The following is a 55,668-nucleotide window of genomic DNA, read 5'->3' as shown; positions in this document are numbered from 1 at the left end:
GGCGCGGTCTCCTTCGCCGCATCGTCGCGCCGCGCGCCCCAGTCGGCAAGCGCGCTTTCGAGGCGCTGCCATTCCTCCTCGCTGCCCGGCAGACCGATGCGCAAGACATGGGGCCGCGCGGCGAAATGGCGAACCAGCACACCACGCCGCCCAAGTGCCGCAAACAGGTTTGGAGCGTCAGGGAAAGACAAATAGCGGAACAGACTGGTGCCGCCGGCGACCGGAACCTCGAATCGGCCGAGCAACGCGTCGAGACGCTCGGCATCGCCTGCAAGGCGTCGCCGCATGTCGCCGAGCCACTTGGTGTCCGCCAACGCGCGGATACCGTATTCGAGCGCCGGGCCGGCAACGGCCCAAGGCCCGAGTTGTACGTCGAGCCGCTCGACCGTCAGCGTATCGGCAAGCGCGAAGCCGAGCCTGACGCCGGCAAGTCCGAAGAACTTGCCGAAGGAGCGCAGCACCACGATGCCGCCCTCCCCGACGCCGCCGGCCAGGCTGTGCTCTATTGGGCCGACATCCATGAAGGCTTCGTCGACGACCAGCAGACCGCCCCTCGCGCGAAGCCGCACGGCGAGATCGAGCAATCGGTTCCGTTCGATCACCCGACCATCCGGATTGTTCGGATTCACCAGCACCGCAAGGTCGGCGTCCGCCAACGCTGTGAAGTCGTTCACCTCCGCGACCGCATGGCCCGCGATCGCGGCAGCCCTGGCGTGTTCGGCATAGGTCGGACCGAGCACCCGCGCCTTGCCGGGCCTCACCAGTGACGCGACGCGAGGCAGGAGGATTTGCGTGCCAGGCCCGGCCGCGACATGCGCAGCCGACGGCGCGCCATAGGCCTTGGCCGCAATTTCGGCCAATTCACGCAGCCGTTCGGATTCCGGCAATCGTGACAGGGCGGTGGCGGGCAATTCAAAAAGCGGATAGGAGTGCGGATTGATACCTGTCGAGAGGTCGACGAAAGGCCGTGGCGCGTGGGGGAAGAGCGCGCTCGCCCGGCCGAGGGATCCGCCGTGATCCACTGCAGCAACCGCTCCATCAAGAAGCTTCATGTCGATCCTGATCGCTTTCCTGTCACTCGCCGTTGAACGTGCCCTTGGCTATCCGGACTGGCTGTTTAACGCCATCGGCCATCCGGTAACCTGGATCGGCAGGCTGATATCCTTTCTCGATCGCCGGCTCAACCGCGCGACCGATTCCGACGAATTGCGTCGTCGCCGCGGCGTCCAGGCGCTGCTCGTCATCCTGCTGGTGCCGGCGGCCATCGGCCTGGCGCTGCATGTCCTGCTCTGGCTGATCTTCCCATCCGGCCTTGTCATTGCAGCCATCCTCGGCTCATCGCTGCTGTCACAGAAAAGCCTGGCGGAGCATGTCGAGGATGTCGCCGATGCGCTGGAGACCGGCGGCCTGACGCTTGGCCGTATCGCCGTTTCGCGCATCGTCGGCCGCGATCCGGAAAAGCTCGACAAGGCGGGCGTCGCCCGGGCGGCGATCGAAAGCCTGGCCGAGAATTTCTCCGACGGCATCGTCGCGCCAGCCTTCTGGACCGGCATCGGCGGGCTGGCCGGGGGTGCTGCCTACAAGGCCGCCAACACCGCCGATTCGATGATCGGCCACCGCACGCCGAAATATGAGGCCTTCGGCCGCGCCGCGGCGCTCTTCGACGACAGGATCAACCTGCCGGCATCGCGGCTCACCGGTCTGCTGATCGTGCTCGCGGCCTTCCTGGTCAAAGGTGCCGATCCCCGGGAGGCTTGGTTGGTCATGCGCCGCGACGCGAAAAAGCATCGCTCGCCCAATGCCGGCTGGCCGGAAGCCGCCATGGCCGGTGCCTTGGGCCTAGCCCTAGCAGGGCCGCGCAGCTATGGCGGCGATATCGTCGAGGACGCCTTCATGGGCGAAGGCGGCCGGCGCGAGGCGGAAAGCACCGACATAAGACAGGCGCTGAGACTCTATCGAGTCGCCGATGGGCTGCTGATTGCGCTGTTCGGCATCCTGTCAGCGGCCGTGATCTACGTGACCATCCTGATTGCCGGTTAGAATTCTATTCCCTGCTGCGCCTTAACGCCGGCCGAGAAATGGTGCTTGGTCAGGCCCATCTCGGTAACGAGGTCGGCCGCCTCGACGAGCAGCGGCTTGGCGTTGCGGCCGGTGACGATGACGTGCAGGCCCTCGCGGCGCGCCTTCAGCGCCGCGACCACCTTCTCCAGATCAAGGTAATCGTAGCGCAGGGCGATATTGAGCTCATCGAGCACCACGAGGCTGATCGAGGGATCGGCCATCAACTCGAGCGCCTTCGCCCAGGCGGCTTCGGCGGCGGCGATGTCGCGCTTCAGGTCCTGGGTTTCCCAGGTGAAGCCTTCGCCCATCGCGTGCCAGACGACGCGGTCGCCGAAAGCGGCGAAGGCATCCTTTTCGCCCGTATGCCACTTGCCCTTGATGAACTGGACGACGCCGACACGCTTGCCGTAGCCGAGCATCCTCAGCGCCAGCCCGAAGGCAGCCGTGGTCTTGCCCTTGCCCGGCCCCGTGTTGACGATCAGCAGTCCCTTCTCGATCGTCTTGCCAGCCACCTCGGCATCCTGGACCGCCTTGCGCTTGGCCATCTTGGCGCGATGGCGTTCGGCGTCCCCCTCATTGATGGTCTTGTCGTCGATCTCGGCCATGTCACTTCACCCTGAGCGGCAGCCCCGCCACCATCATCAACACGCTGTCGGCAACCGCCGCGACCTGCTGGTTGAGCCGGCCGGCAGCATCGCGGAACCGGCGCGCCAGCGCATTGTCCGGCACGATGCCGAGCCCGACTTCGTTCGACACCACGAACCAGGGCCCACGCGGACGCGACAGCACATCGGTCAGCCGCCGGCACTCGGCCTCGATATCATGGTCGGCCAGCATATGATTGGTAAGCCACAATGTCAGGCAGTCGACGAGCACCGGCTGGTGATCGGGCAAGGCCTCGATCGCGTCGGTGAGATCGAGCGGCGCATCGACGGTGACCCAGCCTTCGCCGCGGCGCGCGCGATGCAGCGCGATACGCTCGCGCATCTCGTCGTCATAGGCCTGCGCGGTGGCGATGTAGGTCCAGGGCGACGGGCTTGCCGTCGCCAAGGTTTCGGCATGCGCGCTCTTTCCCGAGCGCGCGCCGCCGACGATGAAGGTCAGACGACCCTTGGCGCGATCAGGCAAAGCTGCCGCGCAGGCTGGTCGCCGTGCCGGTGAAGCGGCCGCGCACCACGCCGACAACTGCGCCCAGCACCAGCCAGAACACCAGATCGGTGAGCGTCACCGCCACGACGAACTGGTGATGCAGGCCTTCGGGGATCGCGGTCTCGAAGCTTTCCGGCTGCGGCGCACCGACAATGTGCGGCGCCACGATCAGCGCAACACCGAGGATCGCAAGCGGCAGCGACTTTCGGAAAGCGATCAAACCGAGCCCGGCGGCCGTCGCGGCCACTGTCGAAATCCACCAGATCTGGCGCGGCAAAAGCTCGGCCGCGGGCATCGCCGGCAGTTCGGGTGGCAGGCCGAGGCCGGGCGCCAACGTGAACACGGCAAAGCCGGCAAGGCCCCAGAAGATGCCCTGGCGCCAGTTGCCGATGCCGCCGGCGAATTCGGAGACCGCGACCAGGATCAGCGCGAAGCCGATGCCGGTGACGATGTTGGCGACCACGTTGAAGGCGAAGCGCTCGAAGCCGTCGGCCGGCGCCCAGCCCTCGTCCTCGGCCGGAGCAGTTGCTTCCGCCGGCGCCGGAGCCGCGCTGCTCATCGCGTTGTCCGCCGGAGCGGCCGAACTCATTGCGTTGTTGCTTGTGCTGGCGGCGGCATGATCGTGGTGATGACCGCCGCCGGCCTTTTCATAGACTTCCGCCTTCAGGATCAGCGGCACGGTCGCATAGGCCTGCATGCAGGCGAGCGCTATGCCCGCCACGAGCCCCGCGATCGCCGCGATGAACACGACGTTGCGAAACAGGTTCATGATGTCAGGCCTTGCTCAGTGGCAGGGAAAAGCCATCGAATGGCGATAGTCGTGCGCGGCGTTGTGGACCGCATCGATATGCGAGAAGCCGACGAAACCGACGACGAAAATGCCGAGCAGCGCGGCCAAGGCCAGCTGCATGATGCGCGACTGCGAGGAGACGGAGGCGCCTAGGGAGACGGAAGCGGTATTCATGTCTTGTCCTTTCGCCCTCCACCCGAGGGCATCGAAGTCAACTTTCCCGTCGCCGGCAGGTCTCCTGGCTCGCGGATCCGCGCCCTTCCCCACCTTCCCGAGGAAAACCCTCAGTGGTTTATGGAGAGGACTACCGCACACAGTTGCGGGGGCAGCCACGGCTTTGGGTGGAAACTCCACCCTCACCGCATTCCCTCTTGGCTCCAAAAACGGAACCGACGACGGCGCAGACTATATGCAGAATCGCCGCGCCCGGCAAACCAAATTCCGTCACGTCGCAGCGTGATTGCGGCACGGGTTTGGGTTTCCGACCCCACGCATGTCTTTGTCCCGAAAACGGTTCCCACTTTCGGCAGACAGGCTTTAAGAAGCGGCGATCCGCTCGGCAACCAACTGCTGCAATCGCCACAAATGGCGGTCGTGAATGCCGCGCTGCTCGAGGTTCTTCACCGTATTGTAGAGATAGTCCGCGCCCGAGCCCCAATGGCCGCAGGATGTCGCCAGCCTCTCGACCACCACCTTCTCCTCGATCGGACCGGCATAGGTCGTGCCTTTGCGGTTGATCACAAACGCCAGCGCCCGGAAGCGTCCGGCGTTGCCCGTCAGGTTGAGCAGCCGCGGATGATAGCTTGTCGGCTTCAGCGTCATCTCGCGCCGGAAAAGCTTGTCCAATGCCTGCCGGCGGTCGTTGCCGTTCAGCCGGAAGGCGACGCCCTTGCACTGCCCGCCGCGATCCAGGGCCATCATCAGGCCCGGCTGCTCCTTGGTACCGCGCCAGCGCGTCATGTTCATGCAGAAGGAACGGTGCCAGCCGCGCGCGACGGCGACCCGCTCCTCGACATGATCGATCTCGGGCTTCCAGATCAGCGAACCATAGCCGAAGAGCCAGAGCGGCTCGTCGGCGGGGAGTTCAGCCTCCAGGGTGTCCAGCATCGTCTCATAGTCGGCGTTATCGAGATGCGCGGCATGCGGATCGGGGCCGCTGTCTTCGACGACTCGAAAACAACGAGCGACCAGCTCCTCGGTGAGCGACATCGTTCTTGCAGGCATATTTGCGATCCCGACCAGCCGGCAAGCGCCAGCGTCGGAAACGACTTTAAGGGCGGTGCCGGGACGCCACAATGGCCCGCAATTGACAACGGCCTTGGCCGGGTGTCGGCTGTCGGCAGCGAAGGAGAAGCCGATGCAGCCGAATCCGAGCGGACGCGATCGCTACAATGGTCTTACCAGCCTCGAGCCGACATTGCCCGCCACGGCGTATCGGGAACCCGAGGCTTACCAGCGCGATCTGGACACGATCTGGTACCGAAGCTGGCTGATGGTTTGCCGCGAGGCCGATCTCGTGGAACCTCTCGCCTTTCGAACGTCCCGCATCGGCTCGCAGGAAGTCGTCGTGCTGCGCGACGAAACCGGAAGCCTGCGAGCCTTCCACAACACCTGCCGGCATCGCGGCTCGCAGCTTTGCCAGGAAAGCGCTGGGCGGCTGAAGGCAAGGCTGCTCACCTGCCCCTACCATGCCTGGTCCTACTCGCTGCGCGGCGACCTGGTGCGGGTGCCGTCGAAATCGCTGCCCGAAGGCTTCGACAAGGCCGATTACCCGCTCTACCGGGTGGCGCTGTCGGTCTGGCGAGGTTTCGTCTTCGTCAACCTTGCCGAGGATGCCGATGACTCGGCGGAAGCCTCCTTCGATCCCGCTTCCGGCGATCTTGCGAACTGGCCGCTGGAGACGCTCGTCACCGGCCACCGGCTCAGCAAGGTGATGAACTGCAACTGGAAGATTTTCTGGGAGAACTTCAACGAGTGCCTGCACTGCCCGGGCGTGCACAAGGATCTGTCGCGGCTGGTGCCGATCTACGGCCGCGGCCTGATGGCGAGGCACGACGATCCGGAATGGACGCGCCACGCCGACAATGACGCGCCGGAGTTTTCCGGCGGTCTGCGCGCCGGCGCCGAGACCTGGTCGCGCGACGGACGCGTCCATGGGCCAATCTTTGCCGGCCTGACGCCGGCCGAGCGCACCGCCGGCCAGACCTACGCCACGTCGCTGCCCTCGATGTTCATCGTCGGCCATGTCGATTATGTCCGCACGGTGCGGCTCGCCCCGCTCGGACCCGAGCAGACCGAGCTCACCGCCGAATGGCTTTTCGCGCCGGAAGCGCTCGCGCAAACCGATATCGACAATATCGTCGCCTTCGGCACCCAGGTGCTGGAGGAGGACGCCGCAATCTGCGAGGTCAACCAGAAGGGCCTGCGCTCGATCCGTCACGAAGCCGGCGTGCTGATGCCCGAAGAATATGATTTGCGCCGCTTCCACGAGTGGGTGCGCGGGCGCCACGCGGCATTTCAGTCCCCAGTCAAAACGACTTCGGCAGATAGCGCCAGGTGAAGAAGCCGCAGAAAGTCGCCAATAGGCCAAGCGTGACGAACACCGAGCCGAGGCCGAAGAAGGAAAGCACCACGGAATAGACCAGCGGCGGCGTCAGCTCGGAAAAATCGAGATAGGTGCGGTAGACCGCCGCCATCTGAGCCCTTTCGTAAGAGCGCACCGAGCGCATGAAGGCGGTCGAACCCAGCGCGTCGAGCGCGATGGTGAACAAGGCGCCGCAAAGCAGGAAGGCGGCGGTGAGCAGCGGCGCGGCTTCGCCGACGCCGCCGGCCGCGAAAAGCATCGCCGCCATGGCGAAATAGGCGAAGGTCATCGTGCGGCGGCCGCCAAAACGCTTTCCCGCCTTGCCCCAGAAGATCGCCATGAACAGCAGCGCGTTGCCCGCTGACACCAGCAGTCCGCCGGCAAGCTTGCCCTCGCCGGTGATCACCATGAACAGCGGACCGTAGACGAAGAAGGTCGTCCAGAAGCAGGAGCGGCCGAAGGCGATCAGCCAGGCGAGGCGCAGCCGCGGCTGCGTGACGAAACGGCCTATATTGGCGAGCGGATTGGCTGGCCCGCTCTTGCCGGGACGGATCGAGGGGTTGTCGCCCAGCCGGTAAGCCCAGAACAGCGCGAGCAGCGCAAGCGCGAAAGCCACGACCGCGCCATGCGCGGCATAGATGCCGAAGCGCGTGTAGAGGAAGATGCCGAGCGTCGGTCCGCCCGTCCAGGCAAACATCGACCAGGCCATGCGCAGCGATTCCGCCTGCATGAAGTCGGTCTTGCGGATGTGATCCATGATGTAGAGGTTGAGCGTGATCGACAGCGCGCTCGCCCCCATGACACGGCAGAGCATGCCGGCGAGTTGCCCCGGCAGCGTGTGCGTGACGAAGAACACCGAGCCGATCGCTAGCATCAGGCAGCCGGCCGTATAGACCCAGCGTCGCGCGAAGCGGCGGATCAGCATCGGCATGAACAGCGTCACCGAAAGCCCGAGCAGCGAGACGACGGTGTAGAGGATCGAGACGATCTGCTCGTTGCGCAGGATCTCATAGGCCTGGATCGGGATGACGCTGGAGATCGTGGCGCGGGCAAAGGATTCGACCGCGTAGAGCGAGGCGAAGGTGCGCGCATCGGTTGGCCTGAGAGCCGGAAGCCAGATCGGATGGCGCACATGGGTGGACATCGGCCCTCCGAAAGTGAATCGCTCGCCAAATCTGGCCGGACTACCGGCAGGCAGGTAGCAGGAAACCGACTCCGAGAGGCCGAAAAGCGAAGCCGGCCAAAGGCTTTCCGCCGCTGGCCTAAAGCGGCGCGCCATTCCCCGAATGGCAGCGGCCCCTCTGTTGTTCGCGCGAACCGTGATAGTCGTTTGGCACGACTGAATCGGATTGCGAGATGATGAGCCTTCAAACGACGAGCGAAGCCGTCCAGGACGCGCCGAAACACAGCCGCATCGCCGCCATCGACGTCCTGCGTGGCATCGCGCTGATCGCCATGGCGAGCTATCACTTCACCTGGGATCTGGACCATTTTCAATATATCGAACCCGGCACGACCGCAGTTGGCGGCTGGAAGATCTATGCCCGCTGCATCGCTTCGACCTTCCTCTTCCTGGTCGGAGTCAGCCTATTCCTTGCTCATGGCCGGCAAATTCGTTGGCCAAGCTTCTGGAAGCGCTTTGCCATTGTCGCGCTCGCGGCATTAGCAGTTACCGCAGTCACCTTCTTCACTGATCGCAACAACCTGATCTTCTTTGGCATCCTGCACGAGATTGCGCTGGCCAGCTTGCTCGGCCTTGCGTTCCTGCGACTACCGGCGGTCCTGACGGCAATCGTCGCCGCGGCCATTATCGCGGCGCCTTACTATTTGCGCTCGGGATTCTTCGATCATCCGGCGTTATGGTGGGTTGGTCTCTCCGCTACCAACCCTCGCTCGGACGACTATGTGCCGCTGTTCCCCTGGTTCGGTGCGGTGCTTGCAGGCATCGCGGTGACGAAGTTTGCCTCCTCGGCCGGCCTGTTGGCGCGGCTGGGAACCTGGACACCCGGCAACTGGTCGAAGCCGCTGACCTTCCTCGGTCGGCACAGTCTCGCCTTCTACCTGATCCACCAGCCGCTATTATACGGCGGTGTTTCACTGTACTCTCAATTCTGGCCGGGCGAGGCTCAACTTAGGCAGTGTCAAGTTATGTGCGAACAGACGCACGATGACAAGTTCTGCTCGAATTATTGCGCATGTGCCTTTGACGCTCTGAAGGCCGATAAGACTCAGTACTCGACACAAGAGGCGTTCAATGAACATGTCGCGGACGTGGCCAGCACCTGTACGGCGGCGACGGAAAGCAAGATGGAGGGAGGACAACAATGACCGGCACCCAGCCGAAGCATGGGATCATCCCCTGGCCGCCCGTGATCTATGTCGTGGCGATCGCGCTCAGCGTCGTGCTCGGCATGCTCTATCCGCTGCCCTGGATCGGCGACATCTTCGGCGACATCCTGGTCGGCGCCGGTTGGGTGGCACTATTCGGCGTCGCAGCACTTTGGGTTACGGCCATCCGTACCATGGTGCGCGCGAAAACGACGCTCAATCCCAATGCTGAGCCTGACCATCTGGTGACGTTCGGACCCTTCGGCATCACCCGCAACCCGATGTATCTCGCCAACACGCTGCTGTTGATCGGCGTGTCCTTCATCACCGGCATCGCGTGGTTCCTGATCTTCGCCTTCCTCGCCGCCTTCGCGACACAGAAGCTGGCGATCGAAAAGGAGGAAAAGATGCTGGCAGCGAAGTTCGGCAAAAAGTACCGCGATTACGCCAAGCGCGTTCGGCGCTGGATTTGAGCCGAGGCCACAATGAAAGTTGCCAGTGTCAGCAGATCGCACACCTTGGCGATTGGCAGAAGCGGCCATGGCATCGTCATCCTAGGGCGAAGCAAGGAGCGAAGCGACGCAGTGCAGACCCTAGGATCCATGCCGTGACGCTAAGGCGTTGCAACGGTGCAGAATTCTGCTCCGCGGTGCTCCACGATCAAGGCAACGGCATGGATCCCAGGGTCTCCGCGACGCCGCTTCGCGGCTGCTCCGCCCTGGGATGACGAAGTTCAAAAGCTTCGGCTAATCTCGGATGCTTGCGACAGTAGCCCTGCAATCGCCGGCTCCAAGCCTCAGGTATTCACACCAAGTTCCGCCAGCCGCTCCACGCAGGACTCCTCAGCCTGGTCGAGCTCGGCGAGCGTTTCCTCGAGATCGCGCCGCTTCTGCCGCAGGTCCTCGCGCTTTTCCTCGATGCGCCTGATCATCAGCTTGAGCTGGCCGACCTCGCCCGGCGGCTCCTTGTACATCTGGATGATTTCGCGGATCTCGGCGATCGAGAAGCCGAGCCGCTTGCCGCGCATGATCTGGCGGATGAGATGCCGGTCGGAGGGGCGAAACAGCCGGGTGCGGCCGCGCCTGATCGGCTGCACCAGCCCTTCGTCCTCGTAAAACCGCAGCGTCCGCGTCGACACGTCGAATTCGCGCGTCAGCTCGGTAATCGTGTAATATTCCCGCATTCTCGCTCCCACGCCCAAACGTCCAGGCATCGCCACGCAGAAGCGTCGCCCTTCCCTCCGATCAAACCCCGTCATGTGCTGGAATCGGCACTTGACCCCGAGGCAACGTCGCACGGCATTTACGTAAAAGTCAATTGACGGCGCACGATTGCTTTAGCGAATGCTGAACCACCAGGTGGCCAGCCCAAGGAAAGCAAAGAAGCCGACACAGTCGGTGACGGTGGTTACGAAGACGGCCGAGGCCACCGCCGGATCGATCTTGAAGCGGTCGAGCAGCAGCGGGATCAGTATGCCCGCCAGCGCTGCGGCGAACATGTTGATGATCATCGCCGCGGCGATGATGCCGCCGAGATTGGGGTCGTGGAACCAGATCCCGGCGACCATGCCGATCAGCACGGCAAATACGATGCCGTTGATGAAACCTACACCCACCTCGCGCCGGATGATGCGGGTGGCGTTATAGATGTCGAGGTCCCGCGTCGCCAGCGCCCGCACGGTGACGGTCATGGTCTGCGAGCCGGCATTGCCGCCCATGCCGGCGACGATCGGCATCAGCACCGCCAGCGCCACGATATGCTCGATCGTGCGGTCGAACAGGCCGATCACCGACGCGGCGAGGAATGCGGTCAGAAGGTTGACGAGCAGCCACGGCACACGCGAGCGCGACGTCGCGAGCACGGTGTCGGACAGCTCTTCGTCGCCGACGCCGCCCATGCGCATCAGGTCTTCCTCGGCCTCTTGCTGGATGACGTCGACAACGTCGTCGATGGTGAGCACGCCGACCAGCCGTTCGTTCTCGTCGACCACGGCGGCCGAGAGCAGGTCGTACTGTTCGAATTCCCGCGCCGCCTCCTCCTGGTCCATGGTGGCCGGGATGGCATGCCGGGTCTCGTGCATCACCTCCTCGACCTTTACAGCCCGCTTGGTGCGCAGGATCTGGTCGAGGTCGATGGCGCCGAGCAGCTTGAAGCTCGGGTCGATGACGAAGATCTGGCTGAAGCGGTCCGGAAGGTTCTTGTCCTCACGCATGTAGTCGATGGTCTGGCCGATCGTCCAGAACGGCGGCACGGCAACGAACTCCGTCTGCATGCGCCGGCCGGCTGTCTCTTCCGGATAGTCGAGCGAGCGTCTCAGCCTGATGCGTTCAGTGAAGGGCAGCTGCGAGAGGATCTCTTCCTGGTCCTCCTGGTCGAGATCCTCCAGGATGTAGACGGCGTCGTCCGAATCGAGCTCCTGCACCGCCTGCGCGATCTGCTCGTTCGGCAAATTGTCGACGATGTCGAGGCGGATCGCCTCGTCGACCTCGGTCAGCGCGGAGAAGTCGAAATCGGAGCCGAGCAGCTCGACCAGGGCACGGCGCTGTTCGGGATGCAGCGCCTCCAGCAGGTCGCCCAGTTCCGACTGGTGCAGGTCGTCGACCTCACGCTTGAGGGCCAGCGTGTCGCGGTCCGCGATCGCCGCGCCGATCTGGGCAAGAAAGGAGGAGCGGACAGCGCCGTCCTCGCCATAGATGTCGGCGTGGTGTTCGTCGGCGGCCCTGGCGCCGGTCGTCTCTCTGTCCTGGCCTTCCACCAGCGCCTCCGCCAACAGGGAACCCGGAAAGGGTGCGAATCTGGTCTAGAGCATGAGTCCCGAAAGTGGAAACCGCTTTTCGGGAAAATCCGATGCCAATGCGGCAGATAGGGCCATGAAGCGATTCGTCCTGCGAAATCGTTGCCCTAGCGCGCGGAATATTCAACGAAATATGCGCCGCGACGGTGTCGATGCGACCCGTTGGACAGGCAATTTTCGGCTTCAGCCGGCGCGACAACGCATGTCGCTGCGGAAAGAGCGCCCCTTTGCGGTTGGGGCAGAATTGTCATGATGCAGGTCCTGAGCGGCCGGCGACTGCGCAAGATCGAAAGGACAAGCGGCAGGCCTTGAACCTCAAGTCCCGGAAAACGAACGAAACAGTTGGCTCAAGGCGCGTGCGCGTCGTCGTTGCCGAGCGCAATCCGCTCGTTGTGTCGGCGCTCCGCGAGATGCTCGAATGCGACGGGCGTTTCGAGCTGGTGAGTTCCGTGCAGAGCGGCATGCAATTCCTCGAACTGGCGGCGGACACCAGCTTCGATGTCGCCGTCATCGGCTGGAGGCTCGCCGACATGGACGGCGCCGACATCCTGGCGGAAGTCCAGAACCGCAAGCTCGACCTGCGCATCGCGGTCTTTTCCAACGATCATGACATCGGCATCCTGAAGCAGTGCGTGCGGCTCGGAGCCCAGGGCTATTGCTTCCAGTTCGACGATCCGCCGATCATCTTCGAGACCATCCTGGCGGTCGCGCGTGGGCGCATCTGCATCCCCTACATCGACATCAACAAGGTCAATGACACGCCGCTGTCGCAGCTCACCGTGCGTGAGCGCGAGTTGCTCGCGGTACTTTCCGATGGCTGGACCAATCTCCAGATCGCGACCCGGACGGGGATCTCGGAAAACACGGTGAAGTACCACCTCAAGAATCTCTACGACAAGCTCGATGTGCGCAACCGCGCCATGGCGGTCGCGCTCTATGCGAACGAGAAGCGCCGCACCTCCAAGTCGCCTTTCGGGTAGGCGGGCCGGGTAGGTCCACCCTACCCTCGCGCGGCGACAACTTACCCGGTAAGGTGTTGTTGCGACACGCCGCCCGAACGAAACTCCCCGAACAATCCCAACGATCGGAGGAGTTCGCGCATGGCTGGGTTCACCCATCTTTTCATCCCAGGACCCACCAATATTCCTGAAGAGGTCCGGCAGGCCATGAACCTGCCGATGGAGGACATGCGCGCCGCCTCCTTCCCCAATCTCACGCTGCCGCTGTTCGAGGACATCAAGCGGGTGTTCAAGAACGAGACCGGTCGCGTCTTCATCTACCCCTCGTCAGGCACCGGCGCCTGGGAGGCGGCGATGACCAATGTGCTCAGCCCCGGCGACCGAGTGCTGATGTCGCGCTTCGGCCAGTTCTCGCATCTGTGGGTCGACATGGCCGAGCGCCTCGGCTTCGACGTCGACGTCATCGACTGCGAGTGGGGAACGGGCGTCCCGCTCGACCTCTATGCGGAAAGGCTGCGGGCGGACAAGGCGCACCGCATCAAGGCGGTCTTCTGCACGCAGAACGAGACCGCGACCGGCGTCACCAGCGACGTCGCAGGCTGCCGCGCCGCGCTCGACGCGGCGAACCACCCAGCGCTGCTCTTCGTCGACGGCGTGTCGTCGATCGGCTCGATTGACTTCCGCCAGGAGGAATGGCGCGTCGACTGCGCCGTCAGCGGCTCGCAGAAAGGCTTCATGCTGCCCGCCGGCCTCGGCTTCCTGTCGGTCAGCAAGAAGGCACTTGCCGCGTCGCGGGTCGCAACCCACCGGCGCTGCTACTTCTCCTTCGAGGACATGATCCGCGCCAACGACGCCGGCTATTTCCCGTACACGCCCGCCACGCAGCTGCTGCGCGGCCTGCGCGCCTCGCTCGACCTGATCGCCGAGGAGGGACTGGAGAACATCTTCGCCCGCCACCATCGCCTGGCCGAAGGCGCGCGCAAGGCGGTCGACGCCTGGGGGCTGAAGCTGTGCGCCAAGGCGCCGCAATGGCACTCCGACACGGTGAGCGCGATCCTGGTGCCGGAAGGCATCGACAGCGGCGACGTGGTCAAGCGCGCCTACCGCACCTACCAGACGTCGCTCGGCGGCGGCCTCAGCAAGGTGTTCGGCAAGGTCTTCCGCATCGGCCATCTGGGCTGGCTGAACGAGGTGATGGTTTGCGCCTCGCTGTCGGCGGCCGAAATGGCGCTGCTCGATTGCGGCGTGCGCCTGGCGCCGGGCTCGGGCGTGGCAGCCGCGATCGACCACTTCCGGCGCACCGTCGCAATGCCGGTCGCCGAGGCGGCGTGAGGAGCGGACGATGAGCCACACCATCAACCACCTCAAGAAGCTCAGGCTCCAGCGCAGCGAGCTGGCGGTTCCAGGCTCCAGCCCGGAAATGATCGACAAGGCGGCGAACAGCGCCGCCGACTTCGTCTTCCTCGACATAGAGGACGCCGTCGCGCCATCCGACAAGGAACGCGCCCGCAAGAACATCATCCAGGCGCTGAACGACATCGACTGGCGCGCCAAGGGCAAGACCGTCTCGGTGCGCATCAACGGCCTCGACACGCATTACATGTATCGCGACGTGGTCGACGTGATGGAGCAGGCCGGCGACCGGCTGGACACTATCCTGGTGCCGAAGGTCGGCGTGCCGGCCGACCTCTATATGGTCGAGGCCATGGTCAACCAGATCGAGATGGCCAAAGGCTACAAGACCCGCGTCGGCCTCGAAGCGCTGATCGAGACGGCGCTCGGCATGGCCAATGTCGAGGCGATCGCCGCCACGTCCGGCCGGCTGGAAGCGATGCATTTCGGCGTCGCCGACTATGCCGCCAGCAACAAGGCACGCACCGTCAACATCGGCGGCCTCAACCCCGACTATCCCGGCGACCAGTGGCATTTCGCCCTGTCGCGGATGACGGTCGCCTGCCGCGCCTATGGCCTGCGCGCCATCGACGGACCGTTCGGCGACTTCTCTGATCCCGAAGGCTACCAGGCGGCCGCCAGACGCGCCGCCGCGCTCGGCATCGAAGGCAAATGGGCGATCCACCCGTCGCAGATCGCTTTGGCCAACGATGTGTTCTCACCGCCGGAAAAGGAGGTCACGCGCGCCCGCCGCATCCTCGAGGTGCTGAAGGAAGCGGAGGCGCTCGGCAAGGGCGCTGCCGCGCTCGACGGCAAGATGATCGACGCCGCGTCCGAGCGCATGGCGCGCAACGTGCTGGTGGTGAGCGAGGCCATCGAGCGCGCCGGCCAAACTTGATTGACCAAGAGGGCCGCATGGCGCGGCGCATTAAAGAATTACCGGGAGGACAAGATGGACATTCACGAATACCAGGCCAAGGAACTGCTCGCCCGTCACGGCGTGCATGTGCCGCGCGGCGGGCTTGCCTACAGCCCCGAGCAGGCGACCTACCGGGCGCGCGAGATCGGCGGCTCGAGATGGGTGCTGAAGGCGCAGGTCCATTCCGGCGCGCGCGGCAAGGCCGGCGGCATCAAGCTGTGCTCCAACGACGAGGAGATCTCCAACGCGGCCGAAGCCATGCTCGGCCGCAAGCTGGTGACCCAGCAGACCGGCCCGCGCGGCAAGCTGATCTCGCGCCTCTACCTCGAGGAAGCCGTCGACATCGCGCAGGAGCTCTATCTCGGCTTCGTGCTCGACCGGAAGGAGGAGCGCGTCATGATCGTGGCTTCGGCAGCCGGCGGCATGGAGATCGAGGACATTTCCGAAAAGAAGCCGGATTCCATCATCCGCGCCACCGTCGATCCCGGCGTCGGCATGCAGGGGTTCCAGGCGCGCGAGATCGCCTTCGGCCTCGGCCTTGAGAGCAACCTGATCGGCAAGGCCACCGAAACCATCCTCGGCTGCTACCAGGTGTTCCGCGACTATGACGCCTCGATGCTGGAGATCAATCCGCTGGTGGTGACCCGCGATGGCAGCCTCGTCGCGCTCGACGCAAAAATGTCGTTCGACGAGAACGCGCTGTTCCGCCGCCCGGAAATCTCCGAGCTGCGCGACAAGAGCCAGGAAGACCCGCGCGAGACTTTCGCCAGCGACCGCGGCCTCTCCTATGTCGGCCTGGACGGCAATATTGGCTGCATCATCAACGGCGCCGGGCTCGCCATGGCGACGATGGACATGATCAAGATCGCCGGCGGCGAGCCGGCCAACTTCCTCGACATCGGCGGCGGCGCCTCGCCCGAGCGTGTGGCGAAATCCTTCCGCGCCGTGCTCGGCGACAAGAATGTCGAGACCATCCTGGTCAACATCTTCGCCGGCATCAACCGCTGCGACTGGGTCGCAGAAGGCGTCATCAAGGCGATCCGCGAGGTCGGTGTCGACGTGCCGCTGGTGGTGCGGCTCTCCGGCACCAAGGTCGAGGAGGGCCGCCGCATCCTGGCCGATTCCGGCGAGAAGGTGATCGTCGCCGACACGCTGGCCGAAGCCGCCGAAAAGGCTGTCGCCGCCTGGCGCGCCGCCGCCAAGAACAAAAAAGCAGCCTGAGGGAGGTCGAGAAATGGCAATCCTGCTCAACCGCAGTACCCGCGTCATCGTCCAGGGTTTTACCGGCAAGATCGGCAGCTTCCACGCCGAGGACATGAAGCGCTACGGCACCAAGCTGGTCGGCGGCGTGACACCCGGCAAGGGCGGCCAGACCCATCTCGGCCTGCCGGTCTTCAACACCGTCAAGGGCGCCGTGCGCGAGACCCGCGCCGAAGCCAGCATCGTCTTCGTGCCGCCGCCCTTCGCCGCCGATTCGATCATGGAAGCGGCGGACGCGGGCATAAAGCTTTGTGTGTGCATCACCGACGGCATCCCCTCGCAGGACATGATGCAGGTCAAGCGCTACATGCGCCGCTACCGCTTCGAGGATCGCATGCGGCTGGTCGGACCGAACTGCGCCGGCGTCATCACGCCCGGACAGGCGCTGATGGGCATCATGCCCGGCAGCATCTATCTCCCTGGCCGCGTCGGCATCGTCGGCCGCTCCGGCACGCTGGGCTATGAGGCCGCCTCGCAGATGAAGGCGCTCGGCATCGGCGTGTCGACCAGCGTCGGCATCGGCGGCGATCCGATCAACGGCTCCTCCTTCAAGGACATCCTGAAGCTGTTCGAGCAGGACGACGAGACCGACGCGGTGGTGATGATCGGCGAGATCGGCGGGCCGCAGGAAGCCGAAGCCGCGATCTGGGCGCGCGACAACATGCGCAAGCCGCTGATCGCCTACATTGCCGGCCTTTCGGCGCCGAAAGGCCGCCGCATGGGTCACGCAGGCGCGATCATCTCGGCCTTCGGCGAGTCGGCCCAGGAAAAGGTCGAAATCCTGAAGGATGCCGGCGTCGTCATCGTGCCGACGCCTGCTTCGTTCGGCGAGGTCGTGGCCGATACGCTGGCGCGGACGAAGAAGGCGGCGTGACGCCTCGATCGAGCAGGATTGCGAGTGCGGCGGCGTGGTCTGCATGACACGCCGCCGTTACCATTTCAGCCTCCAGAAGCCAGTCGGAAGCCCGCGATATTGATCGCTGGCGCAGGTCCTGCCGGCGGATCAGAAACGGTCCTGTCGGAAGAAGTTGGTGCGGTCGAGAAGACTCGAACTTCCACGGGTTGCCCCACAGCGACCTCAACGCTGCGCGTCTACCAATTCCGCCACGACCGCACGTGGTAGGAGCCGGAACCGTCCGGCCCGGGGCCTGTAGCAAATCGTTTCCGGCGAAACAAGTGCGCTGAGCGGAATATTCGTGAGCTTCTGGCACAATGCTCCACAGCCTCGCCGTGAGGCGGCGGAACTGGACGTTTCGGCCGATTGCCGCCATATAAGCGCAAGTCGAGAAAGTTCCATGACAGAACGCAGCCAGATCGCCACGTCGTTCCTGCCTCTCCCCGGTTCGGCGCCGGTCGAATGGGTGATCGAGCCCGGCTTGACCCCCTATCCTGATGCGCTCGCCTTCATGGAAGCGCGCGCCGAGGCGATCCGCAGCGGCGCTGCCGGCGAGATGGTCTGGCTGGTCGAGCATCCGCCGCTCTATACGGCCGGCACCAGCGCGCGCATCGAGGACCTGATCGAGCCCGACCGTTTCCCGGTATTCGCCGCGGGCCGCGGCGGCGAATACACCTATCACGGCCCCGGCCAGCGTGTGGCCTATGTTATGCTGGACTTGAAGCGCCGGCGCGAGGATGTCCGCGCCTTCGTCGCGGCGCTCGAAGAATGGATCATCGGCACGCTCGCCGCCTTCAACGTGCGCGGCGAGCGGCGCGAGGACCGGGTCGGCGTCTGGGTGGTGCGGCCGGATCGCCCCGCCCTGCCGGACGGCTCGCCCGCCGAGGACAAGATCGCGGCAATAGGCATTAGGCTCAGGCGCTGGGTGAGTTTTCACGGCATCGCTATCAATGTCGAGCCGGAGCTCGGTCATTTCAGCGGCATCGTGCCTTGCGGCGTCTCGGACCACGGTGTCACCAGCCTCGTCGACCTCGGCCTGCCCGTCACCATGACCGACGTCGACCTCGCGTTGAAATCCGCCTTCGAGGGCGTGTTCGGCCCTGCAGCGGTCCCGGTCGCCGAATTGGGCCGCAAGGCGGGCTGACCCTCACTCCGGCCCAGGGTGTGCTGAGATTCAGGTCAGGCCGAGTCGAAAACGGTGGATTCCGAGAACCGGCCTGCGCCGGCCGTAGCCTTCATAGAGCGGAGACATTCATAAGGGCTTCGGCCGGCGAGGGCCGGAGCGGAGCGTACTTAAAGTACGTGAGCACCGGAAGCGCAGGAACCCAGCGTTTGCAGGCCGGCCTCACCTGAATATCAGCACACTCTACATCAGCTGCGCGGAGGCCCAGAGCACGCCATAGCCGTGAATGGCAAAGACCGCGAGCAGCGCGCCGGCCATGGCCAGGCGGTCGAAGGTCCGGATCGGCTTCAGCTCATGACGCGGCTTCACGCCGCTTCCGACGGTGAGCAGGCTCAGCATCGAAAACACCGCGCCGGCAATGAGCAGGAAGCTGGGCGAGAAACCGGCGCGCCAGCCGAGCGCCAGCAGCGCGGACAAGAGCAGGAAGGACGCCAGCGCCAGCGCCAGCGGTCCCGGACAGATTTGGCGCAGCACCTGGCCGCCGTCGAACTTCCACACCGGCACCAGATTGGCGATGTTGAACAGCGAGGCGCAGCCGGCAAGCGTCGCCAGCAGCATTGCCGCAAGGCGATGCCCTTCGCTGCCGGCAAGGCCGCTGGCGGCGATCAGGGGAGGCACCAGGAAGGCGGAGAAGCCCGCGCCCATAAGCGCCACGAAGGCGACCTCGAAGCGGCTGTCATAGGGCCTGCCGCCCATGGCGATGCCGCCGAGCAGCGGAATGAAGATCATCCGCGCCTGGCGATGCCCCGTAAGGCGGAACGCCGCCATATGGCCAAGCTCGTGCAGGGCGACCACCGAGGTCAGGATGGCGGCGAGCGCCAGCCCACCGAGGTTGAGGCCGAAGAACGGCCATAGGATGAAGGCCGAAAGCAGAGCGAAGCCGATCTGGCTCACCGGATGCTCGAACCAGCCGCCCTTGCGATAGGTCCCGGTTCTCGCCCAGACTTGCAGCTTGGCGAGCTCGCGGCGCATGGCGAAGAAGCGGAAGATCAGGAAAGCGATCCCGCGATAGCGATCGATTTGTGTAAGCGTGACCCGCGTCGCATCCCCTTCGGTGACGAGCTCGGCGGTTTCGCGATAATTGGCCCAGAACGAGGAATCGAGCGCCGTGTCCTCGATGACCCGCATCGAGAAGCGGCTGCCTTCCACCACATCGTCGAACCTCGCCTTGCGTTCGATCGGTCGGCCATCGCGCCCTTCCCAGGACAGTTTGATCAGCGCCGTCCCCTCGCCGTCCAGCGGTTCGGCGGAAAGGATTTCACCCGACCAGCCGGCATCGCTGCCGAACGGCCAAAGCGCCTGCCAGAGGCGGTTCGCGTCAGCCGCCACAAGACGGCTGACGCGAACCGTGCGCTGCCCGAGCGGCGCCGTCATCAAAAGAAAGATCAGTCCGAGATTTCCGGCCACGAGGGTGACCGTGGCGATGACCGACACTGCCTTTGGCTCCCAGTTTCGGAAACCAGCCTAGCGGCGGCGCGGCCAAGAAAGGCTTAACAATGGGCGGGCTCTTGCCCGTCCCAGGGCGGGCTCTTGCCGCCCCGAACGGAGGGTGGACCCTCGCCCCCGGGCAAGCGGCGGCGAGCCGCCCGATCACATGGCGCCAATCCAGATCGCCATGGAAATGAGGAAGGTGCTCATGCAAACCAGCGAGACGACATCCTGAACCAGATCGGCCATAACTCTCTCCTGTTGTTAGTATGTTCGTAATTTGTTCTAATTTTGTTCGAATGTCAACGATCAGGGAGCGACGCGCCATGCGGATCCGGGCGGTCCGTTTGGGCAAGGTTAATGAAAAGTTGACGAGGTTGCTACGCGGGCAGAACACGGCCCTTTGCGATTGGCCAACACACCCACCGCTTCGTCATTCTAGGGCGGAGCAAGGAGCGAAGCGACGCGCGCAGACCCTAGAATTCCATGCCGTGATATAGAGGCTATACTGCGATGCAGAACGAGGCTCCCAAGGAGCCGACCTCTGCCCCATTCTGCAGCGTTGCATTCTTCGGAAGAGGTAACGGCATGGATCCTAGGGTCTTCGCTCCGCTTCGCGTCGCTCCGCCCTAGGATGAGGACGTCGGGAGACACACCCTAAAGGGGCACGACCTTCCCCTCGGCCAACGTCACCCGCCGGTCCATGCGCGAGGCCAGTTCGTGATTGTGCGTGACGATCAACGCCGCCAGCCCCGACTGCCGGACCAGCGCCTCCAGCGCGTCGAAGACATAGGAGGCGGTCGTCGGATCGAGGTTGCCGGTCGGCTCGTCGGCGAGAAGCACCAGCGGCGCATTGGCGACGGCGCGCGCTATTGCGACGCGCTGCTGTTCGCCGCCGGAAAGCTCGGCCGGACGGTGCTGCGCGCGCTTGCCGATCTGCATGTAATCGAGAAGTTGTGCCGCCCGCTCTGACGCTTCCTTGGGAGGAAGCCCCTTGATCAGCTGCGGCATCATGATGTTTTCGAGCGCCGAGAATTCCGGCAGCAGATGGTGGAACTGATAGACGAAGCCGATATCGTTGCGGCGGATCGCGGTGCGTTCCTCGTCGGAGAGCCGGCCGCAGGCGCGGCCGCTGAGGATCACGTCGCCCGCGTCCGGCCGCTCGAGCAGTCCCGCAGTATGCAGGAGCGTCGACTTGCCGCTGCCCGACGGCGCCACCAGCGCCACCATCTCGCCGCGTCTGAGCGAGAAGTCGGCGCCGTTCAGAATGGTGAGCTTGCGCGGCCCCTGGACGTAGTGCCGCTCGACGCCCTTGAGCTCGATAATGGCTTCGGCCATCACTCGTACCTCAGGGCTTCGACCGGATCGAGCCGGGCTGCCCGCCAGGCCGGAAACACCGTCGCGATGAAGGACAGGCCGAGCGCCATGATGACGACATAGGTGGTCTCGCGCGGGTCCATTTTCGCCGGCAGCTGGCTGAGGAAATAGAGCTCGGGGTTGAACAGGATCCTGCCCGTCATCCAGGAGAAGAACTGGCGGATCGATTCGATGTTGAGGCAGATGACGACGCCGAGCAGCACGCCGGCGATGGTGCCGGTGACGCCGATCGCCGCGCCCGTCATCAGGAAGATGCGCAAGATCGCACCGCGCGAGGCGCCCATCGTGCGCAGGATGGCTATGTCGTGGCCCTTGTCCTTCACCAGCATGACGAGGCCGGAGATGATGTTGAGCGCCGCGACCAGCACGATCAGCGTCAGGATCATGAACATGACGTTGCGCTCGACCTGCAGAGCCGAGAAGAAGGTCTCGTTGCGCTGGCGCCAGTCGACGAGCTCGATCGGCCGTTGCGCCGCCTGTTCCACCTGCGGCTTCAGCGCATCGACATTGTCGGGATTGTCGACATAGATCTCGATCGTCTGCGCCCGCCCGTCCATGTTGAAATAGAGCTGCGCCTCCGAGAACGGCATATAGACGATCGAGCTGTCATACTCCGACATGCCGACCTCGAAGATCGCCGCCACCTTGTAGCCCTTCATGCGCGGCGTCGTGCCGAGCGGCGTGACGTCGCCTTCCGGCGAGATCAGCGTGATGGTGTCGCCGAGCACCAGCCCCAGATTCTCGGCCATGCGCTTGCCGATCGCCACGCCATCGCCGGTGTCGAAACCGTTGAGCGTGCCCTGCTTGATGTTGCTGGAAACGATCGAGATCTTGCCGAGGTCTTCCGCGCGAATGCCGCGCACCAGCGCGCCGGCGCCGCCGCCGACATTGCCTTGCGCCAACACCTGCCCGTCGATCAGCGGTATGGCGTATTTGACGCCGGCAACGCCGTTGATACGGGTCGCCACCTGGGCGTAGTCCTCCAGCGGCGAATCGAGCGGCTGCGCGATCAGATGGCCGTTGACGCCGAGGATGCGGGTCAGCAGTTCGGCCCTAAAACCGTTCATCACCGCCATGACGACGATCAGCGTCGCCACGCCCAGCATGATGCCGAGGAAGGAGATCGAGGCGATGACCGAGATCACCGTCTCCTTGCGGCGCGAGCGCAGGTAGCGCCACGCCACCATGCGCTCGAAGCCTGAAAAGGCGCCTGCCGGCGATCGGGCTGCAGCCGCCTCGCTCATCAGGCAATACCCAGGCGTTTCTTGGCTTCCGCGATCGGGCGCGTCTCGCGCTCGCCGCTCCGCCGGTTCTTGATCTCGACCTCGCCGGCGGCCACACCGCGCGGGCCGACGATCACCTGCCAGGGCAGGCCGATGAGATCCACGGTCGCGAATTTGCCGCCGGGCCGCTGATCGGTATCGTCATAGAGCACGTCCTTGCCGGCAGCACTCAGCGCCGAGTAAAGCTCGTCGCAGACGCGGTCGCACTCGGCATCGCCCGCTTTCATGTTGATCAGGCCGATATCGAACGGCGCCACCGCTTCCGGCCAGACGATGCCGTTCTCGTCATGGCTGGCCTCGATGATCGCCGCGACCAGTCGCGACGGGCCGATGCCGTAGGAGCCGCCGGAGGCGAAATGATCCTTGCCGTCAGGTCCGGTCACCTTGGCGCCCATAGGCTTCGAATACTTCTCGCCGAAATGGAAGATATGGCCGACCTCGATGCCGCGCGCGGAAAGCCTGTCGCCTTCGGGCACCTTCTCCCAGGCCGCTTCGTCATGCATCTCGTCGGTGGCGGCGTAAGGCGTCGTCCATTTCTTCACGATGCCGTCGATCTCGGCATCGTTGGAAAAGTTCGTGTCCGCGCCGGGCACGTCGAGCGACAGGTAGGCGCGGTCGCAGAACACCTGGCTCTCGCCGGTCTCGGCCAGGATGATGAATTCGTGGCTGAGGTCGCCGCCGATCGGGCCGGTGTCGGCGCGCATCGGAATGGCCTGCAGTCCCATGCGCGTGAACGTCCTGAGGTAGGACACGAACATGCGGTTGTAGGCGGCCCTCGCGCCTTCGAAATCGAGATCGAACGAGTAGGCGTCCTTCATCAGGAACTCTCTGCTGCGCATGACGCCGAAACGGGGACGCACCTCGTCGCGGAACTTCCACTGGATGTGGTAGAGATTGAGCGGCAGATCCTTGTAGGACTTGACGTAGGCGCGGAATATCTCGGTGACCATTTCCTCGTTGGTCGGGCCGTAGAGCATGTCACGGTCCTGGCGATCCTTGATGCGCAGCATCTCCTTGCCGTAGTCGTTGTAACGGCCGCTCTCGCGCCAGAGGTCCGCCGACTGGATGGTCGGCATCAGGATTTCCAGCGCGCCCGCCCGGTTCTGCTCCTCGCGGATGATCTGGCAGACCTTGTCAAGCACGCGCTTGCCGAGCGGCAGCCAGGAGAAGCTGCCCTGCCCTTGCTGGCGGATCATGCCGGCGCGCAGCATCAGCCGATGCGAGACGATCTCGGCCTCGCGTGGATTTTCTTTGAGAATGGGCAGGAAGTAGCGCGACAAACGCATGGAATGGTCCGTAAGTGAGGATGGCGGCGCCGGAATCGGTGCAACCGAGGCTGCTTGCCCGGGCTTCATAGCCATTTCATGACGGAATGGAAACCCGAGCGCTCCAAAGTGTTGGGCCTTCTGCACCTGACCAAAAAAGGCTGCTTAATGCATGTCGCCCAAAAGTGCGCAGCGGTTTTGGGAGAACGACATGCATCAAAACAAAGACCTAAAGCGCGTCGCCTGAATCTGTCCCGCCGCGACGCGCTTTAGGCCGCAAAATGCCGTTTCCTTCAATTTGATCGATTCACAAGCAAGCCCTGCCGCACTATTGTGCAGTGCAGCACGATATTGCCCGTTTGGAGGCAAAATTCTTCGTGACATTTTCACCTGCCTTGGTCTAGTGTGCGCCGATAACCGAGAGGGCGGAGAAAAATCTGCTCTCCTACGCGGTCAAAGTCTTGGGAGGATGCGATCTAGGCGCGGTAACTCGCTGCCGCCGGACACCGGAAACAGATCGGACGCGTTTAAATTGCAAGGCCTCGTGCCTTGCATTTTTTTTGTGCAATCATCTGCTTAGCAGCGCGACCTGCCAAACAGCATTACTCACAATTAGCCGCCAAAATCGGAAGCCGGCTTCCGATTTCAACCAAAGCGCGTGTCGGTTGATCAATACTTGCGGAAACTGAATAGGACTTTAGCGGCCGGCAGTATGACTAAAGTCCGGCACGATGTACGGGATATCGTCGAGGCTCAGGCCCAGTCCTCTCGTCAGACCGTAGAAAATGCCGAGGACGATCGCCGTGACGATCGTCGTTCGGATCGCAGCACGCAGCATATGAGGCCCGCGCGGCGCGCTCGAAACGGTGCCGAGCGTGACATCACGGTCCTCGTCCTGCGTGCGCAGGCTGAACGGCAGCACGGCAAACAGCACCAGCCACCAGGTAACGAAGAACAACGCGACAAACGAAATCCAGTTCATGCCTGCTCCAGTTCGACCAGCGTGCCGAAGAAGTCCTTGGGATGCAGGAACAGCACCGGCTTGCCATGGGCGCCGGTCTTGGGATTGCCGTCGCCGAGCACACGCGCGCCGCTCGCCCTGAGATGATCGCGCGCGGCGAGGATGTCGTCGACCTCGTAGCAGACGTGATGCATGCCGCCCAAGGGATTCTTCTCCAGGAATGCGGCGATGGGCGAAGCATCGCCCAACGGCTCGAGCAACTCGATCTTTGTGTTGCCGACATCGACGAACACCACCGTCACGCCATGCTCCGGCAACGCCTGCGGTTCGCTGAGCCTGGCGCCCAGCCTATCGCGATACGCGGCTGCCGCCGCGGCCAGGTCCGGCACGGCAAGCGCGACATGGTTCAGGCGTCCGAGCATGCAAGGCTCCGCGGTGGTGAATGGTGAATAGTAGATGGTGAATGGTGGGCCAATCGCGAGCGGTGCGGATACCGATTACTATTCACTATTCACCATTCACTACCTGGTCACAAACACCGTCACCAGCGGCTTCTTGCCCCAGGCTTCGTTGGCGGCGCCGCGTACGGCGCGGCGTACCGCTTCCTGCACAAGATCGAGGTCTTTTCGGCGCTGGCGGGGGATGGAGTCCACCGCGCCGATTGCCGCATCGAGCATCAGGTCCTCCAGCGTCTCGCCGCTGGCATCGGCCTCGGCGACGCCGATCGCCACAAGGTCCGGATCGCCCGCGAGCTCGTATTTCTCGTCGAGCACGACATTGACCGCGACATGGCCGGCATAGGACAGCTTGCGCCGGTCGCGTATGCCCATCGCCTGGTCGGAGCCGATCAAGAGCCCATCCTTGTAGAGGCGGCCGAACGGCACCTGGTCGATAATCGTGGCGGGACCGGGCCAGAGCCTTAGCATATCGCCGTCGCGCACCTGTGCCACCTGGCCGATGCCCGACATCGACATCAACGAGCCCTGCGCGACCAGATGCGCCGCCTCGCCATGCACCGGCACACCGATCTGCGGCCGCACCCATTCATACATCTTGCGCAATTCGCTGCGGCGCGGGTGGCCGGAGACGTGCACCAGCGCGTCGCCGTCTTCGATGATCTTCATGCCGAGGTCGATCAGGCGGTTCTTGATCTCGAGAATCCCTCTCTCGTTGCCGGGAATGGTCCGCGAGGAAAACACCACAGTGTCGCCGGCCGTCAGCGCCACCGACTTCATTTCGTCGCGCGAAAGCTTCGCCAGCGCCGCCAGCGGCTCGCCCTGGCTGCCTGTGCAGATGATCACCAGGTTCTCGCGCGGGATGTAGCCGTAATCCTCCTCGGCAATGAATTCCGGCAGGCCGTCCATGTAGCCGAGCTCGGTCGCGACATCGATGACGCGCTTCAGCGAGCGGCCGAGCACCAGGCATTGCCGGCCGGTATCGCGCGCCGCCCTGGCGATCGAGATGATGCGCCCGACATTGGAGGAAAAGGTGGTGACCGCGACGCGGCCCTTGGCCTTCTCTATGACGCCCTTGAGGCCCTCGCCGACCGCCACTTCCGACGGCGATTCCCCTTCCCTCAGCGCGTTGGTGGAATCGCAAATTAGCGCCAGCACACCCTTGTCGCCATAGGCGCGGAAGCGCGCCTCGTCGGTCTTCGGGCCGATCGTCGGCGCCGGGTCGATCTTCCAGTCGCCGGTATGGATCACCGTGCCGGCCGGTGTGGTGATCGCCAGCGACATCGGCTCGGGGATCGAGTGCGCCACCGGAATGGCCTCGATCTCGAACGGCCCTATCGTGAACTTCTCGCCCGCCCGGTAGACGGTCGCTGGGATTTTTGGCGCATTCTGCTCGCCCTGCCGCTTGGCCTCGAGCAGGCCGGCGGTGAAGGGCGTCATCCAGACCGGGACCTTGAGCTTCGGCCAGATGTCGAGCAGCGCGCCGTAGTGGTCCTCATGCGCATGCGTGATGACGATGCCGCGCAAGCCGTCGAGGTTCTCCTCGATGAAGCGCGTGTCGGGCAGGATGAGGTCGACGCCCGGATGCGCCGTATCGGGAAAGGTGACGCCGACATCGACGACGATCCATTCGCGCGCGTCGGCCGGCCCGTAGCCATAGAGGGCGAAATTCATGCCGATCTCGCCGACGCCGCCAAGCGGCGCGAAGACGAGTTCGGCGTTGTCTCTATCCGCCATGCATCTTTCCTTCCTGGCCGCTCAGGCCAAGCCGTTAGCGCAATTCCACGAAAAGTGTGTCACGATTTTCCGTCCGGAATTGTGCAAAACAAATTATACCCGCGCCGAGGCGACCGCGCCGAAATGCACGTCGCCTGCCGCGATCGTCAGAACAGAACCATCATCGTCGCGGATCACGAAACGGCAGTCCTCGTCAATGGTCTCGAAGACGCCGCGCACCACATTGCCGTCAATTCTGACGGCAACCTCGCCGCCGAGCCCGGCCGCGCGCGTCAGCCAGCGCTTCCTGATGGCGTTAAGCCCGCGTCCGTCGTCCCACAATCTGAAATTTGCGCTCCAGGCGTCCGAAAGCGCCAGGAACAGCGTTTCGGCATCGCAATTTGCGCCCAGTGCCTGCAGCGACGTCGCCGGATAAGGCAGATCCTCGGGGTAAGCCACGACATTGACGCCGATGCCGACCGCGACTGCAAAGCGGCCGCCATCGAGCATCGCCGATTCCAGCAGGATGCCGGCGAGCTTGGCGCCGGAGGCGAGCACGTCGTTCGGCCATTTCAGCTCGAAGCGGTTGCGTCCTTCGCTGCCGCCGTCGAGGCCGACGGCGATCCTGCCTTGCGGAACGATGGCGTCGAGCGCGTCGGCGAGAGCCAGCCCGGCGACGAAGCCGAGTGTCGCGGCAAGCCTGAGCTCGCCGCCGGGAACCAGGAGCAGCGTCGCCGCCAGATTGCCTTCGGGCGTCGCCCAGGCGCGGCCACGCCGGCCGCGCCCGCTTTCCTGCTTCTTCGAAACTACCCAGAGTTTGCCTGGATCGCCGGCGCGCGCATGCTCCAGCGCCAGCGCGTTGGTCGAGCCGACACTGTCATGGGCCTCGAGCCGGAACCCCTCCGACGCCGCGGTTGGAGCCAGCCGAAACGCCATGCTGTCAGAAGAAGGTTTTTGCGGCGGCTTCGGCATAGCTGCCGATCGGCCCGCCGATCAGCACGTAGAACAGCACGAAGGCGCCGCTGACGCCGAGCACGAGGCGCAATTCGCTGGCCATTGGCACGAAGCCGCCGACAGGCTCGTCGAACCACATGATCTTGATGATGCGCAGGTAATAATAGGCGCCCACCACAGAGGCCAGCACGCCGATGATCGCCAGCGCGTAGAGATGCGCGTTGATGGCGGCGAGGAACACGTACCACTTCCCCCAGAATCCGGCGAGCGGCGGAATGCCGGCCAGCGAGAACATCAGGATGGTGAGAATGGTGGCCATGATCGGGTTGGTCGAGGCAAGGCCGGCGAGATCGCCGATCTGCTCGACATTGCCCTCCTTGCGCCGCATGGCGAGGATGAAGGCGAAGGTGCCGAGCGTCATCACCAGATAGATCAGCATGTAGATGACGACGCCGCGCACGCCGGCCTGGCTGTTGGCGGCAAGGCCGACCAGCGCGTAGCCCATATGGCCGATCGAGGAATAGGCCATCAGCCGCTTGATGTTGGTCTGGCCGATCGCCGCGAAGGCGCCGAGTGCCATCGAGGCGATCGAGATGAAGACGACGATCTGCTGCCAGTCGGCGGCGATCGGCTTGAAGGCGCCCATGGTGACGCGCACGATCAGCGCCATCGCCGCCATCTTCGGCGCGGCGGCAAGGAAAGCGGTGATCGGGGTCGGCGCACCTTCATAGACATCCGGCGTCCACATGTGGAAGGGCACGGCGGAGATCTTGAAGGCCAGGCCGGCGAGCACGAAGACCAGGCCGAAGACGAGGCCGAGCTGCCGCTCGCCGCTGCCCAGCGCTGTCGCGATCTCGTGGAAGCCGGTGTTGCCGGTATAACCGTAGACGAGGCTGATGCCGTAGAGCAGCATGCCGGACGACAGCGCGCCGAGGACGAAGTATTTGAGGCCCGCTTCGGTCGAGCGGAGATTGTCGCGATTAATAGCCGCCAGCACATAGATCGCCAGCGACTGCAGCTCGAGGCCGAGATAGAGCCCGATCATGCCGTTGGCCGAGATCATCAGCATCATGCCGAGCGTGCAGAGCACGACCAGCACCGGATATTCGAACTTGTCGAAATGCTCCTGCCTGGCGAAGCGCATCGACATGACGAGCGTCACCGCCGAGCCGATCAGCGCCAGCATTTTCATGAAGCGGCCGAAGGAATCCTGAACGAAGGCGCTGCCATAGGCAGCCCCCTCGCCGCCCGAGGACGCCAGCCACAAGCCGGCGATCACAAGCACCGCGACCGCAAGCCCGGTCACTGTCATCGTATTGTTGGAGCGCGAATAGGCGCCCACCATCAGAAGCGCCAGCGCGCCGATGGCGAGGATCAGCTCCGGCGTCGAGAGCGAAAGGCTGGAGAGAAGGTCCGGCGTCATGGTATTTCCCCAGTCAGTTCGCCGCCGCGGTCTGCGCGGAATTGATGGATGCGGTGACATTGGTGACGAGCGCCTTGACCGACTGCGCCGTGGCGTCGAACACCGGCGCCGGATAGACGCCAAAGAAGATGACCAGCGCCACCAGCGGGTAGACGATCGCCTTCTCGCGCGTCGAGAGATCGAGCAGGTTCTTCAGGCTTTCCTTGGTCAGCGCGCCGAAGATCACGCGGCGGTAGAGCCAGAGCGCGTAAGCCGCCGACAGGATCACTCCGGTGGCGGCGAAGAACGCTACCCAGGTGTTGACCCTGAAGATGCCGAGCATGGTCAGGAATTCGCCGATGAAGCCGCTGGTGCCCGGCAGGCCGACATTGGCCATGGTGAAGATCATGAACACGGTGGCGTATTTCGGCATGTTGTTGACCAGCCCGCCATAGGCGTCGATCTCGCGCGTGTGCATGCGGTCGTAGATGACGCCGACGCACAGGAACAGCGCGCCCGAGACGAGGCCGTGGCTGAGCATCTGGAACATCGCGCCCTGCACGCCTTCCTGGTTCATCGCGAAGATGCCCATGGTGACGAAGCCCATATGGGCGACCGACGAATAGGCGATCAGCTTCTTCATGTCCTCCTGCATCAGCGCCACCAGCGAGGTGTAGATGATGGCGACGACGGAGAGCGTGAAGATCAGCGGCGCGAAGGTCTCCGACGCCAACGGGAACATCGGCAGCGAGAAGCGCAGAAAGCCGTACCCACCCATCTTCAGGAGGATGCCGGCCAGGATGACCGAGCCTGCGGTCGGCGCCTCGACGTGGGCGTCGGGCAGCCAGGTATGCACCGGCCACATCGGCATCTTCACCGCGAAGGAGGCGAAGAAGGCAAGCCACAGCCAGGTCTGCATGCTGGCCGGGAAATTGTGCGTCAAGAGTGTGGTGATGTCGGTCGTGCCGGACTGGAAGAACATCGCCATGATGGCGAGCAGCATCAGCACCGAGCCGGCGAGCGTATAGAGAAAGAACTTGAACGAGGCGTAGACGCGCCGCTTGCCGCCCCACACGCCGATGATGATGAACATCGGGATCAGGCCACCCTCGAAGAAGACGTAGAAGAGCACGATGTCGAGCGCGCAGAACACGCCGATCATCAGCGTCTCGAGGATCAGGAAGGCGATCATGTAGGCCTTGACCCGCTTCTCGATCGCGTCCCACGAGGCCAGGATGCAAAGCGGCATGAGGAAGGTGGTCAGGATGACGAACAGCATCGAGATGCCGTCGACGCCCATGTGGTAGGAAATGCCCGAATCCAGCCAGGCGTGTTTCTCGACGAACTGGAAGCCGGCCTGCGAATTGTCGAATCCCTTCCAGATGAACAGCGAGACCACGAAGGTGAAGGCCGTCGTGATGAAGGCGATCGAGCGGATGTTGCGCCGCGCGTTTTCGCTGTCGTCGCTGATCGGCAGAATGAGCAGAACACCAACCAGCGGCAGGAAGGTGACCAGCGAGAGGATTGGCCAGTCGGTCATCAGAGCATCATCCAGGTGACGAGAGCGGCCACGCCGATCAGCATGGCGAAGGCATAGTGGTAGAGGTAGCCGGTCTGCAATTTGACGACGCGGTTGGTAACGTCGACGACGCGCGCCGAGATGCCATCGGGACCAAGCCCATCGATGATGGCGCCGTCACCGGTCTTCCACAGGAACCGGCCGAGGCGCTTCGCCGGCCGCACGAACAGGAAGTCGTAGAGTTCGTCGAAGTACCACTTGTTGAGCAGGAAGCCGTAGAGCAGGCGATGGTTGGCGGCGACGCTTCGCGGCAGTTCCGGCGAGCGGATGTAGAACTTCCAGGCGACCGCCAGGCCGATCAGCATCGCGATGAACGGCGCCAGTTCCACCCACAGCGGCAGCTCGTGGATCTCGTGCAGGATCTGGTTCTCAGGCAGAGTGAACAGCGACGCCTTCCAGAATTCGCCATAGCCCTCGCCGATGAAGGCGCCGTGGAAGATGACGCCGGCAAACAGCGCGCCGGCCGCCAGCACATAGAGCGGCACCAGCATCACCGGCGGCGATTCATGGACATGATGCATGACCTCGTGGCTGGCGCGGGGCTCGCCGTGGAAAGTCATGAAGATCAGCCGCCAGGAATAGAAGCTGGTGAAGCAGGCGGCGATCACGAGCAGGATGAAGGCGAAGCCGGCGACCGCGTTGTGGCTGGCGAAGGACGTCTCAATGATTGCATCCTTGGAAAAGAAACCGGCGGTGCCGATGACCGTCGCCGGGATGCCGACGCCGGTCAGCGCCAGCGTGCCGACCACCATCATCCAGTAGGTCTTCGGGATGAGCGTCCTCAACCCACCCATCCTGCGCATGTCCTGCTCGTCGGAGACGGCGTGGATGACCGAGCCCGAGCCGAGGAACAAAAGCGCCTTGAAGAAGGCGTGCGTGAACAGGTGGAAGATCGCCGCGCCATAGGCGCCGACGCCGAGCGCCACGAACATGTAGCCGAGCTGCGAGCAGGTCGAATAGGCGATGACGCGCTTGATGTCGTTCTGGACCAGGCCGACGGTCGCCGCGAAGAAGGCGGTGAAGGCGCCGATGAAGGTGACGACGGTGAGCGCCGAATGCGACAGCTCGAACAGCGGCGAAAGCCTCGCCAGCATGAACACGCCGGCCGTCACCATGGTCGCGGCATGGATCAACGCCGAGACCGGCGTCGGGCCTTCCATGGCGTCGGGCAGCCAAGTGTGCAGCGGCACCTGCGCCGACTTGCCCATGGCGCCCATGAAGAGCAACAGGCAGACCACCGTCAGCGCCGTGTGCTTGTCGAGCGCATGGCCGAGGAAGGTGAGCACGGCGGCCCCTTCCGGCGCGCCTTCGGCCGGAAGGAAGGAGGCTGCATTGGCAAAGACGGTGCCGAGATTGACCGAGCCGAACAGCACGAAAACGCCGAAGATGCCGAGCGCGAAGCCGAAGTCGCCGACACGGTTGACGACGAAGGCCTTGATCGCGGCGGCGTTGGCGGACGGCTTCTTGTACCAGAAGCCGATCAGCAGGTAGGAGGCGAGGCCGACACCTTCCCAGCCGAAGAACATCTGCACCAGGTTGTCGGCCGTCACCAGCATCAGCATCGCGAAGGTGAACAGCGACAGGTAGGCGAAGAAGCGAGGCCGGTCGGGATCGTGGTGCATGTAGCCGATCGAATAGATATGGACCAGCGCCGACACCGTGTTGACGACGATCAGCATCACGACCGTGAGCGTATCGATCCTCAGCGCCCAGGCGGCATCGAGGCCCCCGGCCTGGATCCAGCGCAGCACCGGCACGGTGAACACCTCGCCATGGCCGAAGCCGACGGTGAAGAAGGCGATCCACGACAGCACCCCCGAGATCACCAGGAAGCCGGAGGTTATGTATTCGGATGCCTTGGCGCCGAGCGAATTGCCGAACAGGCCGACGATCAGGAAGCCGAGCAGCGGAAGGAAGACGATGGCCTGGTACATGGTGGTTCCCGTCAACCCTTCATCTGGTTCACGTCTTCGACCGCGATCGAGCCGCGGTTGCGGAAGAAGACGACAAGGATGGCAAGTCCGATCGCGGCCTCGGCCGCAGCGACCGTCAGCACGAACAGGGCGAAGACCTGTCCGACGAGGTCATGCAGCGCCGCCGAGAAGGCGACGAAGTTGATGTTGACCGCGAGCAGGATCAGCTCGATCGACATAAGGATGACGATGATGTTGCGGCGGTTCAAGAAGATGCCGAACACGCCGAGCGTGAACAGGATCGCCGAAACCGTCAGATAATGCGCGATGCCGACGACCATCTCAGATACCCTCGCCCGACTTGACCTTGCGGATTTCCATGCCCGTGGCCGGCGTGCGGCCGACCTGAGCGGCGATCGACTGCCGCTTGACGCCTTCCTTGTGGCGCAGCGTCAGGACGATGGCGCCGATCATGGCGACCAGGAGCACGAGGCCGGCGATCTGGAAGTAATAGAGGTAGTCCGTATAGAGGATGTCGCCGAGCGCGGCCGTATTCGAGCGTGCGGCGAGATCAGGCGTCTGCTTCGCGACCGTGGAGGCGAGCTGCGGCGCGAAGCTGTAGCCGCCTAGCACGACGATCAGCTCAGCCGCCAGGATCAGCCCGACCAGCGCGCCGATCGGCGCGTATTGCAGCGCGCCCTGCTTCATCTCGGCGAAGTCGACATCGAGCATCATGACGACGAACAGGAACAGCACCATCACCGCGCCGACATAGACTACGAGCAGGATCAGGGCCAGGAACTCGGCGCCGGTCAGCAGGAACAGCCCGGCGGCATTGAAGAAGGTGAGGATGAGGAACAGCACCGAATGCACGGGGTTGCGCGACGAGATGACCATGAAGGCCGACGCCACGGCAATAAAGGCGAAGAGGTAGAAAAAGACCGCCTCTAATCCACTCAGCATGGGTTCCCCCGGGTTCCTGTCGGATCGGACATTCATCCTCTCCGTTGTCTCTGGCTTCGTCCCGCCTCCGGTGCGAAGCCGCGTGTTCCTAGCGCATGTTCCGATCGGGTTCAAAGACTCCGATCGAAAGAAACATGCGCCACTTTTTCATTCCGGAGGATGATCTGGTCCGAAAAGTCAGCAACTTTTCGGGATCATCCTCTGGACGAGGCCCCTGCGCCCCGTCCATACGTCAAATGTCAGCGATAGGGCGCGTCCAGCGCGATGTTGCGCGCCAATTCCCGCTCCCAGCGATCGCCGTTCGCGAGCAGCTTTTCCTTGTTGTAGTAAAGCTCCTCGCGCGTCTCGGTCGCGAATTCGAAATTCGGCCCCTCGACGATGGCGTCGACCGGGCAGGCTTCCTGGCAGAAGCCGCAATAGATACACTTCACCATGTCGATGTCGTAGCGCACCGTGCGGCGCGTGCCGTCGTTGCGGCGCGGACCGGCCTCGATGGTGATCGCCTGCGCCGGGCAGATCGCTTCGCAGAGCTTGCAGGCAATGCAGCGTTCCTCGCCGTTGGGGTAGCGGCGCAGCGCATGCTCGCCACGGAAGCGCGGGCTGGTCGGCCCCTTCTCGTGCGGATAGTTGATCGTCTCCTTCGGCGCCACAAACTGGCGCATCGACAGGAAGAAGGCGCTGACGAAATCCTTCAGCAGCAGCGCCTTTGCGGCTTGGGCCAGAGCGGACATCACGCAAACCCCGTGATCTTGAGGAAGGCCGCGGTGGCGACGACCATGAAGAGCGAGATTGGCAGGAAGACCTTCCAGCCCAGTCGCATCAGCTGGTCGTAGCGGTAGCGCGGCACGAACGCCTTCACCATCGAGAACATGAAGAACACCAGGCAGACCTTGAGCACGAACCAGATCAGGCCAGGCACCCAGGTGAAGGGCGCGAAATCGAACGGTGGCAGCCAGCCGCCAAGGAAGAGGATGGTAGCCAACGCGCACATCAGCACGACGGCGACGTACTCGCCCAGGAAGAAGAGCAGGAACGGCGTCGACGAATATTCAACCATATGGCCGGCAACCAGTTCCGATTCCGCCTCGACGAGATCGAAAGGCGGACGGTTCGTCTCCGCCAGCGCCGAGATGAAGAACACGATGAACATCGGGAACAGCGACAGCCAGTGCCAGTCGAGGAACGTGTTGGGCAGGCCGAGCCTCGTGCCGAGGCCGTCTTGCTGCGAGAGCACGATGTCGGACAGGTTGAGCGAACCGACGGTGAGCAGCACCGTAACGATGACGAAGCCGATCGAGACTTCGTAGGACACCATCTGCGCGGCCGAGCGCAGCGCGCCGAGGAACGGATATTTCGAATTGGACGCCCAGCCGCCCATGATCACGCCATAGACCTCGAGCGAGGAGATGGCGAAGACATAGAGGATGCCGACATTGATGTTGGCGATCGCCCAGCCCTGATTGACCGGAATGACGGCCCAGGCCGAGATTGCGAGCACCGCCGAGACCAGCGGCGCCAGCAGGAAAACGCCCTTGTTGGCACCGGACGGGATCACCGGCTCCTTGAACACGAACTTCAACAGGTCGGCGAAGGCCTGCAGCGTGCCCCAGGGGCCGACGACGTTCGGGCCGCGGCGCAGCTGCACGGCCGCCCAGATCTTGCGGTCGGCGTAGAGCACATAGGCGACGAAGATCAGGAGAACGACGATCAACACCACCGACTTCAACAGGATCAGCAGCGCAGGCAGCACGTAGAAGGAGAAGAAGGTATCCATGCTTATTCCGCCGCCTGCTTGAAGCCGCTCTTGGCCAGCGCCGAACATTCAGCCATCACGGCCGAGGCCCGCGCGATCGGGTTGGTCAGATAGAAATCCTTCACCGGCGAGGTGAAAGTGCTCTTGTTCAGGCGTCCGCCGAGCTTCGCCGCCCTGGCGATGTCTTCGGAGCTGCCGGCCAGAACCTGGTCGATGCGGGCGAGATGCGGATGTTCGCCATAGAGCTTGGCACGCAGCTGCGCCAGCGAATCGAACGGCAGTTTCTTGCCGAGCACATCCGACAGCGCCCTGAGAATCGCCCAGTCCTCGCGCGCTTCGCCCGGGGCGAAGCCGGCGCGGTTGGTCTGCTGCACGCGGCCTTCCGTGTTGACGTAGGTGCCGGACTTTTCGGTGTAGGCGGCAGCCGGCAGGATGACGTTGGCACGGTGCGCGCCGGCATCGCCATGCGTGCCGATATAGACGACGAAGGCGCCGCCGGTCTTGGCCATGTCGATCTCGTCGGCGCCAAGCAGGAACAGGAGATCCGTTTCGCCCAGCATGCCGGCGACATTCTTGCCGCCCTCGCCCGGTACGAAGCCGACGTCGAGCCCGCCGACTCGGCCCGCAGCGTTGTGCAGCACCGCAAAGCCGTTCCAATCGGCCGTGACGGCATTGACGGCCGTCGCCAGCCTTGCCGCCTGGCCGAGCACCGCCGCGCCGTCCGAGCGCGCCAAGGCACCCTGGCCGACGATGATCAGCGGATGCGTTGCATTCTTCAGCACCTCGAAGAACTTGCCGTTGCCGTCGGCCAGATCCTTCAAGGACTCCGGCCCGGCGCCGATGAGCTCGTAGTCATAGCGCGTGTCGCCGATCTCGCCGATAACGCCGACCGGCAGGTTGCCGACGCGCCAGCGCTTGCGGATGCGGGCGTTGAGCACCGAGGCCTCGAAGCGCGGATTGGCGCCGACGATCAGCACCGCGTCGGCCTGCTCGATGCCTTCGATGGTCGGATTGAAGATGTAGCTGGCGCGGCCGAGCGACGGGTCGAGCGCTGCGCCATCCTGGCGGCAGTCGATGTTCTTGGAGCCGAGCGCGGCCATCAGAAGCTTGAGCGCATAAATCTCCTCGACCGCGGCGAGGTCGCCGGCAATGGCGCCGATGCGCTCGGGCGCGGTCTTCGACACCTCGTCCTTGATCGCCGCGAAGGCTTCCGCCCAGCTTGCCGGAGCGAGCTTGCCGTTCTTGCGCACGTAAGGACGATCGAGGCGCTGCGTGCGCAGGCCGTCCCAGATGAAGCGGGTCTTGTCGGAGATCCACTCCTCGTTCACCGCCTCGTTGACGCGCGGCAGGATGCGCATCACCTCGCGGCCTCTGCTGTCGACGCGGATCGCCGAGCCGACGGCATCCATGACGTCGATCGATTCCGTCTTGGTCAGTTCCCACGGCCGCGCCTGGAAGGCGAACGGCTTGGAGGTCAGCGCGCCGACCGGGCAGAGGTCGATGACGTTGCCCTGCAATTCCGACGTCATCGCCTGTTCGAGATAGGTGGTGATCTCGGCATCCTCGCCGCGGCCGATCAGGCCGAGCTCGGAAATGCCGGCGACCTCGGTGGTGAAGCGGACGCAGCGCGTGCAATGGATGCAGCGGTTCATCACCGTCTTGACCAGCGGGCCGATATATTTGTCTTCGACCGCGCGCTTGTTCTCGTGATAGCGCGAAGAATCGACGCCGAAAGCCATCGCCTGGTCCTGCAGGTCGCACTCGCCACCCTGGTCGCAGATCGGGCAATCCAGCGGATGGTTGATCAGCAGGAACTCCATCACGCCTTCGCGGGCCTTCTTGACCATCGGCGTGTTGGTGAAGATCTCCGGCGGCTCGCCATTCGGGCCGGGGCGCAGGTCGCGCACGCCCATGGCGCAGGAGGCCTGCGGCTTGGGCGGGCCGCCCTTCACCTCGATCAGGCACATGCGGCAATTGCCGGCGATCGACAGCCGCTCGTGGAAGCAGAAGCGCGGCACTTCCGCGCCGGCGTCCTCGGCCGCCTGCAGCAGCGTGTAGTGGTCGGGTACCGTGATCTCTTTCCCGTCGACCTTGAGCTTTGCCATTCGCCTCAAACCTTCGCGGATTTCCCGCAATCTCTCTTTCCGGGCGCAGCCGATGCCGCGCCCGGCATTTCATCTCGCTACTTGGCGGCCAGCGCCGCCGCCTGACCGAGCCAGTCGTCGCGGCCGATGCGGCCGGCAAGCGACAGGTAATCCTCGACCCAGGCAATCTCTTCCGACGTCCAGGCAGCGATCTGGCCATAAGTCCAGATGCCAAGGCCGTTCAGAACCTTCTCGAGCTTCGGCCCGATGCCCGAAATCGCCTTCAGGTCGGAAGGCTTCCCCGGCTTGTCGATCGCCTTGGGCTGCCTGAAATCCTCCGGCATCAGCCCGGTCGCGGCGGTTCCGGCAACCGTGTCGGCACCTGCCGTGTCGAGCGCCTTCTCGGTGGCGTTGGCCGCGATGTCGGTCATGTCCCTGGCAAAGGTCTGCGCCTCGGCGATCAGCGTCTCTGTCGCCTTGCGCGCCTTGGACGAATTGTTGGCGGCCTCGGTCCGCGCCTCGAGATCATCGAGGAACGGCTGGAACATGCGCTGCGAGGCTTCGACCGCGCCGGAGAGCGCGCCCATCCAGACGCCCAGGGCCTGGTTGGCAAATCCGATGCCCAGCGCCGACATCGCGGCCGCGCCCGCGACGGGATGCGCCATGAGGTTGACGGCGCTGGCCATCTCCCTCGGCATCATCTTTGTCAGGTCCTGGTTCATCTTCTCGAGTTGGTCCCAATAAGGCATCAGCGGGTAGGCTATCGAATACGGCGCCATAGACATCTCCTGGTCGTTTCTTCGTACGCCCCGCCCCTGCTTTTCCGTCCCGGGCAATTGCCCGTCTTCACAAATCTATTCCGCCGCCACCATCACCGGCTCGACCCGGTGCGCGTTGTGCGAAAACTCGTCGATGCGGCGTTCCACCTCGCCGCGGAAGTGCCGCATCAGGCCCTGGATCGGCCAGGCCGCCGCGTCGCCCAGCGCGCAGATCGTGTGGCCCTCGACCTGCTTGGTGACGTCGAGCAGCATGTCGATCTCGCGCTTCTGCGCTTCGCCGCGCACCAGCCGCTCCATCACCCGCCACATCCAGCCGGTGCCTTCGCGGCACGGTGTGCACTGGCCGCAGCTCTCATGCTTGTAGAAGTAGGAAAGCCTGGCGATCGCCTTCACGATATCGGTCGACTTGTCCATGACGATGACGGCCGCCGTGCCGAGGCCGGATTTGAGGTCGCGCAGCGCGTCGAAATCCATCGGCGCGTCCATGATCTGCTCGGCCGGCACCAACGGCACCGAGGCGCCGCCGGGTATGACCGCCAGCAGATTATCCCAGCCGCCGCGAATGCCGCCGCAATGCGTCTCGATCAGCTCGCGGAACGGGATCGACATCGCCTCTTCGACGGTGCACGGGTTGTTGACGTGGCCAGAGACGCAAAACAGCTTGGTGCCGGCATTGTTCGGCCGGCCGAAGGACGAGAACCAGGCGGCGCCCCGGCGCAGGATGGTCGGCGCCACGGCGATCGATTCGACGTTGTTGACCGTGGTCGGGCAGCCATAGAGGCCGACATTGGCCGGGAATGGCGGCTTCAGCCGCGGCTGGCCCTTCTTGCCTTCCAGGCTTTCGAGCAGCGCCGTCTCCTCGCCGCAGATATAGGCGCCGGCGCCATGGTGCATGTAGACGTCGAAGTCGTAGCCGGACGTGTTGTTCTTGCCGATGAGCTTCGCCGCATAGGCCTCGTCGATGGCCCGCTGCAGCGCCTCGCGCTCGCGGATGAACTCGCCGCGCACATAGATATAAGCGGCGACCGCACCCATGGCGAAGCCGGCGACCAGCGCGCCCTCGACCAGCGTGTGCGGATCGTTGCGTAGGATGTCGCGGTCCTTGCAGGTGCCCGGCTCGGATTCGTCGGCGTTGATGACCAGATAGGCCGGCCTACCGTCGCTTTGCTTGGGCATGAACGACCATTTCAGGCCGGTCGGGAAACCGGCGCCGCCGCGGCCACGCAGGCCGCTCGCTTTCATCTCGTTGACGATCCAGTCGCGCCCTTTGGCGATGAGGCCGGGCGTGTCGTCCCAGATGCCGCGCGCCTGCGCTCCGGCCAGCGACTTGTCGAAGAGGCCGTAGATGTTGGTGAAGATGCGGTCTTTGTCCTGGAGCATTTCTCGTCCCTCAGACCGGCTTCTTGCCGAAGACGCGGATGTATTCGGCGACGCCGCCCTTGGCGAGCGCCTTGGCCTGTTTCACCCAGTCGTCGCGCTCGATGCGGCCGCGGAAATTGAGATAGCCGTCGACCCATTCGCGCTCGGCCTTCTTCCACGAGGCAACCTGCGCGAAAGTGTAGATGCCAAGCGAATGCAAGGTGCCCTCGATCTTCGGACCGACGCCGGAAATCAGCTTCAGATCGTCGACCGCTGCCGGCCGCTCAATGCCGGCCGGGCGGCTCTTGTCCTCGAGCGAGGGCTTGCCCGTCTTTGGGCTGGCATCTGCCTTGGCGGCGGGCTGCTTGGTCTCCGGCGACTTGAACGCCGCGGCTGGTTCCGCCTTGGTCTTCGGCCCGCTGCGCGGCTTCGAAACCCCTTCGACTTCCGGAGAAGCCTGGTTGGCGTTTGCCGCGGAGTGACGTGGCGCCCTGACGCTGGCCGCCTTTTCGGTGGCCGGCGAAACCTTGACCGGCGACGGCGTCGTCAATGCCGGGCTTGTTTCGGGCGCATCCGTTTTCGGCTTGCTGGTTTTCGAAGGTCCGACCGGCGCCGATGGCGCGGCAGGCGCCTGCGAAACAACGGCGGCCGGAGCCGCGGCAGGCGCAGCAGCGGCGGCGTCCCTGGCCGCCTTCGCGGCAGCCTTGGCTTCCTTGTCGCGAGTCGTCTTCAGGATCGCCCTTTCGCTCTTCAGCGTCGTCAGCCCGGACGCCGGCTCGGAGCCGGTACGTCCGTTCTGCGGGCCCGGCTTAACTTCCGCGCCCTTGCCCGTTTCATAGAGATCGATGATCTCGGCGAGGCGCTCAGGCGTCAGATCCTCGAACGTGTCCTTGAAGATCATGACCATCGGCGCGTTGACACAGGCGCCGAGGCATTCGACCTCCTCCCACGACAATGTGCCCTTCTCGTTGGTGTGGAACTGATCGTGATGGATCTTGGACCGGCAGACATCCATCAACGCTTCGGAGCCGCGCAGCATGCAGGGCGTGGTGCCGCAGACCTGGATGTGTGCGCGAGTGCCGACCGGATTGAGCTGGTATTGGGTGTAGAAGGTCGCGACCTCGAGGCCGCGGATGCGCGGCATGCCGAGCATGTCGGAGATCGTCTCGATCGCCGCCTTGGTGACCCAACCTTCCTGTTCCTGCGCCAGCATCAACAAGGGGATGATGGCTGATTGCTCGCGTCCCTTGGGATATTTGGCGATCCACTGCTTGGCCGCCGCCGCATTCTCCTTGTTGAAGGCGAAGGACGCTGGCTGGACGCTGGCTTCTGCGAGACGGCGGACTGACATTTAGCGATCGACCTCACCAAACACGATGTCGAGGGAGCCAAGCACGGCGGTGACGTCGGCCAGCATGTGGCCGCGGCACAGGAAATCCATGGCCTGCAGATGCGCGAAGCCTGGCGCCCGCAGCTTGCAACGATAGGGCTTGTTGGTACCGTCGGAGACGAGATAGACGCCGAACTCGCCCTTCGGCGCCTCGACGGCCGCATAGACCTCGCCTGCCGGAACGCGGTAGCCCTCGGTATAAAGCTTGAAGTGATGGATCAGCGCTTCCATCGAGCGCTTCATCGCCGCGCGCTTCGGCGGCACGACCTTGCCATCGAGGTTCGACACCGGGCCGGCGCTTTCCTTGCCGAGCAGTAGATCGACGCACTGGCGCATGATCTTCGCCGACTGGCGCATCTCTTCCATGCGCACGAGATAGCGGTCGAAGCAGTCGCCGTTCTTACCGACCGGGATGTCGAAATCCATCTCGGAGTAACATTCATACGGCTGTGCCTTGCGCAGGTCCCAGGCCGCGCCCGAGCCGCGCACCATCACGCCGGAAAAACCCCAGGCCCAGGCATCGGCCAGCGACACCGTGCCGATATCGACATTGCGCTGCTTGAAGATGCGGTTGGGCGTGAGCAGCGCGTCGAGATCGTCGATCGACTTCAGGAACGGGTCGATCCACTTGCCGATATCCTCGATCAGCTTCTGCGGCAGGTCCTGGTGCACGCCGCCCGGCCGGAAATAGGCCGCATGCATGCGCGAGCCTGAGGCGCGCTCGTAGAAGACCATCAGCTTTTCGCGCTCGACGAAGCCCCATAGCGGCGGGGTGAGCGCGCCGACGTCCATCGCCTGCGTCGTCACATTGAGGATGTGCGACATGATGCGGCCCATTTCGGAATAGAGCACGCGGATCAGCTGGCCGCGCTTCGGCACCTCGATACCGAGCAGCCGCTCGGCGGCCAAAGCGAAGGCATGCTCCTGGTTCATCGGCGCGCAATAGTCGAGCCGGTCGAGGTAAGGCACGGCCTGCAGATAGGTCTTGGCCTCGATCAGCTTTTCGGTGCCGCGATGAAGCAGGCCGATATGCGGATCGACGCGGTCGACAACCTCGCCGTCGAGTTCAAGAACCAACCGCAAAACACCGTGCGCTGCGGGGTGTTGAGGCCCAAAGTTAATGTTGAAATTGCGGACGGAGGTCTCAGCCATGGATTGCCCTTGGCGAATAGTGAATGGTCAATGGTGAATGGTGAATGGTCATTCGCGCTCTTCCTCGAGCGACCGGACGAACGAGACCAGCCTTTTGCCCAGTCTGGTGTAACCTGGTTCCAGACTTGCAGCCTGCTCCCTGGACAATAATCCAACGCGACCGCAGAGCATGGTGTGTGTTTCCAGCTCCTTCAACGAGCCCTGCGCGATGCGAAGGAATTGAATGAACGGTCGCCGCTGCGCGCGCCCGAAACCTTCCGCAATGTTCGCCGGAATAGAAGCTGCGCATCGCCGCATCTGAGCCGCCAGTCCAAACATTTCCTCGCGCGGAAACCCGCGCGTCAAAGCGTAAATGGATTCGGCGATATCCATCGCCTCCTGCCAGACGATGAGATCGCGATAGTCGCGTATCTTTCCCTGCGTCTCGTCCATTCACCATTCACTATTCACCATTCACTGCTTCGCTTTCTTGTCGCCCGGCAGGACGTAGTCCGTCCCTTCCCAGGGAGAAAGAAAATCAAAATTGCGGAATTCCTGCTTAAGCTCGACCGGCTCGTAGATCACGCGCTTGGCCTCGTCGTCGTAGCGCACCTCGACGAAGCCGGTGAGCGGAAAATCCTTGCGCAGCGGGTGGCCGTCAAAGCCGTAGTCGGTAAGGATGCGGCGCAGATCCGGATGGCCGGAGAACAGCACGCCGTAAAGATCGTAGGTCTCGCGCTCGTACCAGTCGGCGCCGGGGTAGACTGAGGTCAGCGACGGCACCAGCGTCTCCTCGTCGGCCTGGACCTTGAGGCGGATGCGCCCATTCTGCTTTGGCGACAATAGGTGGTAGACGACGTCGAAACGCTTGGCCCGCGACGGGTAGTCGGCCCCGCAGATGTCGATGATCGAGATGAACTGGCAGCGCGGATCGTCGCGCAGGAAGGTCGCCACCTCGATCAGGTTGCCCGGCTCGACGGAAACGGTCAGCTCGCCATAGGCAAGCACGGCTTCGCCGATACGGCCGGAGAGCTTCTCGCCGAGATAGGTGGAGAGTTCGTTCAACGCCAGGGCCATTGGTTCACCGTTCGATCGTGCCGGTGCGGCGGATCTTCTTCTGCAACAGAAGAATGCCGTAGAGCAGCGCTTCCGCGCTCGGTGGGCAGCCGGGGACATAGATGTCGACCGGCACGATGCGGTCGCAGCCGCGCACCACCGAATAGGAATAATGGTAGTAGCCGCCGCCATTGGCGCAAGAGCCCATCGAGATGACGTAGCGCGGCTCCGGCATCTGGTCGTAGACCTTGCGCAGCGCCGGCGCCATCTTGTTGGTCAGCGTGCCGGCAACGATCATGATGTCGGACTGGCGGGGAGACGCGCGCGGCGCGACGCCGAAACGCTCGCTGTCGTAGCGCGGCATCGAGGTGTGGATCATCTCGACCGCGCAGCAGGCGAGGCCGAAGGTCATGAACATCAGCGAGCCGCTGCGCGCCCAGGTGATCAGCGCTTCGGTCGAGGTGACGAGGAAGCCCTTGTCGGCCAACTCGTTGTTGATTTCCAGGAAGAAGGGATCGTCCTCCCCTACCGGCCTGCCGGTGTTGGGGTCGATGATGCCCTTGGGCTTCGGCGCGACGAGGGTGCCTGAACTGTCGTTCAATCCCATTCCAGCGCTCCTTTTTTCCATTCATAGGCAAAGCCGATGGTCAGCACCGCCAGGAACACCATCATCGACCAGAAGCCGAGCATGCCGACCTTCGAGAAGGACACCGCCCATGGGAACAGGAAGGCGACCTCGAGATCGAAGATGATGAACAGGATCGACACCAGGTAGAAGCGGATGTCGAATTTCATGCGGGCGTCGTCGAAGGAGTTGAACCCGCATTCATAGGCGGAAAGCTTTTCCGGGTCGGGATTGCGGTAGGCCACCAGGAACGGCGCGATGATCAGCGCGAGACCGACGACCATCGCCACTGCGATGAACAGGACGATGGGCAGATACGAACTTAGGAGTGCGCTCATGCGGCGACTTTCCTTTGGCGGGCCAGTTCACTTTGATTACAGCAACGGACTCTAATGCGGAAGCGTGACAGTTTAACCGCTGAACCGTTTTAAAGGGCCATGCTGCAACGCGGCGAGGGTTAGCGCAGCGGTTTCGGCGACGCAAGTCAAACCTTGTTCAAAATCCGGCGCTGGACGCCATATCGGAAGAAACTGGTCCGATCCGCTCCTGTTTGATTTCCTTCACTTTTTACTCCACTTTTCTCTCCTGACAGATCTCCCGCCATTTGCCTGTTAGCATGGCTGGAATCACCGGCTGGAAATCAGGTAAACGGATCGAGGCAAAGGCACCTTGATGAAGGAAAAAATCTCTCTTCGCATGGCAAGGCGCATCGCGCTCGGCGCGCAGGGTTTTACGGACCCTCGTCCGGGCGGCGAGCCCAACCGCCGGCACCTCGCCCGCGTGCTCTCCCGGACCGGCCTGCTGCAGATCGATTCCGTCAGCGCGGTGGTGCGCGCCCATTACATGCCGCTCTATTCGCGCCTCGGCCCCTACCCGCTTGCGCTGCTGGACAATGCAGCCGTGACCCGCAAGCGCGCCATCTTCGAATATTGGGCGCACGAGGCGTCGTTCCTTCCGGTCGAGACCTATCCACTCCTGCGCTGGCGCATGCAGCGCGCCGAACGCGGCGAGGAAATGTATCTCGGCCTCGCCAAATGGGGCCGCGAGCGCAAGGCGATGATCAATGAGATCTATAAGGAGGTGGCCGAACGCGGGCCGATCGCCGCCTCCGACATCGAGGGCCACAAGGGCAATGGCGGCTGGTGGGGTTGGAGCGAGGCCAAGCACGCTTTCGAATGGCTGTTCTGGGCCGGACGCATCACCACCGCCTATCGGCGCGGCTTCGAGCGCTACTACGACCTGCCCGAGCGCGTTTTGCCGCAGGCCGTGCTCGATCTGCCGGTGCCCTCGGTCGAGGACGCGCATCGCGAATTGCTGCGCATTTCCGCCCGCGCCCATGGCGTCGCCACCTATAGCGACCTCCGCGACTATTTTCGCCTGGCGCCAGGCGACACGAAAGACAGGATCGAGGAATTGGTCGAGGCCGGCGAGCTGCTGCCGGTGCGGGTCGAAGGCTGGGACAAGACCGCCTATCTCCACAAGGACGCCCGTTTTCCGCGCCGGATCGAGGCGCGCGCGCTGCTCGCCCCGTTCGACCCCGTCGTCTTCGAGCGCACGCGGACGGAAAAGCTCTTCGACTTCCGCTACCGCATCGAGATCTACACGCCGGCCGAAAAGCGCCAATATGGCTATTACGTGCTGCCCTTCCTGCTCGGCGACCGGATCGTCGCGCGTGTCGACTTGCGGGCCGATCGCCCGGCCAGCGTGCTGCGCGTCCACGCCGCCTACGCTGAAGCCCACGCTCCGCCCGAAACGGCTGCCCAGCTCTTCGACGAACTGAAACAGATGCAGCGCTGGCTTGGCCTGGAGCGCATCGAGGTGACACCCGCCGGCGACCTCGGTCCGGCGCTGGCCGACATCCGGGTGTCGTAGCCGCGCGTTGACAGGCGCATGGCCGTAAGCCTAAATCCTGACCCAGACGGTCTTCTCCCGGCAAAGGGAGGAGCCAAGAGGGAATGCGGTGCGGAGTTGAAAAATTCCAAATCCGCGGCTGTCCCCGCAACTGTGAGCGAAGAGCCTCAGCCGAAAACCACTGGGATTTCCCCGGGAAGGCGGCACGAGAAGGCGATGACCCGCGAGCCAGGAGACCTGCCGTCTGAGAGTTGAAGTATCCGATCGCCCGGCGGGTTTTCCGGGCAAGGAGCATGGTTTTGGATCGCAACGGCAGTTTCCCGGCTAATATCGCGGACGTTTCGTCCAAGCGCGATGACGCGCTGGCCGGCGTGACCGTCATCGTCTGCTCGTCCTGCCGTGACGAAACCGGTTCGGACGCGCGTCCGCGCGCCGGCGCCCTGCTGGCCGAGGATACGCGCAGCGCAGCGTCGGGCCAGGATATCCGCATCCGCACTGTCGAATGCCTCGGCAATTGCAAGCGCCGCCTGAGTGCCGCGCTGCTGCGCGACGGCTGCTGGAGCTATGTCTTCGGCGACCTGGAAACGACCAGCGGCGCCGACCTCGTCGCCGGCGCGAAGCTCTTCGCCACGTCGACCGATGGCCTCATCCCGTGGCGCGGCCGGCCCGATTCCCTCAAGCGCGGGCTCGTTGCCCGCATCCCGCCTCTCGATCTCCTGAAGGACCGACCATGAACGTTTCCGTTTCCCGTGTTCCGTGCACCGTCGTCACCGGCTTCCTCGGAGCCGGCAAGACGACGCTGATCCGCAACCTGCTCGAGAACGCCAAAGGCAAGCGGCTGGCGATCATCGTCAACGAGTTCGGCGATGTCGGCATCGACGGCGAGATCCTGAAAGGCTGCGGCATCGACACCTGCCCGGAGGAGAACATCGTCGAACTCGCCAATGGCTGCATCTGCTGCACCGTGGCGGACGATTTCGTGCCGGCGCTCGACCAGATCCTGTCACGCTCGCCGAAGGTCGACCACATCCTGATCGAAACCTCCGGCCTGGCGCTGCCGAAGCCGCTGGTTCAGGCCTTTCAGTGGCCGACGGTCAAGAGCCGCGTCACCGTCGACGGCGTCATTGCCGTGGTCGACGGCCCGGCGTTGGCCGACGGCCGCGTCGCCTCCGACATGGACGCGCTCAAGGCGCAGCGCGCTGCCGACGATTCCCTCGACCATGACGATCCGGTCGAGGAGGTGTTCGAGGACCAGATCGCCTGCGCCGACTTGATCATCCTGTCGAAGAGCGACCTGATGGACGCGGCGGGTTCGGAGCGCGCCAACGCCGTCATCGGCGAGCATGTGGCGCGTGCCGTGAAAGTCGTGCCGACAACGCACGGCAAGGTCGATCCGTCAGTCCTGCTCGGCCTTGGCCTTGCCGTCGAGGACGACATCGAGAACCGCAAGACCCATCATGACGACGAGCTCGACCATGAGCATGACGATTTTGACTCCTTCGTCATCGATATCCCGTCGATCTCGCATCCGGACGAGCTGGCAAAACGCGTCGCCCTTGCCGCCGAGCAGGAAAACGTGCTGCGCGTGAAAGGCTTCGTCGAGGTCGGCGGCAAGCCGATGCGGCTGCTGCTGCAGGCCGTCGGCCCGCGCGTCAATCACTATTACGACCGCGCCTGGACGGCTGCGGACGACCGCCGCTCGCGGCTCGTCGTCATCGGCCTCAAGGGGCTGAATCGCCCTGCGGTCGAGCGTATCCTCGCCGGCTGAGGCAAGCACGAAAAGCCCAACACGAAAAGCAATGCATATCCTCGCCACGACATCCGCCTCGCTCGACGATCTCGCCGAGCCGATCGACCTCAGGCAGACACCTGCGGATGTCGTGGCGCTGTCCTTCACCGATAGCGATCTCGCCGGACTGGCTGCCGCCTGGAAGGCCGACGCCGAGCGGCTGCCGTCGATGCGGCTCGCCGCGCTGCGCGACCTGCGCCATCCGATGTCCGTGGACCTCTGGATCGACGGCGTCGCCCGCCATGCCAAGGTCGTCCTGGTCCGCATTCTCGGCGGTTACGACTGGTGGCGCTATGGCTGCGACCAGCTTGCGGCGGTCGCACGCGAACGAAACATCAAGCTGGCGCTGCTGCCGGGCGAAAGCCATGACGAGGATCAGCGCCTGATCGAAGGCTCGACGCTGCCGCGCGCCGAGCTCGACGCCTTGCTCGGCTATTTCCGCGAAGGCGGCCCGGCCAATATGGCTGTGTTGGTGCGGAGATTGGCCCGACTGGCTGGGTCGGACGTGATGGTGGCTGAGGCAGTGAGCGTGCCGAAAGCGGGGTTTTATGAGCCAGGAGTCGGCGTCGTTGAGAAGCCGGGTTTCGCAAAACTCGGCGATCCTTCGCACCCCCCTCTGTCCTGCCGGACATCTCCCCCGCAAGGGGGGAGATCAGCCGTCGCTGGCCTTGGCGCCAATTCTTCCAGGTCAGCAGCAGAACCACCAACAGCATCTGCGATTGGCGAAATCGTCGATGACAGCTCAATCTCCCCCCTGTCCGGCAGGACAGAGGGGGGTGTGACGGAACTCGACGCTGGTAATCTCACCACCTCGGTCATCCCCATTCTCTTCTACCGCTCGATGCTGCTGGCGGCAGACGTCGCGCCTATCGACGCTCTCGCGGAAGCATTGAAGCTGCAAGGCCTCACCCCAGTGCCGATCTTCGTCTCCAGCCTCAAGGATCCGGCGTCCCAGGCCTTTGTCGAAACTGCCCTCGCATCGCTGAACCCGTCAGCCATCGTAACCGCCACCGCCTTTGCCTCCGGCGCCGAGCCGGGCGCCGAAACGCTCTTCGACCGCGCCGGCGTGCCTGTGTTCCAGGTCATCGTCGCCACGACGAGGCGCGAGGTCTGGGAGAAGAACCAGCGCGGCCTGGCGCCCGCCGACCTTGCCATGCATGTCGTGCTGCCGGAGCTCGACGGCCGCATCCTGGCCGGCGCGATCGCCTTCAAGGGCGAGGTTGAAACCGATCCGGCGCTCGCCTTCCGCGCCTTCGCCAACCGGCCGGAGGCCGATCGGGTCGCGCAGGTCGCCAAGCGCGTCGCGGCCTTCGTTCGCTTACAGCGGACGGAGCGGGCCGAGCGCAAGCTGGTGATCCTGATCCCGGACTATCCGAGCGCGCCAGGGCGTACAGGCTATGCCGTCGGGCTTGACGTGCCCTCGAGCGTGCTCGCCATGCTGCACGACCTTAAGGAACAGGGCTATGCGGTTGACGGGATTCCACAATCGCCGCGCGCGTTGCTGGATTTGCTGGAGGTTGGTGGACGCGGGTTAAGTCTAGAAGACTACTTGCGCTCGTCCACGGAACTGCCGGGAGGCGCGCGTGATGCAGTCAAGGCTGCCTGGGGCGGCATCGAAGACGACGGAGGGTTGCGCGAGGCTCCCCCCTCTGTCCTGCCGGACATCTCCCCCACAAAGGGGGAGATTGCTCTTTCATCTGCTCTTTCGCCAATCGCCAACGCCGCAGGAATAGTGCCATCGACGAAACTGCCAATCTCCCCCCTTGTGGGGGAGATGTCCGGCAGGACAGAGGGGCGCGCGACAGAACGCCGACCGTCCCAAGCAGCCCCCAACGAACGCTTCCCCTTCCGCGCCGCGACCTTCGGCAACGTCACCGTGGCGCTGGCCCCCGATCGCGGCCGCTCCGCCGACCGCCGCGCCGACTATCACGATCCGACGCTGCCGCCGCGCCACGAACTCATCGCCTTTGGCCTCTGGCTGCAGAAATCCCTCGGCGTGCATGCCATCGTCCATGTCGGCGCGCATGGCACGCTGGAGTGGCTGCCGGGCAAGACGGTCGCGCTCTCCGACACCTGCTTTCCTGAGATCGTCACCGGCTCTCTGCCGGTCATCTATCCCTTCATCGTCTCCAATCCCGGCGAGGCCGCGCAGGCCAAGCGCCGCATCTCGGCCGTCACGCTCGGCCATCTGCCGCCGCCGCTGACCGGCGCCGGTCTGGACGAAGCACAGCAGCGCCTCGAGCGTCTTGTCGACGAATACGCCCAGGCCGACGGGCTCGACCGTCGTCGCCGCGATCGGCTGGCGAGGCTGATCGTCGAGACCGCACAGAAGTCCGGTCTTGCGGCGGAGGCTGGCGTTGCCGGCACTGATGCGCCGGACGAAGCGCTGCGTCGCATCGACGCCTGGCTTTGCGACCTCAAGGATTTCGCAGTGAAGGACGGGCTGCATATCTACGGCCGCGCGCCGCAAGACGAAGCCGATCCGCTGCGCCGCCAAAGCGCCGAGTCCGAAAAGACAGCCCTGCTCGCCGCACTCGACGGTCGCCATATCAAAGCCGGGCCTGCCGGCGCGCCGGCACGCGGCCGTTCCGACGTGCTGCCGACCGGCCGCAACCTCTTCACTTCCGACCCGCGCACCATGCCGACCCCGACCGCCTGTGACCTCGGCCAGGCCGCGGCGGAAGAAGTGGTGCGCAGCTACATGCAGAGCCATGGCGACTGGCCGCGCTCGCTGGTCATCGACCTCTGGGGCTCGGCCACTTTGCGCACGGGCGGCGAGGAGATCGCGCAAGGCCTGGCGCTGATGGGCTGCCGGCCGCAATGGGATACCGCCACCGGCCGCGTCACCGGCATCGAGGTGCTGCCGCCAGCCGCGCTCGGCCGCCCGCGCGTCGACGTCACTTGGCGCATTTCAGGCCTTTTCCGCGACATGTTCCCAACCCAGATCGCGCTTATCGACGCCGCCGCCAACGCGGTCGCGAGCCGCGACGAGGACGATACCGAAAATCCCCTCGCTGCAGCGACCCGCGCTCGGGGCAAGGTCAGCCCGCGCATTTTCGGCACCTCGCCAGGAACCTACGGCGCCGGCGTCGAGGAATTGCTGTCGCGCGGCGAATGGGGAGCGCGCGAGGAAATCGGCCGCGCCTATCTCGACGCCACCTCGCACGCCTATAGCGGCGCCGATGGCGAAGCGGTTGCGGCGCCCGGCGCTTTCGAGGGCCGCATCGCCGAGGCCGATCTTCTCGTCCATACCGGCGACGACCCGGGGCGCGACATCCTCGAAGGCTCGGCCGACGTCGCCTTTATCGGCGGATTTTCGGCCGCGCTTGCCGCCCTTGGCAGGAATTCCGACGTGATCGTGCTCGACACGACCGATCCGAAGAAGCCGAAGCCGCGCTCGGTGGGCGAGGCCGTGTCGCGCGTGGTGCGGGCGCGCGCGGTCAATCCGCGCTTCATCGCCGGCCAGATGCGCCACGGCCCGCGCGGCGCCTCCGAATTCGCCGAGACGGTCGACCGTCTCGTCGGCTTCGCCGAGACGACGCACGCCATTTCGGGCGCGCTGATCGAGGCGGTGCATGACGCCTATGTTGGCAACCCTGACGTCCGCGCCTTCCTGCTGCGCGAGAATCCGGCCGCAGCAAAAGTCATCGCCGAGCGGTTCCTGTCGGCGCGGCGGCGCGGGCTTTGGCATCCGCTTCGCAACTCCATCGACGACGATCTCGCGGCCTTGATCGCCGAGGCGCAAGCAAGCGGAGTGGCGGCATGAACGCGTTTTCACGGCGTGGCGCCTGCCCTGCCCTGAGCGCTCCTATGCAGACCGGCGACGGGCTGCTGGTGCGGCTCAACCCGGTCGCTGGAGGACTTTCGCCCGGATCACTGATCGGACTCGGCGAATCCGCCTTGCGCCACGGCAACGGCATCATGGAAGTGACCGCGCGCGGCAGCTTGCAGATCCGCGGGCTGACGGCGGAAAGCGCGCGGCTCCTGGCGGCGGAGGTGGATGCGCTTGGCGTTGCGGTGCGCACGGGCGTTCCGGTCGAGCTTGGACCGCTGGCTGGCATCGATCCGCAAGAGCTAGCCGACCCGCGCCCGTTGGCCCAGCGGCTCAGGGCGGCGATCGAGGAGGCTGGACTGACGGCAAGGCTGGGGCCGAAGGTTTCGGTAATTGTCGATGGCGGCGGGCAATTGGCCATGGATGCGCTGACGGCCGATGTGCGGCTGAAGGTGGTGCGGGCTGGGGGCGAGTTTCTTTGGAGCGTGTCGGTTGGTGGTGACAGCCGAAGCGCCAGGCCGCTCGCATTGGTCGATGGGGATGCCGCGCGGGATATAGCGGCGGCTGCCCTGAGGATGGTCGCCGAAAAAGGCCGTGAGGCGCACACCCGGGATTTGTCGGAGCGCCAATTAGCCTCTCTCGCGAGCTGGCATTCCTTCGCGCCCCCCTCTGTCCTGCCGGACATCTCCCCCACAAGGGAGGAGATTGGCAGCTTCGCCGCCGGCTCCCCTTCTGGAGCCGACCCTCATTTTGCGACGTCAGCGATTGGCGAAACCGGCGGCGACAGTTCAATCTCCCCCCAAGTGGGGGAGATGTCCGGCAGGACAGAGGGGGGCGCCGTGGAGCGCCAACGTTCCCCCGTCGGTCTTTTCGACCTAGCCAATGACCACGCCCTTGGCATCGGCCTGCCCTTCGGCAGCATGCCGGCGCAGCCTCTCATCGAACTCGTGGGGCAAGCCCTGCAACTCGGCTCAACCGAAATCCGTATGGCACCCAGCCGCGCCCTGCTCTTCCTCGGCCTGTCCTCATCAGCCTGCGCTTCGCTACAAGCCTCCGCCGCTACCCTCGGCTTCGTCACCTCCCCCGCCGACCCGCGCACCCGCATCGTCGCCTGTCCCGGCGCACCTGCCTGCGCTTCCGGCCGCATCGCCACGCGCGCCATCGCCGAGACGATCGCGACCGAAAGCGCCGACCTCTTCGATAGCTCCATCACCCTGCACATCTCCGGCTGCGCCAAGGGCTGCGCCCATCCCGGCGCGGCGGCGCTCACCCTGATCGGCGACGAAAACGGAGCCGGACTTGTCGTGGACGGGACGGCAAAGGCTCTTCCTGCCGGATACAGGCCGGGCTATGACGCCGCGCGCGGGGTTGCCGGCATTGCCACTGCGATCCGCAGCGCACGACATCCCGGCGAGACCGCCGCCGCCTGCCTGGCAAGGCTTGGCGCGGCCGGCGTCGCCGAACTCTATCGACGGAACTGAAAATGGCCGCCTACGACTATATTCATGACGGGATGGCGATCTACGAGCGCTCTTTTGCCATCATCCGCGCCGAGGCCGACCTGTCGCGCTTCTCCGAGGCCGAAGCCGATGTCGCGATCCGCATGATCCACGCCTGCGGCCAGGTCGAAGCCGCCAGCCATTTCGTCTTCTCCGGCGATTTCGTTGCCGCCGCCCGCGCGGCCCTTGCCGCCGGCGCGCCGATCTTCTGCGATGCCGAGATGGTCGCGCACGGCGTCACCCGTGCCCGCCTGCCTGCCGGCAATGAGGTGATCTGCACGCTGCGCGACCCGCGCACCGCCGAGATCGCCAAGGCAATCGGCAACACCCGCTCGGCCGCGGCCATCGATCTTTGGGGCGAGCGTATGGCGGGATCGGTCGTCGCCATCGGCAATGCGCCGACCGCGCTCTTCTATTTGCTGGAAAAACTGCGCGACGGCGCGCCTAAGCCCGCCGCGATCATCGGCATGCCGGTCGGCTTCGTCGGAGCCGCCGAATCGAAGGATGCGCTGGCCGAGAATTCCTACGGCGTGCCCTACGCCATCGTGCGCGGCAGGCTCGGCGGCAGCGCCATCACCGCCGCGGCGCTCAACGCATTGGCGAGGCCGGGCCTGTGAACGCGATTGTAAAAGGCCGGCTTGTCGGCGTCGGCACCGGCCCCGGCGATCCGGAGCTGTTGACGCTGAAGGCCGCGCGGGCGCTGGCCGAGGCCGACGTCGTCGCCTATTTCGCCAAGCGCGGCAACAACAGCAATGCGCGGACCATCGTCGAGACGCGCTTCCGGCCGGACATGATCGAGCTGCCGCTGCTCTATCCGGTGACGACGGAGATCGACAAAGATCACGACGACTACCGCTCGCAGATCACCAATTTCTACGAGCAATCGGCCGAACAGGTCGCCGGGCATCTCGGCGCCGGCAGGATGGTTGCGGTGCTGTCGGAGGGCGATCCGCTCTTCTACGGCTCCTACATGCACTTGCATGTCCGGTTGGCGCATCGCTTCCCGACCGAGGTCATCCCCGGCATCACGGCCATGTCCGGCTGCTGGTCGGCCACCGGCCTGCCGATCGTCCAGGGCGACGACGTGCTGACCGTGCTTCCCGGCACGATGAGCGAGTTCGAGCTGACCCGCCGCCTGGCCGACACCGATGCCGCCGTGATCATGAAGGTCGGCCGCAACCTGCCGAAGATCCGCCGCGCGCTGGAAGCGACGGGCAAGCTGGCAAAAGCCGTCTATGTCGAGCGCGGCACGATGCCGGGCAGCGTCTCGATGCGGCTTGCCGAAAAGCCGGACGACAAGGCGCCCTATTTCGCCATCGTGCTGGTCGCCGGCTGGTCCGCCCGCCCCGGAGCCCCCGGAGCAAAGCCATGAGCGGCCGTATCACCGTTATCGGCCTCGGCCCCGGCAATGCCGACCAGGTCACGCCTGAGGCAAGCCGCGCCGTGGCCGAGGCTTCCTTCTTCTATGGCTACAAGCCTTATCTCGACCGGCTCGAGCTGCGAGCGGACCAGACCCGCGTCGCCTCCGATAACCGCGAGGAGCTCGCCCGCTCCAACGAGGCGCTGGCCAAGGCCGCCGAAGGCCACAATGTCGCCGTCGTTTCCGGCGGCGATCCCGGCGTTTTCGCCATGGCGGCAGCCGTCTGCGAGGCGGTCGAAGCCGGGCCGCAAGAATGGCGCGCGATCGATCTTGCGGTGGTACCTGGCGTCACGGCGATGCTCGCGGTCGCCGCTCGTATCGGCGCGCCGCTCGGCCACGATTTCTGCGCCATATCGCTCTCGGACAATCTAAAGCCGTGGGACCTGATCGAGCTTCGCCTGCTGGCGGCAGCCGGCGCCGGCTTCGTCATTGCCCTCTACAATCCGATCAGCAAGGCGCGGCCCTGGCAACTCGGCCGCGCCTTCGAATGCCTGAAGGCCATCCTGCCAGGGACCACGCCGGTAATCTTCGGCCGCGCCGCCGGCCGGCCGGACGAGCGGATCGAGGTGTTTCTGCTAGCGGATGCCGATGCGGCGAAGGCCGACATGGCGACCTGCATCATCATCGGCTCGCCCGAGACCCGCATCATCAAGCGCGACGAGAAGCCAGCGTTGGTCTACACGCCGCGCTCGGCAACGGGGCCGAAAAGATGATCGACCATCTCGGCCAGTTGATTGACCGTTTCAGCCGAAGGAACGTTCGGCAGCGGCGGTCTGCGCACCATGATCACCTCGATGCCGAGCGTCCGCGCCGCGGCGATCTTGCCGTAGGTTGCGTCACCGCCGCTGTTTTTCGAGACAATGGCGTCGATGCCGTACCGTTCGAACAGCGTCCGTTCGTCGGCTTCCACGAACGGCCCGCGGGCCAGCAGATACAGCGCGTCGGGAACCGCCAGCTTCGGCTCGACCGGATCGACGCTGCGGATCAGATAGTGGTGCTGCGGCGCGGTCTCGAAAGCGCCGGCTTCCTGCCGGCCGATCGCCAGGAAGACGCGGCGCGGGACCGTGCCAAGCGCCCGCGCCGCCTCGGCGACACCGTCGACCAGCGTCCAGCGATCGCCCACGACAGGTTCCCAACCGGGACGCCGCAGCGCAAGAATGGGTACGCCGGCTTGCCCGGCGGCTTCGGCGGCATTGGCGGAGATGCGCGCCGCGTAAGGATGCGTGGCGTCGATCAGCAGATCGACCTGTTCTTCACGGAGATAGGCGGCCAATCCTTCTGCGCCGCCAAAGCCGCCGGTACGAACGGGCACGCCCTGCGGCACAGGACTTTCGGTACGGCCGGCAAGCGACAGCGTGATCGAGAAATCCTCCCGGCGAGCCAGCTTGCCCGCCAGCTGCCGGGCCTCCGTGGTTCCGCCGAGGATCAGAATGCGGTGGGTCATCATGCCTGCTAAAGGTCCGCGCATTGCCAAGCCGGCATCGAGATGGCTGACCGTCGTCGGCATCGGCGAGGACGGTGTAGCGGGTCTCGGCGACGAGGCCAAGCAG

At 64.5% G+C, this 55,668-nt stretch carries 53 protein-coding genes, 1 tRNA gene and 2 riboswitches (2 of these 56 cut by a window edge); of the genes, 19 read left to right on the top strand and 35 right to left on the bottom strand.

What is annotated here, in order from left to right; all coding sequences use genetic code 11:
- Positions 1-1,052 carry the 5' portion of a threonine-phosphate decarboxylase CobD gene (gene cobD, locus P9236_RS01800; protein ID WP_278072886.1) on the bottom strand. 4 nt of this gene lie to the left of the window's left edge, so only the first 1,052 of its 1,056 coding nucleotides appear in the window; it begins with the start codon at positions 1,050-1,052; its stop codon lies beyond the left edge, outside the window.
- On the opposite strand from cobD, the gene cbiB reads away from it, so the two are divergent.
- Positions 1,051-2,040, top strand: a complete 990-nt coding sequence (cbiB, locus tag P9236_RS01795) for an adenosylcobinamide-phosphate synthase CbiB (protein ID WP_278072885.1) — start codon at positions 1,051-1,053, stop codon at positions 2,038-2,040. The two genes, cobD and cbiB, sit on opposite strands and share 2 nt — an antisense overlap.
- Here cbiB and cobO read toward each other — a convergent pair.
- From cobO to P9236_RS01770, 5 genes are all read right to left on the bottom strand, one after another.
- Positions 2,037-2,666, bottom strand: a complete 630-nt coding sequence (gene cobO, locus P9236_RS01790; protein WP_278072884.1) for a cob(I)yrinic acid a,c-diamide adenosyltransferase — start codon at positions 2,664-2,666, stop codon at positions 2,037-2,039. The two genes, cbiB and cobO, sit on opposite strands and share 4 nt — an antisense overlap.
- Before the next feature lies 1 nt (position 2,667).
- Positions 2,668-3,189, bottom strand: coding sequence for a bifunctional adenosylcobinamide kinase/adenosylcobinamide-phosphate guanylyltransferase (cobU, locus tag P9236_RS01785; RefSeq protein ID WP_278072883.1), 522 nt, complete (start codon positions 3,187-3,189; stop codon positions 2,668-2,670).
- The gene (locus P9236_RS01780) at positions 3,182-3,979 is read right to left on the bottom strand and encodes a CbtA family protein (RefSeq protein WP_278072882.1); all 798 of its coding nucleotides are present in this window, start codon (positions 3,977-3,979) and stop codon (positions 3,182-3,184) included. Before P9236_RS01780 ends, cobU begins: the two co-directional genes overlap by 8 nt.
- A 15-nt stretch (positions 3,980-3,994) precedes the next feature.
- Positions 3,995-4,174, bottom strand: coding sequence for a CbtB domain-containing protein (locus P9236_RS01775; RefSeq protein WP_095780832.1), 180 nt, complete (start codon positions 4,172-4,174; stop codon positions 3,995-3,997).
- A 36-nt stretch (positions 4,175-4,210) separates the two neighbouring features.
- Positions 4,211-4,409: riboswitch (cobalamin riboswitch) on the bottom strand.
- Positions 4,410-4,537: 128 nt separating this feature from the next.
- Positions 4,538-5,224 carry a gamma-glutamylcyclotransferase gene (locus P9236_RS01770; protein ID WP_278072881.1) on the bottom strand — a complete coding sequence of 229 codons (687 nt, stop codon included), beginning with the start codon at positions 5,222-5,224 and terminating at the stop codon, positions 4,538-4,540.
- A 133-nt stretch (positions 5,225-5,357) separates the two neighbouring features.
- Here P9236_RS01770 and P9236_RS01765 point away from each other — a divergent pair, with 133 nt between their 5' ends.
- Positions 5,358-6,560 (top strand): aromatic ring-hydroxylating dioxygenase subunit alpha, encoded by a 1,203-nt coding sequence (locus P9236_RS01765; protein WP_278072880.1) that lies wholly within the window; start codon positions 5,358-5,360, stop codon positions 6,558-6,560.
- On the opposite strand, the gene P9236_RS01760 is transcribed toward P9236_RS01765, so the two are convergent.
- A complete protein-coding gene (locus P9236_RS01760; RefSeq protein ID WP_278072879.1) occupies positions 6,529-7,728 on the bottom strand; it encodes an MFS transporter in 1,200 nt (399 codons plus the stop codon). The genes P9236_RS01765 and P9236_RS01760 overlap by 32 nt on opposite strands.
- Positions 7,729-7,943: 215 nt before the next feature.
- Here P9236_RS01760 and P9236_RS01755 point away from each other — a divergent pair, with 215 nt between their 5' ends.
- Positions 7,944-8,912, top strand: a complete 969-nt coding sequence (locus P9236_RS01755) for a DUF1624 domain-containing protein (protein WP_278073055.1) — start codon at positions 7,944-7,946, stop codon at positions 8,910-8,912.
- A complete protein-coding gene (locus tag P9236_RS01750; RefSeq protein ID WP_278072878.1) occupies positions 8,909-9,385 on the top strand; it encodes an isoprenylcysteine carboxylmethyltransferase family protein in 477 nt (158 codons plus the stop codon). Before P9236_RS01755 ends, P9236_RS01750 begins: the two co-directional genes overlap by 4 nt.
- A gap of 323 nt (positions 9,386-9,708) precedes the next feature.
- Here the strand turns inward: P9236_RS01750 and P9236_RS01745 are convergent, their stop codons facing one another.
- Positions 9,709-10,095, bottom strand: coding sequence for a MerR family DNA-binding transcriptional regulator (locus P9236_RS01745; protein ID WP_126088626.1), 387 nt, complete (start codon positions 10,093-10,095; stop codon positions 9,709-9,711).
- Positions 10,096-10,248: 153 nt separating this feature from the next.
- The gene (mgtE, locus tag P9236_RS01740) at positions 10,249-11,667 is read right to left on the bottom strand and encodes a magnesium transporter (RefSeq protein WP_278072877.1); all 1,419 of its coding nucleotides are present in this window, start codon (positions 11,665-11,667) and stop codon (positions 10,249-10,251) included.
- A gap of 395 nt (positions 11,668-12,062) precedes the next feature.
- On the opposite strand from mgtE, the gene P9236_RS01735 reads away from it, so the two are divergent.
- The 5 genes from P9236_RS01735 (at position 12,063) to sucD (ending at position 17,110) form a co-directional block, all read left to right on the top strand.
- A complete protein-coding gene (locus P9236_RS01735; protein ID WP_278072876.1) occupies positions 12,063-12,686 on the top strand; it encodes a response regulator transcription factor in 624 nt (207 codons plus the stop codon).
- Positions 12,687-12,806: 120 nt separating this feature from the next.
- Positions 12,807-13,997, top strand: coding sequence for an aminotransferase class V-fold PLP-dependent enzyme (locus P9236_RS01730; RefSeq protein ID WP_278072875.1), 1,191 nt, complete (start codon positions 12,807-12,809; stop codon positions 13,995-13,997).
- A gap of 10 nt (positions 13,998-14,007) precedes the next feature.
- Positions 14,008-14,955, top strand: a complete 948-nt coding sequence (locus P9236_RS01725) for a CoA ester lyase (RefSeq protein ID WP_278072874.1) — start codon at positions 14,008-14,010, stop codon at positions 14,953-14,955.
- A 54-nt stretch (positions 14,956-15,009) separates the two neighbouring features.
- The gene (locus tag P9236_RS01720) at positions 15,010-16,197 is read left to right on the top strand and encodes a malate--CoA ligase subunit beta (protein ID WP_278072873.1); all 1,188 of its coding nucleotides are present in this window, start codon (positions 15,010-15,012) and stop codon (positions 16,195-16,197) included.
- Between the two features lie 13 nt (positions 16,198-16,210).
- Positions 16,211-17,110 (top strand): succinate--CoA ligase subunit alpha, encoded by a 900-nt coding sequence (gene sucD / locus P9236_RS01715; RefSeq protein WP_278072872.1) that lies wholly within the window; start codon positions 16,211-16,213, stop codon positions 17,108-17,110.
- 155 nt (positions 17,111-17,265) lie between these two features.
- Here sucD and P9236_RS01710 read toward each other — a convergent pair.
- Positions 17,266-17,350, bottom strand: a tRNA-Leu gene (locus P9236_RS01710).
- Positions 17,351-17,531: 181 nt separating this feature from the next.
- On the opposite strand from P9236_RS01710, the gene lipB reads away from it, so the two are divergent.
- The gene (gene lipB / locus P9236_RS01705) at positions 17,532-18,275 is read left to right on the top strand and encodes a lipoyl(octanoyl) transferase LipB (RefSeq protein WP_278072871.1); all 744 of its coding nucleotides are present in this window, start codon (positions 17,532-17,534) and stop codon (positions 18,273-18,275) included.
- A 222-nt stretch (positions 18,276-18,497) separates the two neighbouring features.
- Here lipB and P9236_RS01700 read toward each other — a convergent pair whose 3' ends face one another.
- From P9236_RS01700 to P9236_RS01585, 24 genes are all read right to left on the bottom strand, one after another.
- A complete protein-coding gene (locus P9236_RS01700) occupies positions 18,498-19,748 on the bottom strand; it encodes a site-2 protease family protein (RefSeq protein WP_278072870.1) in 1,251 nt (416 codons plus the stop codon).
- A 651-nt stretch (positions 19,749-20,399) separates the two neighbouring features.
- Positions 20,400-21,083 (bottom strand): ABC transporter ATP-binding protein, encoded by a 684-nt coding sequence (locus P9236_RS01695; RefSeq protein WP_278072869.1) that lies wholly within the window; start codon positions 21,081-21,083, stop codon positions 20,400-20,402.
- Entirely contained in the window at positions 21,080-22,363 is a 1,284-nt protein-coding gene (locus P9236_RS01690; protein WP_278072868.1) for a lipoprotein-releasing ABC transporter permease subunit, read from the bottom strand. Before P9236_RS01690 ends, P9236_RS01695 begins: the two co-directional genes overlap by 4 nt.
- Positions 22,363-23,688, bottom strand: a complete 1,326-nt coding sequence (gene proS / locus P9236_RS01685; RefSeq protein WP_278072867.1) for a proline--tRNA ligase — start codon at positions 23,686-23,688, stop codon at positions 22,363-22,365. Before proS ends, P9236_RS01690 begins: the two co-directional genes overlap by 1 nt.
- 676 nt (positions 23,689-24,364) lie before the next feature.
- Entirely contained in the window at positions 24,365-24,649 is a 285-nt protein-coding gene (locus P9236_RS01680) for a DUF1467 family protein (protein ID WP_278072866.1), read from the bottom strand.
- Complete coding sequence (mce, locus tag P9236_RS01675) at positions 24,646-25,050, bottom strand: methylmalonyl-CoA epimerase (RefSeq protein WP_278072865.1); 405 nt, start codon at positions 25,048-25,050, stop codon at positions 24,646-24,648. The genes P9236_RS01680 and mce overlap by 4 nt, the downstream gene beginning before the upstream one ends.
- Positions 25,051-25,149: 99 nt before the next feature.
- Positions 25,150-26,820, bottom strand: coding sequence for a ribonuclease J (locus P9236_RS01670; protein WP_278072864.1), 1,671 nt, complete (start codon positions 26,818-26,820; stop codon positions 25,150-25,152).
- Positions 26,821-26,913: 93 nt separating this feature from the next.
- Entirely contained in the window at positions 26,914-27,735 is an 822-nt protein-coding gene (locus P9236_RS01665) for a biotin--[acetyl-CoA-carboxylase] ligase (protein ID WP_278072863.1), read from the bottom strand.
- Positions 27,736-27,739: 4 nt separating this feature from the next.
- Positions 27,740-29,176 (bottom strand): NADH-quinone oxidoreductase subunit NuoN, encoded by a 1,437-nt coding sequence (gene nuoN / locus P9236_RS01660; protein ID WP_278072862.1) that lies wholly within the window; start codon positions 29,174-29,176, stop codon positions 27,740-27,742.
- A gap of 13 nt (positions 29,177-29,189) precedes the next feature.
- The gene (locus P9236_RS01655; RefSeq protein WP_278072861.1) at positions 29,190-30,695 is read right to left on the bottom strand and encodes an NADH-quinone oxidoreductase subunit M; all 1,506 of its coding nucleotides are present in this window, start codon (positions 30,693-30,695) and stop codon (positions 29,190-29,192) included.
- Complete coding sequence (nuoL, locus tag P9236_RS01650; protein ID WP_278072860.1) at positions 30,695-32,668, bottom strand: NADH-quinone oxidoreductase subunit L; 1,974 nt, start codon at positions 32,666-32,668, stop codon at positions 30,695-30,697. The genes P9236_RS01655 and nuoL overlap by 1 nt, the downstream gene beginning before the upstream one ends.
- Positions 32,669-32,679: 11 nt before the next feature.
- Complete coding sequence (gene nuoK, locus P9236_RS01645) at positions 32,680-32,988, bottom strand: NADH-quinone oxidoreductase subunit NuoK (RefSeq protein ID WP_066998791.1); 309 nt, start codon at positions 32,986-32,988, stop codon at positions 32,680-32,682.
- 1 nt (position 32,989) lies between these two features.
- Entirely contained in the window at positions 32,990-33,610 is a 621-nt protein-coding gene (locus tag P9236_RS01640) for an NADH-quinone oxidoreductase subunit J (RefSeq protein ID WP_278072859.1), read from the bottom strand.
- Positions 33,611-33,849: 239 nt separating this feature from the next.
- Positions 33,850-34,341, bottom strand: coding sequence for an NADH-quinone oxidoreductase subunit NuoI (gene nuoI, locus P9236_RS01635; protein WP_066998784.1), 492 nt, complete (start codon positions 34,339-34,341; stop codon positions 33,850-33,852).
- Entirely contained in the window at positions 34,341-35,384 is a 1,044-nt protein-coding gene (gene nuoH / locus P9236_RS01630; protein WP_278072858.1) for an NADH-quinone oxidoreductase subunit NuoH, read from the bottom strand. The genes nuoI and nuoH overlap by 1 nt, the downstream gene beginning before the upstream one ends.
- A 2-nt stretch (positions 35,385-35,386) precedes the next feature.
- Positions 35,387-37,468 (bottom strand): NADH-quinone oxidoreductase subunit NuoG, encoded by a 2,082-nt coding sequence (gene nuoG / locus P9236_RS01625; protein WP_278072857.1) that lies wholly within the window; start codon positions 37,466-37,468, stop codon positions 35,387-35,389.
- A 77-nt stretch (positions 37,469-37,545) separates the two neighbouring features.
- Entirely contained in the window at positions 37,546-38,226 is a 681-nt protein-coding gene (locus P9236_RS01620; RefSeq protein ID WP_278072856.1) for an NADH-ubiquinone dehydrogenase, read from the bottom strand.
- A gap of 75 nt (positions 38,227-38,301) precedes the next feature.
- Positions 38,302-39,606 (bottom strand): NADH-quinone oxidoreductase subunit NuoF, encoded by a 1,305-nt coding sequence (gene nuoF / locus P9236_RS01615; RefSeq protein WP_278072855.1) that lies wholly within the window; start codon positions 39,604-39,606, stop codon positions 38,302-38,304.
- Positions 39,607-39,616: 10 nt separating this feature from the next.
- Complete coding sequence (locus tag P9236_RS01610) at positions 39,617-40,936, bottom strand: NADH-quinone oxidoreductase subunit E (RefSeq protein ID WP_278072854.1); 1,320 nt, start codon at positions 40,934-40,936, stop codon at positions 39,617-39,619.
- Positions 40,937-42,127 (bottom strand): NADH-quinone oxidoreductase subunit D, encoded by a 1,191-nt coding sequence (locus P9236_RS01605; RefSeq protein ID WP_278072853.1) that lies wholly within the window; start codon positions 42,125-42,127, stop codon positions 40,937-40,939.
- Between the two features lie 48 nt (positions 42,128-42,175).
- The gene (locus P9236_RS01600; protein ID WP_278072852.1) at positions 42,176-42,559 is read right to left on the bottom strand and encodes a four helix bundle protein; all 384 of its coding nucleotides are present in this window, start codon (positions 42,557-42,559) and stop codon (positions 42,176-42,178) included.
- A gap of 21 nt (positions 42,560-42,580) precedes the next feature.
- On the bottom strand, positions 42,581-43,183 hold the full coding sequence (locus P9236_RS01595) for an NADH-quinone oxidoreductase subunit C (protein WP_278072851.1): 603 nt from the start codon (positions 43,181-43,183) through the stop codon (positions 42,581-42,583).
- Between the two features lie 4 nt (positions 43,184-43,187).
- Entirely contained in the window at positions 43,188-43,769 is a 582-nt protein-coding gene (locus P9236_RS01590; RefSeq protein ID WP_013531090.1) for an NADH-quinone oxidoreductase subunit B, read from the bottom strand.
- Positions 43,760-44,125, bottom strand: a complete 366-nt coding sequence (locus P9236_RS01585) for an NADH-quinone oxidoreductase subunit A (protein WP_149791214.1) — start codon at positions 44,123-44,125, stop codon at positions 43,760-43,762. Before P9236_RS01585 ends, P9236_RS01590 begins: the two co-directional genes overlap by 10 nt.
- 334 nt (positions 44,126-44,459) lie before the next feature.
- Between P9236_RS01585 and P9236_RS01580 the strand changes: the two genes are divergently transcribed.
- From P9236_RS01580 to P9236_RS01545, 8 genes are all read left to right on the top strand, one after another.
- Entirely contained in the window at positions 44,460-45,659 is a 1,200-nt protein-coding gene (locus P9236_RS01580; protein WP_278072850.1) for a winged helix-turn-helix domain-containing protein, read from the top strand.
- A gap of 30 nt (positions 45,660-45,689) precedes the next feature.
- Positions 45,690-45,898, top strand: a riboswitch (cobalamin riboswitch).
- A gap of 39 nt (positions 45,899-45,937) precedes the next feature.
- A complete protein-coding gene (locus tag P9236_RS01575; RefSeq protein ID WP_278073054.1) occupies positions 45,938-46,372 on the top strand; it encodes a DUF1636 family protein in 435 nt (144 codons plus the stop codon).
- Positions 46,369-47,406 carry a cobalamin biosynthesis protein CobW gene (gene cobW, locus P9236_RS01570; RefSeq protein WP_278072849.1) on the top strand — a complete coding sequence of 346 codons (1,038 nt, stop codon included), beginning with the start codon at positions 46,369-46,371 and terminating at the stop codon, positions 47,404-47,406. The genes P9236_RS01575 and cobW overlap by 4 nt, the downstream gene beginning before the upstream one ends.
- A 31-nt stretch (positions 47,407-47,437) precedes the next feature.
- Entirely contained in the window at positions 47,438-51,193 is a 3,756-nt protein-coding gene (locus P9236_RS01565) for a cobaltochelatase subunit CobN (protein ID WP_278072848.1), read from the top strand.
- A complete protein-coding gene (cobG, locus tag P9236_RS01560; RefSeq protein ID WP_278072847.1) occupies positions 51,190-52,680 on the top strand; it encodes a precorrin-3B synthase in 1,491 nt (496 codons plus the stop codon). Before P9236_RS01565 ends, cobG begins: the two co-directional genes overlap by 4 nt.
- A gap of 2 nt (positions 52,681-52,682) precedes the next feature.
- A complete protein-coding gene (locus P9236_RS01555; RefSeq protein WP_278072846.1) occupies positions 52,683-53,315 on the top strand; it encodes a precorrin-8X methylmutase in 633 nt (210 codons plus the stop codon).
- The gene (locus tag P9236_RS01550; RefSeq protein ID WP_278072845.1) at positions 53,312-54,070 is read left to right on the top strand and encodes a precorrin-2 C(20)-methyltransferase; all 759 of its coding nucleotides are present in this window, start codon (positions 53,312-53,314) and stop codon (positions 54,068-54,070) included. The genes P9236_RS01555 and P9236_RS01550 overlap by 4 nt, the downstream gene beginning before the upstream one ends.
- Positions 54,067-54,831, top strand: coding sequence for a precorrin-3B C(17)-methyltransferase (locus P9236_RS01545; RefSeq protein ID WP_278072844.1), 765 nt, complete (start codon positions 54,067-54,069; stop codon positions 54,829-54,831). The genes P9236_RS01550 and P9236_RS01545 overlap by 4 nt, the downstream gene beginning before the upstream one ends.
- On the opposite strand, the gene P9236_RS01540 is transcribed toward P9236_RS01545, so the two are convergent.
- The gene (locus P9236_RS01540; RefSeq protein ID WP_278072843.1) at positions 54,795-55,562 is read right to left on the bottom strand and encodes a cobalt-precorrin-6A reductase; all 768 of its coding nucleotides are present in this window, start codon (positions 55,560-55,562) and stop codon (positions 54,795-54,797) included. The two genes, P9236_RS01545 and P9236_RS01540, sit on opposite strands and share 37 nt — an antisense overlap.
- A 1-nt stretch (position 55,563) precedes the next feature.
- Between P9236_RS01540 and cbiE the strand changes: the two genes are divergently transcribed.
- Positions 55,564-55,668, top strand: partial view of a precorrin-6y C5,15-methyltransferase (decarboxylating) subunit CbiE gene (cbiE, locus tag P9236_RS01535; protein ID WP_278072842.1) — the start only. It continues 1,137 nt past the right edge of the window; 105 of the gene's 1,242 nt are visible here — the first part of the coding sequence; it begins with the start codon at positions 55,564-55,566; its stop codon lies off the right edge, out of view.

It is taken from the genome of Mesorhizobium sp. WSM4884 (genome assembly GCF_029625675.1).
Taxonomy (GTDB): domain Bacteria; phylum Pseudomonadota; class Alphaproteobacteria; order Rhizobiales; family Rhizobiaceae; genus Mesorhizobium.
The sequence above is the reverse complement of the archived record's forward strand: the minus strand, read 5'-3'. Positions and strand labels throughout refer to the sequence as shown.

What these genes read in the sequence shown, in the direction of transcription:
- cbiB (WP_278072885.1), top strand. Translation starts at nt 1,051, where the DNA reads ATGTCGATCCTGATCGCTTTCCTGTCACTCGCCGTTGAACGTGCCCTT.
- cobO (WP_278072884.1), bottom strand. Translation starts at nt 2,666, where the DNA reads ATGGCCGAGATCGACGACAAGACCATCAATGAGGGGGACGCCGAACGC.
- P9236_RS01780 (WP_278072882.1), bottom strand. Translation starts at nt 3,979, where the DNA reads ATGAACCTGTTTCGCAACGTCGTGTTCATCGCGGCGATCGCGGGGCTC.
- P9236_RS01775 (WP_095780832.1), bottom strand. Translation starts at nt 4,174, where the DNA reads ATGAATACCGCTTCCGTCTCCCTAGGCGCCTCCGTCTCCTCGCAGTCG.
- P9236_RS01770 (WP_278072881.1), bottom strand. Translation starts at nt 5,224, where the DNA reads ATGCCTGCAAGAACGATGTCGCTCACCGAGGAGCTGGTCGCTCGTTGT.
- P9236_RS01765 (WP_278072880.1), top strand. Translation starts at nt 5,358, where the DNA reads ATGCAGCCGAATCCGAGCGGACGCGATCGCTACAATGGTCTTACCAGC.
- P9236_RS01760 (WP_278072879.1), bottom strand. Translation starts at nt 7,728, where the DNA reads ATGTCCACCCATGTGCGCCATCCGATCTGGCTTCCGGCTCTCAGGCCA.
- P9236_RS01755 (WP_278073055.1), top strand. Translation starts at nt 7,944, where the DNA reads ATGAGCCTTCAAACGACGAGCGAAGCCGTCCAGGACGCGCCGAAACAC.
- P9236_RS01750 (WP_278072878.1), top strand. Translation starts at nt 8,909, where the DNA reads ATGACCGGCACCCAGCCGAAGCATGGGATCATCCCCTGGCCGCCCGTG.
- P9236_RS01745 (WP_126088626.1), bottom strand. Translation starts at nt 10,095, where the DNA reads ATGCGGGAATATTACACGATTACCGAGCTGACGCGCGAATTCGACGTG.
- P9236_RS01730 (WP_278072875.1), top strand. Translation starts at nt 12,807, where the DNA reads ATGGCTGGGTTCACCCATCTTTTCATCCCAGGACCCACCAATATTCCT.
- P9236_RS01725 (WP_278072874.1), top strand. Translation starts at nt 14,008, where the DNA reads ATGAGCCACACCATCAACCACCTCAAGAAGCTCAGGCTCCAGCGCAGC.
- P9236_RS01720 (WP_278072873.1), top strand. Translation starts at nt 15,010, where the DNA reads ATGGACATTCACGAATACCAGGCCAAGGAACTGCTCGCCCGTCACGGC.
- sucD (WP_278072872.1), top strand. Translation starts at nt 16,211, where the DNA reads ATGGCAATCCTGCTCAACCGCAGTACCCGCGTCATCGTCCAGGGTTTT.
- lipB (WP_278072871.1), top strand. Translation starts at nt 17,532, where the DNA reads ATGACAGAACGCAGCCAGATCGCCACGTCGTTCCTGCCTCTCCCCGGT.
- P9236_RS01690 (WP_278072868.1), bottom strand. Translation starts at nt 22,363, where the DNA reads ATGAGCGAGGCGGCTGCAGCCCGATCGCCGGCAGGCGCCTTTTCAGGC.
- proS (WP_278072867.1), bottom strand. Translation starts at nt 23,688, where the DNA reads ATGCGTTTGTCGCGCTACTTCCTGCCCATTCTCAAAGAAAATCCACGC.
- P9236_RS01680 (WP_278072866.1), bottom strand. Translation starts at nt 24,649, where the DNA reads ATGAACTGGATTTCGTTTGTCGCGTTGTTCTTCGTTACCTGGTGGCTG.
- mce (WP_278072865.1), bottom strand. Translation starts at nt 25,050, where the DNA reads ATGCTCGGACGCCTGAACCATGTCGCGCTTGCCGTGCCGGACCTGGCC.
- P9236_RS01670 (WP_278072864.1), bottom strand. Translation starts at nt 26,820, where the DNA reads ATGGCGGATAGAGACAACGCCGAACTCGTCTTCGCGCCGCTTGGCGGC.
- P9236_RS01665 (WP_278072863.1), bottom strand. Translation starts at nt 27,735, where the DNA reads ATGGCGTTTCGGCTGGCTCCAACCGCGGCGTCGGAGGGGTTCCGGCTC.
- nuoN (WP_278072862.1), bottom strand. Translation starts at nt 29,176, where the DNA reads ATGACGCCGGACCTTCTCTCCAGCCTTTCGCTCTCGACGCCGGAGCTG.
- P9236_RS01655 (WP_278072861.1), bottom strand. Translation starts at nt 30,695, where the DNA reads ATGACCGACTGGCCAATCCTCTCGCTGGTCACCTTCCTGCCGCTGGTT.
- nuoL (WP_278072860.1), bottom strand. Translation starts at nt 32,668, where the DNA reads ATGTACCAGGCCATCGTCTTCCTTCCGCTGCTCGGCTTCCTGATCGTC.
- nuoK (WP_066998791.1), bottom strand. Translation starts at nt 32,988, where the DNA reads ATGGTCGTCGGCATCGCGCATTATCTGACGGTTTCGGCGATCCTGTTC.
- P9236_RS01640 (WP_278072859.1), bottom strand. Translation starts at nt 33,610, where the DNA reads ATGCTGAGTGGATTAGAGGCGGTCTTTTTCTACCTCTTCGCCTTTATT.
- nuoI (WP_066998784.1), bottom strand. Translation starts at nt 34,341, where the DNA reads ATGTCCGCTCTGGCCCAAGCCGCAAAGGCGCTGCTGCTGAAGGATTTC.
- nuoH (WP_278072858.1), bottom strand. Translation starts at nt 35,384, where the DNA reads ATGGATACCTTCTTCTCCTTCTACGTGCTGCCTGCGCTGCTGATCCTG.
- nuoG (WP_278072857.1), bottom strand. Translation starts at nt 37,468, where the DNA reads ATGGCAAAGCTCAAGGTCGACGGGAAAGAGATCACGGTACCCGACCAC.
- P9236_RS01620 (WP_278072856.1), bottom strand. Translation starts at nt 38,226, where the DNA reads ATGGCGCCGTATTCGATAGCCTACCCGCTGATGCCTTATTGGGACCAA.
- nuoF (WP_278072855.1), bottom strand. Translation starts at nt 39,606, where the DNA reads ATGCTCCAGGACAAAGACCGCATCTTCACCAACATCTACGGCCTCTTC.
- P9236_RS01610 (WP_278072854.1), bottom strand. Translation starts at nt 40,936, where the DNA reads ATGTCAGTCCGCCGTCTCGCAGAAGCCAGCGTCCAGCCAGCGTCCTTC.
- P9236_RS01605 (WP_278072853.1), bottom strand. Translation starts at nt 42,127, where the DNA reads ATGGCTGAGACCTCCGTCCGCAATTTCAACATTAACTTTGGGCCTCAA.
- P9236_RS01600 (WP_278072852.1), bottom strand. Translation starts at nt 42,559, where the DNA reads ATGGACGAGACGCAGGGAAAGATACGCGACTATCGCGATCTCATCGTC.
- P9236_RS01595 (WP_278072851.1), bottom strand. Translation starts at nt 43,183, where the DNA reads ATGGCCCTGGCGTTGAACGAACTCTCCACCTATCTCGGCGAGAAGCTC.
- P9236_RS01590 (WP_013531090.1), bottom strand. Translation starts at nt 43,769, where the DNA reads ATGGGATTGAACGACAGTTCAGGCACCCTCGTCGCGCCGAAGCCCAAG.
- P9236_RS01585 (WP_149791214.1), bottom strand. Translation starts at nt 44,125, where the DNA reads ATGAGCGCACTCCTAAGTTCGTATCTGCCCATCGTCCTGTTCATCGCA.
- P9236_RS01580 (WP_278072850.1), top strand. Translation starts at nt 44,460, where the DNA reads ATGAAGGAAAAAATCTCTCTTCGCATGGCAAGGCGCATCGCGCTCGGC.
- cobW (WP_278072849.1), top strand. Translation starts at nt 46,369, where the DNA reads ATGAACGTTTCCGTTTCCCGTGTTCCGTGCACCGTCGTCACCGGCTTC.
- P9236_RS01565 (WP_278072848.1), top strand. Translation starts at nt 47,438, where the DNA reads ATGCATATCCTCGCCACGACATCCGCCTCGCTCGACGATCTCGCCGAG.
- cobG (WP_278072847.1), top strand. Translation starts at nt 51,190, where the DNA reads ATGAACGCGTTTTCACGGCGTGGCGCCTGCCCTGCCCTGAGCGCTCCT.
- P9236_RS01555 (WP_278072846.1), top strand. Translation starts at nt 52,683, where the DNA reads ATGGCCGCCTACGACTATATTCATGACGGGATGGCGATCTACGAGCGC.
- P9236_RS01545 (WP_278072844.1), top strand. Translation starts at nt 54,067, where the DNA reads ATGAGCGGCCGTATCACCGTTATCGGCCTCGGCCCCGGCAATGCCGAC.
- P9236_RS01540 (WP_278072843.1), bottom strand. Translation starts at nt 55,562, where the DNA reads ATGACCCACCGCATTCTGATCCTCGGCGGAACCACGGAGGCCCGGCAG.